Below are 57,671 nucleotides of genomic sequence, written 5' to 3' on the forward strand. Positions count from 1 at the left end.
AGGGCAGGTCGCCGGCTCACGACGCCACCTCGGCGGCGGCCTGATTATGGGGACGAACCGCCGCCGGGATCTCACGCCTGCGCGCGATCGCGGAGGCCGCTGCGCATAACGCCGGAGTCCGCATAACGGAACTTGGGTGGTTATGCACGAAGACGATGCCGTGCGCCGCCTCGCGGACCGCCGTCCGGAACACGTCGCGCGGGTTCACCGGACACTGGGTGAGCGACCCCTTCGCGACACGCTCCGTCCGGAGGAGCCTTCCGCGCACGTCGAGCAGGACCACGTGGAACTCCTCCACTGGCGCATGCGCGAGCGGGCGCATGAGCTCGTAAACGCTCTGGGGATCGAGGCACCGTTCCCCACGCCGCGGCGGCGCCCACGCGCCGCGTCGGCCGAGCTCGAACGCCGCGGCGAGCGCCACCGCCCGCGACTCTGCGAGCCCGAGGCGCCGAAGCTCGCCGACGCTGACCCAGGCGAGTTGCCGCACGCTCACGGCGGACAGGGTTCCCGCGCCGCATAGCGTGAGCAGGTCCGCGTCCGACAGGGCCCCGGGCCCGTCCATCAGCAACCGCTCCCTGACCTCGTTCTTGGCCATCCCGTTCTCCTCGGAGCCGGGCCTCTGACCGCGCCCGCTCACTCACCCCCGAGGCAGGGCGCACGCCCCGCTCTGCGCGTGGCAGCAGGACTTGGCCGCGGCGCTCATCGGCGTGCTCCGCGGCGGGAGCGACGATGGCGGGGCGTGTGCCCGGGCGAGGGCCGTGACGGACGCGGGGCGCCCAGCTTCACCGGGCGGCCCGTGGCTGGCGCGGTCCTCGCTTAGGAAGCGCGCGAAGCGCGCCCACGAAACCTCGCGCCGGCGGGGGCCGCCGGCGCACCGCGCTTGCTGCGGCGTCAGCCGCCTTTCCTCTTCTCGTCATGAGGGGGCACGGCGCCGTCCTGCGGCGTCGCGCGACCTCCTGCTCAGGCGCTCACGCCTGCGCCGCTGTCGCTTCGCGCCTGCGGATCGTCGGCGGCCGCGCGACGACCTTCGCGGGCGGCGGCGGGAGGTTCAGCGACGCGGGCACCGGGACCGGGGCTCCCTTCGGCCACCACCAGAGCTGCGCCACGGGATCCCAGCGCCACCCCGCCTGCTTCAGCTCGGTTCGGATGTTCGCCGGCGGCACCCGGTCGAACCGGAGGGCCGGCTGCCGCCCGCGGTGGCGGGTCTTCTCGACGTGCAGCTCCGGATTGGTCCGCTCCCGCTCCGCCTCCGCGACGAGCCGCAGCTCCAGGAGCGACGCTCCGCAGTAGGTGCAGCACTCCTCCTGCACGGTCTCGTCCGCTCCGTAGAGCGGCAGAATCGGCCGACCGTTGTAGTCGGTGTCGGAAGGCCCGAGCCCGGTCGTGGACCGGAGGCACGCGGGGCAGAACACCTCGTCGTTCGCGCTGTAACCGAGGATCGTGAAGGGCTTCATCGTGGCAGCTCCCTGTGTGTGGGGGCGGCACCGCGCCGCCTCGCCCAGGCATGGGCGGGGCGGTGCCGGCCCCGCGACGACGGGCGGCGGCGTTGCCGAAGCGGCGGGCGTGTCGCCGGGCGTGACGGCGAGCGCGCCTCTTGCGCTCGCTGGCGCGACCGGCGCTCCCGACGCCCGAGGCGCAGTTAGCCGCCGACCGGCGTCGCCCCCGGGAGCTGCCGCGGTGAAGCCCGGCGGCGGCGTGCGCGCTCGCGGTCGACCGCGGGCCCTCACGATCCCTTCGCGCGCTCCCCGGGCGCCCCCAAGGTGCCTGCAAGCCACACAGACGGGAACGGGGTCCCGTTGCTGAGCTTCCTGTGCAACTCGAGCGTGACGCTGGCGAGTCGCAGGATGTCCTCGGCGGCGATCTCTCGAGCGTTGGCGGCCGGCGGGCTCAGGACGCGACGCGCCAGGGTGAGCTGTTCCTCCAGGAGGCTTGTTGCGATTCGGCTCATGTCTCGGCTCCTCGTGCTGGACGCGGCACCGCGCCGCTCACGTGAGCGGCGGCGCGGTGCCGACAGCACGGGAGACCAACCGCGCCCCCCCCCCCGGGGGCGCCCGGCGCCACACGCCTCCGCGGGCTCGTCGTCCTCGAACGCGCTGTAGCGCGCGAGGTGCAGCTCCGGCGGGTGATAGTCCCCGCAGAGCTCGCAGTGAACGATCTCGAGCTGCAGCTCTCCGAACTCCTCCTCGATCTCGTGCTGGAGCGCCGGGTTCGTCGGGATGAGGCTGTCCATGTGATTGCGTCTCCCTGTAGTGGGCAGCACCGCGCCGCCTCGCCCGGGACGGGCGGCGCGGTGCAGCCCACGAGCGCGCGAGGGTTCGCCCTGGCCGTCGCTCCGCCCTGCCGGCCCGTGATAGCGAGGCTGTTCGCGAGCTGGCGCGGGCCGTGCCCGGCGGAGCGGCGGCGGCAGTAAGGCGAGCCCTCGCGCGCGCCTCGGAGACGCGGTGGCCAGCCGCCGCCACACCCACCGCTACGCCGCGAACAGGGCGGTCGCGCTCGCGTCGTCGACGGTGGACAGGTCGGTGACGGCGTGGACCTCGTCGCACCACGGCAGGAGCCACTCGCGCTCGACCCCGATCCCGAGCCCCAGGATCGTGACGCCGAGCGCCGCTGCGCTCTCGCGCAGCCTTCCTGCCTCGCTCGCGTCCGAGCCGCCGTCCGTGATGAGCACGATGTCGGCGTTCCGAAGCGCACCCGGGTGCGTACGGATGATCTCCAGCCCTCGGTCGATCGCGGCGGCGATCTCCGTCCCGCCGCCGCACGAGACGAACAGACCCTCCTCGGGCAACGCGTCCGCGGGGTTCACGACGGCCTCGAACTTCACGCGGCTGTCGAACCCGAGTAGCGCATATGTGCGGCGCTCCTGTTGCGCTTGGTCGAGGAGCGCCAGCGCGACGGCAGTAGCCCAGACATCCCGCGGCCCGTCCATGGAGCCGCTCTTGTCGAGCAGCACCACGAGCGGGCCCTTACCAAGGGACGCCGTGCCCTCGAGCCGGTACTGGAGCGCCTGGCGCTCGAGGACGGCGCGCATGAAGTCGAGCCGCAGGAGGCGGTGCGTGAGCTTCGCCAGCTCCACTGGCAGGGCGCGGCCGAGGTCCGCGCCCTGCTCGACGTCGGTGACCTCGTCGGCGCCGTGCTTCACGCGCTGGCGTCGCTTGCTCGCCGCGATGCGCTTGAAGCGCCCGGCGAGAGCCGCGATGCGCCGGAGGCGCTCGTCGAGCTTGAGCCGGGCCGCGAGCGGCCTCACAGCAGCGTGCTCATGCGGCGTGCCTTCGTGAGTCCCGGTGCCCGGCATGTGCCCGCCCTGGAACGCCACGTACGCGAGCCCGTCGATGGCGTCGCGCAGGTTCTCCACGACGCGCGCGGCGACCGCGCAGGCGGCCGCGAGCGGCCGCCGCAGCGGATCGTTGCCGACGACGCCCGGCGGAGCCGGCGGCACCGGCTCCTCCGGCGGGGGCAGGTTCAGCTCGCGGAGGAGCACCTCGACCGCGGCGGCGGACGCTGCGGCATCGCCGCGGCATTCCGCGGCGAGCCGCGCGAAGGCCGGCAGCTGGTCGCAAGTGGCGTGGACCCGCTCCGCCCACGCGCGGAGCGCGGGGTTCGTCCGGCTCGGCGGGATCCGCTCCCCCTCCCCCGTATAGAGCCGCTCGAAGAGCTCGTCCTCGAGCCGAAGCTGTGCGCTGTCGCGCTCGTTGGCGCGCGCGAGCTGACGGTGCTCGCGATGGAGCATCAGGTGCCATCGCGAAATGTCGAAGAGAAGTCGCTTCATGTCAGCCTCCGTTCGTGCCGTGCGGCCCGTCGCGGCCGCCCGGAAGGGCGGCGGCCGCGCACGGGCCGAACGCGTCAGCGGGCTCCGCCCAGGCCGAGGCCGGCGCTCACCGCCCGCGCGAGCTCGTAGTGGAGCTGCGCGATCTCCTGGTCGGCGTCGCCGAGCGCCTGCTTCGCACGTGGCCCGGCCCCGCTCGCGAGGTCCTTGAGCTTCACCTGCTGCGCCTTGAACTCCTCGAGCGCCTGCGCCGCCTGGGCGAGGTAGCTCTTCCGGTCCGTGTTGCGGAGCGCGGCGACGCGCGCGGCGGTCTCGCGGGCGGCGTCGAGGACCTCGGCCGCCTTCGCGCTCACCGGGTCCGCGAGCTGCCCGACGATGTGCGCGACCTTCGAGTACTCCTTCGGCTCACGCCAGAGCGCGTGCGTGAGGACGAGGAGGTCCTCCGGTGTGGTGGCCGCCTGGCCGGCGAGGTACGCGGTCGCCTGGACGACCTTGAGCGTCTTCTTCCAGCGCCGGTCGGACGCGACGATCCCCTCGGCGCGGCAGCTGTCCCGGATCGCAATGAGCGCCTGGACCGTCTCGTCCGTCACCTTCACTTGCGCCACGTCCGCCTGCGCCAGGCGAAGTTGCGCCATCGAAAGCGCTGCGGAGCACGCCGGCTCCGGGGCTAGCAGCACCGACCGGAAGCTGCTCGGGCGCAGGAGGTACTGGACGTCGAATCGGAGCAGGAACCGGTCGAAAAGCGCCTCCAGCTCCTTCCCGTCGGGCAGCTCGTTCGACGCGCCGAAGAGCGCGACGAGCGGCATCTGCGTCGGCGTCCCGTCATTGTGGAAGAGCCGCTCGTTCATCGCGGTGAGGAGCGAGTTCAGGATCGCCGAGTTCGCCTTGAAGACCTCGTCCACGAACGCGAACTCGGCCTCGGGGAGCTTCCCGGCGGTGACGCGCTGGTACCGGTCGTGCTCGAGCGCCTTCAGGCTGATCGGCCCGAACAGCTCCTCCGGCGTCGAGAACTTGGTGAGGAGCCGCTCGAAGTACGTCCCTCCGAACGCCTGCGCGATGGCGCGGACGAGCGCGCTCTTCGCGGTGCCCGGAGGGCCGAGCAGGAGGACGTGCTCGCCGGCGAGCACGGCCGCGAGCCCGCCGTCGATGGCGTCCCGGCGCTCGGGGAAGCGGGTCATAAGGTCGCTGCGGAGCTGCTGCAGATGCGTATGCGCGGTGGTCGTCATGGTCTTTCCTCGCGCGCCGATCAGGCGGCCTTCGTCTGGAGCATCCCCTCCACCTGGAGGGTCAGCTTGTTGAGCGCGGTCTCGAGGTCCTGGACCTGCACCTGCAGGACCGTGTGGTAGAGCCGGGCCTTCGCGCGGAGGCCCTCGAACGTCTCGAGCCGCCGCGCCAGCGTCGACGCGCGCTCCGGCGGATCCGAGAGGAAGCCCTCGATTTCGGCGCGGAGCGCCGTGATCTCCTCGTCGATGGACGCCCGCGCCGCGTCGCCGAGGGCGGCGGTCGCCTCGGGCGAGGCGTGGATGGGAACCACGTCGAGGCGGGAAGCGCCGATGTTCGACACCGCATCGCGCAGGCGACGGAGCGTGTCCGCGTACGGCGCCGGCACCCAGTAAACGCCGCCGTGATCGCGCAGCGTCACAGCGGCGCACGAATTGAGCGTCTTCACGAGCGCACGCCGGACGTCGTCCGGCGTGTGCGTGTTGAGCAGTCGGTCGTAGGCGGCGGACACCGCGACGACGAGATCGTGCCCGGGTCGGTCGGACGCGAGCTTCGCCGGCCGCGCACGGTCGAGCCGGATCCGCGCGGCCTGCGCGAGCGAGACGTTCCCGGCGCCGTCCCGGGTCTCGGCGACGACGGCGAAGACGATCTCGTCGTCGTCCTCCTTTCCGAGGCGGAGGAGGTGGTCGTGCTGCCCGACCTGCGCCTCGCGGACCGCGGTCCGGAGCGCCTTCTCGGGCGTCGGCGGCTCGGGCAGGAGGTTCGAGGCGAGCCCGGCGTTGCTCCAGACGGTCTCGAGAACGCTGCGCGTGATCCTCGCGTCGGCGAGGGTCCACCAGAGGAGATCGCCGACGTGCTTCCCGCCGGTGAGTGTGTAGGAACGGATGAGCTCTACGGACATGTTGGCCTCCCTGTTCGGAGTGAGGAGGCGGCACCGCGCCGCCCCGCTTGAGCCGGGCGGCGCGGTGACGACCTCGCACCGGGGCGGGCGCGCAGCTGGAGGTGAAAAACCCCCGGGGCGTGAGCCCCGGGGGGCGGTGAGCCCGACGCCACAGGGACGGCGGCGGGCTTTCCTGCGTCCTGGCGTGACCGCCCGGACGCCGTCAGTTGACGGACGTGGGCTTCTTCGGCTTCCGCGCGCCGCGCCCGGCACGGCGCTGCGCCACCTGCTCGGCGGTCGTCTTCTCCACGGCCGCGATGTCGATGCCGTAAGCGGCCGCGGCGGCGGTGAGCCGATCCGAGTACTTCGACGACCAGGCGAAGTACGCCCCGCGGCCGATCGCGAGCTCGAGGACGAGCGCGCGGAGCGCCGCACCCTGCAGACCGCTCGCGTGCGCGGAGAGCACCGCCTCGGGCGTCGCGCCCTTCTCCCGCTCGATCCCGCGCCGCTTCACCGCGTCCGCCACCGCGTCGTGGTAGCCGCCGTGGGTCATCGCGTCGAACACGAGAGTCGCGAACGTCGAATCATCGGCGGGCCGCGCCTCCGCGGCCGCGACAATCGCCGAGAGGATGTTCGCGATGGTCGCACGCCGCAGCTCCGCCGCCGCCCGCGCTGCGGCCGGATCGGGAGGTGGGCGGCTCGCCTCCGCACGCTCCTCGCCTGTCTCGCCCAGGTCGTCGGCGCCAGCATCGGCGGAATCGCCGGCGTCCTTACGCCGCACGAACTCTACCCCCGCCGCGGCGAGCGCGGCCACGCCGTCGGCCTTCGCGACGAGGGCGTGCGGCGTCCCGGTGGCGTCGGTCGCGAGCGTCGGGCTCGGGCAGACGTCGCCCAGGAGCAGCCGCCACGTCCGGCGCTCCGGGTCCTCGAAGCACGTAGCGTCGAGGTCCACGTACTTGCTGTTCCACGGGAGCTGCCGGCCGCCTTGGTAGAGCGCGTTCGACTGCTGCTCCGTAAGAACCGTACCGCCCTTCGCGCGGACCTCGCCTGCGAGCTTCTCGCCGTGCGCGGCGACCTTCTTGCGGAAGCACACGATGTCCGTGCAGGTGTCCGCGGCGGGCGCGTCCGTGAACAGGCCCGGCTGGTTCCCGCTTCGCTTCGGGCACTTGGCGCACGCCCCCGCCTCCGGGAGGAGCTTCGGGTCGTCCAGGCCGAACGGCGCGCGGTCGAGCCGCGTCAGGTAGCGCTGCTCCAGAAAGTGCGCGAGGTCGTTGGCGGGGAAGGGCTCGCCCTCCTCGGCGTCCTGGAACTCCTCGCGCACCTCCCGGAGCGCCTCGTCCTGCAGGGCCGACGGCACCGCGCGCGCCACCAGGAACGCGGTCGTGGTCGTGAGCTCGCCCTTCCAGAACGCCTCGCGCATCGAGGGCACCAGAGCTGTGAGCTTGAGCCGCGCGTACACGTACTGCGCCGACCGACCGACGAGCTTCGCGAGAGTGTCGGCGGTGTGGAGCGGCCGCCCGCGGCCATCCTTCATCGCGAGCAGCGCCTCGTACGCCTCCGCCTCTTCGAGCGGGTGCGGGTCCTCCCGGCACGCGTTCTCCACGATGCGGAGCTCGTGCGCCTCCTCGTCGGTGAGGTCCTCGACCGTGGCCGGGAGCTCCTTCAGTCCGACCTGTTTCGCGGCCCGGTACCGCCGCTCGCCGTAAACGATCTCGAACCGGGAGCCCTTCGGCCGGAGCTTGATCGGCTGCTGGACGCCGTGCTCGCGAACCGACGCGACCAGCTCGTCGATGTTCCGAGCGCTCCGGTTGAGCGGCGACGGGTCGATGTCGTCGATCGCTATGAGCCGCACGATCTGCGGCTCGGGGCTCGCCGGCCGCGGCTTGGGGCCGGCCTTCTTCTTGTTCGCAGTGGCACTCGCCTTCACGGGCGACCTCCTGTGGTGGGCGGCACCGCGCCGCCTCGTCCAGAGGGCGGCGCGGTGGCGCCCGCCGTCGCCTCACGCTGCGCGCCAGAGTTGGTTCTTGGGCTCGATCTCGACCGGGCCTGGCCAACGGTTCATTCCCGATTCCCCAGGCGGACCGCGCGCGATGCCGATGCCTCTGTCGGCGAGCCAGCGTGGTCCCGCCTCGGCGCCGCCCGCCGTCGATCGCCCACGCCGGTCCCTACCGGTCCTCAGGCGGACCGCGCGCGATGCCGACGCCTCTGTCGGCGAGCCGGCGCGGTCCCGCCTCGGCGGCTGCGCGCCGTCGATCGCCCGCCTCTTCCGCCCGTTTCCTCAGGCGGACCGCGCGCGATGCCGACGCCTCTGTCGGCGAGCCAGCGTGGTCCCGCCTCGGCGCCCCTCGCCTTCGATCGCCGGCCGGTTCTTGCCGGTCCTCAGGCGGACCGCGCGCGTCGCCGAGGCCTCTGTCGGCGCGCGGGCGTGGTCCCGCCTCGGCGCCGCTCGCCTTCGATCGCCGGCCGGTCCTTGCCGGTCATCAGGCGGACCGCGCACGGCGCCGACGCTTCTGTCGGCGAGCCGGCGTGGTCCCGCCTCGGCGCCGCTCGCCTTCGATCACCGGCCGTCCCTGCCGGTCCTCAGGCGGACCGCGCGCGGCGCCGACGCTTCTGTCGGCGAGCCAGCGGGAGCCGCCGGCGCAACGCGCTTGCTCCCGCGTCAGCCCCGTTCCTAGTTCTATCGTCGGGATGTCTCGACAGGCGTACGCGGCTGGCGCCTCTCTGTCCCGGACCACTTCCTGCCCGAGCCCGCGGCCGCGCCCTGCATGAGCCATACGATAAACTCGCGAGTCTTCCGGACGGTGCTCTTCACCTCGACGCCGAGGTCCTTCGTACCGCCCCGCGCCTTGAGCTCGTCGAGAAGGACGTTGAACCCGTCCTTGAGGAGCTGCGCGTCGCCGAGCCTGACCCGCGGCCTCGGAGCCGGCGCGCCCTGGCCCGCTTCGTCAGGCTTCTGTGCCGTCACCCTTGCGTGCACCCGCGGTTTCGCTGGCGCCGGAGCCGGAGTCCATTCTGCAGGGAGGGCGGACGTCAGAAACTCCCGCGCCTGCTCGAACGTCATGACGTGCAGCGGAAAGTCGGGCGGATTTGCGTCCTTGCCGCGCGCCGCCTGGAGCGCTTCGAGCACGTGTACGCGCCGCCATTCCGAGTGGACAAGGAAGAGCAGCTCCGGACGATATCCGTCCGGGAACGCCGAGCGGTACGCGGTCGTCCGGGCCTCCGGGCCGATGGGAGCGGCCACAAAGAGCCCGTAGCGGCGCGCCTTCATCGTCGTCGCCCCGGTATTCATGGTGCTCGAGGGCGAGATCGTGTGCGTGCCCCGCTCCGCCTCGATGAAGATCCGGCGTTTCGCGAGCGGTAGCTCCACGATGGCATCCGGGCGCAGCAGGTTCGTCTTGAACTCCGCGTCGTCGTCGAGCGTCCGGAACGCGATCGGGCGGTCCGTGTCGCACAGCCACCGGAACGGCAGATCCCCCGGACTGACCGGGGCCCCTCGCGCGGTCGCCATGGCGACGAAGAGGTCGTTCAACCAGAGGTCGTGCTGGAGACTCGCGACCACGGCCGGCGCCGTCGAGTACGCCCGGAGGTAGGGGAGGAGCGGGGCGACGGCGTTGAACCCGTCGTTCGTCAGCGACCAGGCGGCCACCTTCGCGCGTTCTTGCCGCGCGCCGAAGAAGAAGTCCTGTCGAACGTAGCCACCCCCGCCTGGAAGCGCAGCGGCGAGCATCGCGAGACGCCGGTAGACGATCGTGATGTGGCGGCCGGGGAACGAGAGCGCGATGAGCTGGTCCGCCCTGAGGCGCCGCGCGATCGCAAGGAACCCGAGCACGTCGTAATCGCGCGGCATCAGCGCAACCGCTTCGACGCGCTCGCGGACGTCCACGCGGCTCGCTCCTGCCGCGGAGCGTTCTACGTCGAACGAGTAGCGCACCGGAGGTCCGTCGGCCTTGAGCCGTCGACGCACTGCGGCGACGATCTCACCGTCTTCGGCCGGCGCGGCATCCGCGCCGAGCACGAGCGACACGGTGAAGCGGGCGCTCGCGCTTGCCGATTTCGGGACGGAAGCGACCGCCGCCCGAACGGCGAGCTCCGCGACCTCATCCACGCCAAGCATCTCCAGTCCCTCCCTCGCTTCCTCGGCCTTCAGTCAGATCGTCGTCCCCGGCTTCCACGAGACATCCATTCTCGAGTCCAGGCTCCTCTCGAGCTCACACCCGCCGCGCTCGCCATCGAGCGCCCGACGATTGTCACCGTCGCGTCCGTGCTCTTTTCGATCCACGCCACCACTACCAACCCCGCCACCCCGGCCCACCAACCACGTCACCACCACCAATCCCTAACCCCTTAACCCCTACCCCACCCTCATCCTCACCATCACTCTCCGTTTACCTACCTGCTCCCTGTCCTTGCCCCACCCCCCCCCTTTTTCTCCTCTCCAACTCAGGTCCCAGTTTCCCGACCCCTCTCCCCAGTGGTTGGGGGAGAGGGGTCGGGAAACTGAGACCCGCACCGTTACTCGATTCGCGCTCGCCAACTGGGTGGTGCAAGGACAGCCATTTCCGCGACTTAGACTGGCTCAGGGTGCCGAACAGGGCGCCGAATTGGGTGCCAATGTAGGTGTCTAACCGACATGGCACCCTATTCGGCACCAGCTGTCAAGGTTCCTACAGGGTGCCTAATAGGTGCCTACTGGCACTCTCGCTCCACCGATTGTCGACGGTCAAGACTGACGTCACCGGTGACGTCAACTCTGCGTGGACGCCGGCGTTCGGCTGAAGACCCATCGTGCGCAGCTCTAGAGCACGCGGGCCGGCGCGTCGAAGGCCGCGCCCGCCCACGACCAATCGGCCCGAGGCTGCCCACGCGCGACGATCCTACCCCGCGGCGCACAGACACCCATGGCGGAGCGCAAGTCAGTCTAGTGCGCTATTGAACAGCTTTATGGCCTCTCTGATTGAAGAACTTCAGCGCGAAGCGCTGGACCCGAAGGCGTCGATCCCGGACCTGCTTCGGAAGGCGAAGGCGGTGGCGATGAAGCTGAAGGTGAGCGACGCCGCGGAATGGATCGAGCACGAGCTCAGCGGGTATCCCGCGGGCGCCGAGATCCCCAGCTACCGCGAGATCTCCGGGAAGCCGAGGTACTTCAACCCGTACCACGGGTGGGTGCCCCTCATCTTTGGAGATCCGGAGACGCAGGAGAAGGCGTCGAAGCGAAAGACGCGGCAGCCGATCAGCGAGATCATGGACATCTTGGCCCGGAGCGAGAAGGGCGGAGGCGCGATGTTCTCGTACCCGGCGGCCGTCGTGGCGGACCTCGGGAAGCACTTCGACCTGGAGGTCCCCGATGCTGGCATGGAAGTGAGCCTGCCCTCACTCGCGGGAATTCTCGACGAGGTGCGGACGCGGATTCTCGATTGGGCGATGAAGCTGGAGGCTGTCGGCGTTCGCGGGGACGGCATGTCCTTCTCGACGAAGGATCAGGAGAAGGCGGCTGGGGTCCACATCAACATCGGCTCCATCGGTTCGATGGTGGGCGCGATCGGTCCGATCGCCGCGGGGGCCACGGTGAACGTCACGGGCCAGGTGACGCAAGGCCAGATCGAGTTGCTCCTTTCTCTTGCGCGGCAGGTGCAGGCGCTCTCGGACAGGATGGACCTGTCCGTCGAGGCCGCGAAGGAGATGGTCGAGGCGGCCCGCGCGCTGGAAGAGGAAGCGAAGCGTTCACCGCCCGATGCGGGCAGGATCCGCTTGCTGCTGAACGGGATGAAGGGCGTCGCCTCCAACGCCCTCGGAAATCTCGTGAGCAGTGGGGTGCTGGAGATGATCCAGCGGATCAGTCTGTAAGCGATGCAGTGGTTTGTGTGCCGCGGAGAGAGCGATGCACGTCAGGGATGATCCGCGGCTCATGCGATTCCGCGACGGCTTCTGGTTCTCGCGCGAGATCCTTCAGCGCGAGCACGCGGAGCTAGAGACGCTTCGGCTGCAGCTGTATCCCAACTCGATGGGCGGTGCGGTCCATGCCGTCGCCACGGCTTGGCAGATCGTGGACGTAGTGCATCGCGTCCGGGACCTCGCCGAGGGGATGCCGGGCGTGAACAAGAAGGCCGGGTCCTGCACTCGCGCGTTCCTCGACGCGACGGCGATCGCGGAGCGGTTCAGGCATTACGTTCAGCACCTTCGCGGAGAGGTATCGAAGACCGAGGTCAACCGATTCCCGGTGTGGGGCTCGCTGAGCTGGGTCAGCGCGTCGGACGATCGGACGCTGCACACGACCTTCCTTGGAGTGATGCGTCCCGGCATCGAATTCCACGCCGGCGTGTTCGACGCACAGGGAAATCGCTGGGTGAGCCGAGTGTCACTCTCGATCGGTCACGTCCATTTCAACGTGGACCCGATCGTCGGCGAAACGACGGCATTTTGTGATCACATGCTGAGCGTCATCGACGAGTTGCAGCCTGGGTTGCCGTGCTTGGGAGTGCTGGAACCCTTCTCGACGCGATTCGAGATAGTCGACGGAGACTACCTAGAGGCGAAGCGAGCCCTCCCACGCGCCCTCCCGAGGGAGATGGTCGAAGCCTTCGAGAAGCGCGCCACGACGGCCGGAACGACGCCCGGCGAACTACTGGACGAGGAGATGGAAGTGTGGCGAGCCGCGGGGACTCCAAGGGGCGATGTTCCACAGTCGGTCCATACCGCGTGCGCCGAACTGCCCCCGGGCACGTCCACTCTCGTTCGGATGGCTTACCACGCCGTCGCGTGGTCGCTCCGTGCGGACGCGGACGCGGCACAGTCCGAAGCCGCTGGACCGACGAGCGACGGTGATCACTAGCGGGCTGCCGCGCCCGCGATTCTACCGGCCCGGGCGGACACTCCGTGGGAGGCGGCGCGTACACCTAGAACGAGCGCGCCGACTGTCGGACGCAGCGTGCATGATGCCGCCGTGCGACGCTGGAGTTCGCTCTACTGGAACGTGAGATTGTGGCTGATGAGGCGGTCTTGGTCGCTCATCTCGGCCATGGCGCTGCTGGCCGCGATGCTCGCCTTCGTTATCCTGTTCAACGAGCCGTCTTGGCTCACCGGGCTCAACCTTGCGGCCGAACCGGATGGGTGAACGGTGTACTCGGCGAGCTGCTCGGGCTCGAGGACATCCTCGTAGGCGGGCGCGGTCACCTTCACCACGTACGACGTCTCGATCTCAGTCACCCGCTTCAGGGCTTCCCTTTGTGACGGACAGGCTCGAGCCTCGGCGAGGTCGTCGGCGGCTTGCTCTTCCTGCTCATCGGAGCTCACCTCGGGAGGAGGGTCGAGACCATCAAACTCGTCGGCCGACGCGCTGAGTTCCATCTCGTGCGCGATGCGGCCTGAGCGGTCCTGCTCACCCCTCCGTGCGACTCTGAACGAGCGCGGCCTCGGCTTTGTTTGCCGAGGCCGCGTCGAACCGTCAACCCGTGTGAATGGCTGGGTGCTACTCCGAGATGTCGAACTCCGCGAGAAGGCGCCGCAGGCATCCCACGAGCTCTTCGCGCGTCGCGGAGTCGAGCGCACCATTGCGCGCCTGTGCGAGATCGATCACGAAGGTCTGGTCCGACAGCTCGAAGACTGGAGCCACGGCGCCAGCGGCTCCCTCCGCTCCGCCTTTCGCGCCATCGCTCCCTCGGGCCAGCTCGGGAGACGCTGCCGCTTCACCTTCGGGCCGCGCGAGAGCACTAACGTACCCTTGGAGCTTCTTCGCTGACCAGTCGTCTGCGAGGACGCGCGAGATGAGCTTCTCGAGCTTGACGAGCGCCTTCTCCTTCCCCTCCGTGTTGTCGCCTCGCACGTAGTGGCGGTACGCGCGGATGATGTCGAGCGCGTGTCGACTCGAGAGAATCCGCCGCTCACCATCCACGACGACTCCCTTGACCATCGCCGTCTTCACCACGGCCGGCGCTTCGTGAATCTCGACGAGGCGCTGGACCTTCCGGAGCGGCCAGTGAAGCTGCTCGGCCATTCCCTTGCTGTCGCGCCCGTCCTCCTCCATCGTCTGCGCGACGATTCGCGCGAGCTCGACGGTGTTGAGGTCCGCCCGCATCACGTTCTCGTAGAGCTGCCGGCGCCGAACGTGCTTGGGCTCGCGGTTGATGAGCGCGGGAACGGTTGCGAGCCCCGCGAGCTGTGCCGCCCGCCAGCGCCGCTCGCCCCAGATGATGACGAAGTGCCCGTCCTGGCTCGCGTCCGGCCGCAGCTCGAGCGGCTCGATGATCCCCTCCTGCCGGATGCTGGCCGCGAGCTCCTCGAGACGTCCCTTGTCGAACTCTTCGCGCGCCTGAGACTCGTCGCGGCGAACAAGCTCGATGGGGACCTCGAATATCTCCTTCCCCGTTCCGCCGAAGATCTGATTCAGCGACAGCCGCGGTTTGGGCGTCGCTGTCCCGGCGTCGGCCTGCGTTCCGCGATCCGTGAGCTGCGCCGCGGACACTCGAGCGACCTCAGACATGGATCGCCTCCGTCCGAGCAAGGAACTCGTGCACGAAGACCCGATACGCCTCGGGTCCCTTCGAGTCTTTGAATCGCGCATCGAACAGAGATGCGGCCTCGGCCATCGAGCGCGCGATCGCGACGGCGCGCGGGATGCGCGTCTCGTACAGGGCGCCGCGGCACTTGTCCTCCACGAAGGCAAGCGCTTCCTCCGACTCCTTGTCGCTGGTCCAGAACGTTGGCAGGTACCGGATGAGCGGTCGCGCCTGCCCGTCGAACACCTCCTCCAGGATCGTGCTGAGCTCCACGATGCAGCTCGCCGCGAATCGCGTGAGTTGGACGGGCGCGATGATGTGCTCGCACGCGACCAGCGTGTTAGCCATCACCGCCCCGCCACCCGGTCGGCAGTCGCAGAGGATGAACTCGTAGCGGGCCTCCACCTTGTCGAGGGCGCGCCGCAGCTTCACGGGGCCGCTCACCATCGTCTCTTTCCCAAGCCGCATCTCCGTGAGCACCGGGTCTGGGTCGGCCGGCACGAGGTCGAGGTACTCGTCGATTTTCACCGGCGCGAACTCGCGCTCCGGGTGCAGCATCAACTCTCGCGACGTGTAGCTAACGCGCAGCTTGTCGACCCCGAGCACCAGGCTCAGGTCGGCCATCTGCGGATCCAGGTCGACTACCAACGTGCGCTTCTTGTGCTCGCGAAGACCCCACGCGAGCGCCGCTGCCGTCGCTGTCTTACCGACGCCGCCCTTCGGCATCACGACCGCTGCCCTCACTGCCCTTCGCTGCTCAGCCATCCCCGCACCTCCATGTAGGCTATGCACCTACATGTCAGCGTACAGGACGCTACATGGATGTCAACACGCATCTACGTGGTTCTCGGGCAGCCGCTGCTGAGCGCTGCTCGTCGACGTCACCGGTGACGTCGCGCTCGTTGCCACGGTGTCCCGCCGACTGGCTTGGCATCCTAACTGGCCACGGCTGTGAGACGCGGGGGGCTCAGCCCTGGTCAGAGCCGACGACGAGCAGCGCCACCCCCTCCGCCCGCAGTAGGCTACGCTTGCTGCTCGCGCCACGGCAGGGAGCCGCCAGCACGGCGCAGTGGTATGCGGCGCCGGTCCGTCACTCAAACCACCGCGAAAAGAGAATGGCTACACGTCCTCAGCAGCCCAAGGATCCGCTTCTCGCAAACGCGATCGAGGCCATCGAGAACGGGATCGAAGATTTCACAGAAGGTCGACCACAGCGCGTGTCTTCGGCGCTTCGGAACCTCTGTGCCGGCGTGCTGCTTCTGCTGAAGGAGAAGCTCCGCCAACTCTCGCCGCCCGGAACCGATGGTGCGCTGATCTTCAAGAAGTTAGTTCCGAAGCCCGTGGGCGGAGCGGTTGTGTTCGTCGGGAAGGGCAAGTCGACCGTCGACCTGGAAGATATCAGGGAGCGGCTCGAGCCCCTGGGATTCAACGTCGAATGGCAACGAATCTTCCGGTTGCGAGACCTGCGGAACGATGTGGAGCACCATCGATCCGTGCATCCCCACACAACGATGCAGGAGGCGATCGCGAACACGTTCGTGGTTGTTGTGAGGATTCTGGAGCAGCTTGGGCTTGAGCCAGCCCACGAGCTCTCTGAGAAAACATGGGCGGAGATGCTGGCCCAAGCCGAGACCTTCAAGGCACTGGAAGACGAGTGTCGAAAGTCCATCGACCGCGTGATCGGTGTACCTGACGAGGCACAGGAAACGCTCAGGGTCTGGCGATGCTGTCCGGAATGCAGTTCGGAGTTGATACAGGCGATCGGAACCGAGTACGCCGACCTAGCCTTTGTCTGCCGAGCCTGCGGCGCTCGGTCGGAGCTCCCAGGCGTCTTGGAGAAGGCCCTTGAGGGCGAGTATGCGGGCGACGCGTACGAGGCGGCCAAGGATGGCGACGAGCCGCCGCTGGCAGTGTGCCCCAACTGCTGCTCCGAGACCTTTGTGGTCGCCTCGGACGTCTGCCTGGTGTGCGGCGAGGGACGCAGCTACGAGAACTGCAACTTGTGCGGGAATTCGTTGTCCGTCGAGGAGCAAGACTTCGATGGACTGTGTTCCTACTGCCACCATCGGATGACGAAGGACGACTGATGTGCGCGAGGCCCCTGCGACGATTCAGTCGAGGAGTACGCCGCCCATGACTTTCGAGGCTTCGCTCGCTCTCCTGAGGGAACGCGCCCCTTCCACCGCTCTCAATGGCTGGCGACTCCTTCGCGTAATCAACCGACCGTTCGGTCATCCGGGCGAGTTCGTACCCAGTCGCGATCCGCGCCAGCTCACGGCGCTCATATACATCCGGACAGGCCGGAGTCCTCGAGACACGCTGTTCACTCTATGTCACGAGCTGGGTCACTTCTGGTCGCATTCAACCGGGCGACGTGACGCCACGTATATGCGAGCAGTAGTCGAGTTCACGAAGTGGCAGAGTTCGCTCGCGTCAGATATCCGGAACTCGCCGGAGGTCCTGGCAACTTCACGTGAGTCGGCCACCTACGCACCGGCGTACGACAACGCGCTCAAGAGTGCGTTGTCGCGGCGGCCGAACCCCCTCTCCGAAGCGGAGAGACACGCGATCGTTTCTGAGGAACTTCGCGCGTGGTGCTTCGGCTATCAAATTGTGGAAGCGCTGAAGGTGCCCACAGGAGAGGCGTTTGAAGCCGAGGTGAACTCCTCTGTGGCGAATTACTGCGAACGCGCACAAGTCGCGGCCATCGTGTGGGAAGCGAAGGGATGCGCCGAGGACCTGACGGTCGCCGACAGGGACTTCATCGCCAGCCTGACGAGGCCGGCCAGTTGACGGGAGCTTCCATGCGAGTCCAGGGCTGGCCAAGGAGCCTGGATCTGGCGCCGAGGACGCCGACGCGGCGGACACGGGCAGATCCAGCTGAAGAGCCGGTCGCGGTGGTGCCGCTCGCGGCCAGAAGATCCACATCGATCTCGCGCGGCGGACGATGCCCTGACACTCCGCGACGAACACGAAGTCGATGAACCCAAGGCAGCACGGTTCATGATTCCTTGGGTCGAGCTGGAGGCAGAGGCGGTCCTTGTCGACCCGCTCGTATGGCGCCCACGGCAGGAAGGCGGGCTTCGCAGCCTGAACTGCGACCACCTCCGCGCGTAGGGTTCGAGCACCGCTGGCGCTGGTGCGTTGCTGTTCCTTCACCATCAGCTCGAAAGCGTAAGCAAGCCCGAAGCCCTGCTCCGCGATGGATCAGCGGGCCGTTAACGACGCTCGCTCGCGGGGCTTGCGCGCGATGACGAGCTTGAGCGGACGAACCCACTTCCCGTTCTTCCAGACACCGCGGTCCGTCCGGCTGTGTCGTCTGGTATTAGTCGAAGAGCTCCCGGCCACCGAGTCGGCATGAGCTTCCTAGTCCTGGGCGGCCCGCCCGGTGGGCCGATGCCGCCGCTCGACGGCTACCGAATGGCCCGGCACGTGAAGGCCAACGCGCAAGGAGTGAAGACCCTTCGTAGAGCGACTCGACAGATTCCCCGCTCTGCTTTTGCACCCGTTCCGGACATCGCCAGCCTCTCGGACTGGCTCTTCGGGCCGCCCCAAGGGACGACGCGATGACCGCACCGACCGCCACTTCGCGCACATCGATATTCTGGTGTCCGCTCCTCGAGTAACGTGCTCGCATGGGCACGTTCCGCCGCTCCAGGCTCGCGCCTGGGATCTACGACGAGGTCATCACCGGTGCAGTCGAGGCGCAGCTGCAGCAGCTGGACGGTTCCACCTTCGCGATCGAGCGTAAGCATATCGAGAAGTCCGCGGACGTGGCGCCGCCCCTTGCGGCGCTCCTCCGCGACGCGCTCGACCTCACACTGGACGAGCTCGGTGGTGAATCCGCGAAAGCGCTCAAGCTGGCCGAGGACGTCCTCGGGACCCTGGCCCGGCATGCGCCCCGCGTCTTCAAGCACGGCGAAGTTCAGCTTCGGCCGGAGCGGCTCCTTGGGATCGTTCCGAAGCCGGCCGCCCTGCCCTCCTTCCCGCGCGGGTCCCTGCACACTTCGAACCTCATCGTCAACGCCGAGGGCGAGTCGCTGCTGGACCACCTCCGAAGCGAGTTCGAGAGCGCTGACCGCATCGACCTACTGTGCGCATTTGTGAAGCTGAGCGGGTTCGAGAAGCTCCGCTCGGCTATCGAGCGCCACTGCATCTCCCGTGGGCGGCCACTTCGCGTTCTCACGACGACGTATATGGGCGCGTCGGATGCTCGGGCCATCGAGCGGTTCGCTGCGCTACCGAACTCGGCGATCCGGGTCTCCTACGACGACCAAACCACGCGCCTCCATGCGAAGGCCTGGGTGTTCCACCGGGAGAGCGGCGTCTCGACCGCGTACGTCGGCAGCTCGAACCTCTCCCACGCCGCGCAGACCGACGGCCTCGAGTGGAACGTCCGCGTCACCGAAGGCGACCAGCCGGTGCTGCTGGCTCAAATGGCGGAGACCTTCGAGCAGTACTGGGCTGACCAGGCGCTGTTCGAGCCCTTCGAAGCCGGGAAGGAGGCGCACCGGAAACGGCTCGCGCGAAGCCTCGCCGCCGCCGACCGAGATCCCGGACTCGACGCGCTGATCGAGCTCGAGGCCAAGCCGTTCCAGAAGCCCGTCCTCGAGGAGCTCGCCGCCGCGCGCGCCCTCGGACGTCGCCGTAACCTCCTGGTGGCCGCCACCGGTACGGGCAAGACCGTGATGGCCGCCCTCGACTACGTGGCGCTGCGCCAAGCGGGCACGGTCGACACGCTCCTGTTCGTCGCGCACCGCCGCGAGATCCTAGAGCAGGCCCGAGCGCTGTATCGCGCCGCTCTTCAGTCCTCGGAGTTCGGTGAGCTCCTGTACCAGGGGCAGGAGCCCACCATCGGCCATCACGTCTTCGCGTCCATCGACTCCCTCCGTGACGACCGGCTCGATCCGAAGCGGTTCGACATGATCGTCATCGACGAGGCGCACCACTCGCCGGCGTTTAAGTGGGAGTCGTTCCTGGCGAAGGTAGGCGACCGCGCCGAGGTCCTCGGCCTCACCGGGACTCCCGAGCGCGCCGACGGCCTCGACTACGACCATCTCTTCCCGCGGCCCTGGATCGGCAATCTCCGGATCTGGAACGCCATCCCGCAGGCCCTCGTGCCGTTCCGCTACTACATGCTCGAAGTTGAGGGCGTGGACCTCCGGGACGTGGGCTGGGTCGCTGGACGGTACGCATCCGACGAGCTCGCCGGAAAGCTCATCGGGGCCGCCGAGCTGTTCGTGCACCGCGCCGTAAAGGCGGTCGCCGAGTACGTCGCTCGCCCGGAGCAGCTTCGGGCGATCGCCTTCTGCGCCAGCATCCGGCACGCCGAGATCGTCGCGGAACAGTTCGCAAGACGAGGCTTCCGCGCACAGGTGCTCACAGGCGAGACACCGGCGTTGGAACGGCGCCAGGCCAGGAGCGACCTCAACCTCGGCAAGATCCAGGTCCTCTGCGTCGTCGACATCTACAACGAGGGGGTCGACGTCCCGAACGTCAACACGCTCTTCTTCTTCCGTCCGACGGAGAGCTCGACGGTGTTCCTGCAACAGCTCGGCCGCGGGCTCCGCCTCGCGCGCAACAAGGCCGAGCTCGTCGTCTTCGATCTGACCGGTCGCCAGCATGACGGATTCCGCTTCGATCAGCGCTTCCGCCGCATGCTCGGGAAGACACCGCGGGAACTTCGCGAGGGTCTTGAGCGCGGGTTTGCAAAGCTCCCGGCGGGCTGTCACCTCCACCTCGACGAGATCGCGCGCACCCACGTCCTTGAGCAGCTCGAGCGATCCATTCCGGACACCATCGATGAGCTCCGGGCGCTCCTTCGCGAGCCGGCGCACTCGGGGCTTTCCCTCGACGATTTCGTTCTCGAGACCGAGGTCGGCCTGGACGTCATATACAGGCAGAAGCGCTCCTGGACCGAGCTGCGCCGTAGCGTCGGGCTGGAGGACCGCCCGCTCGCGGCAGGTGAAGGTGAGGCGCTCGAGAACATCTGCAAGCTGACCCACGTCGGCGACGGGCTCCGGCTGGAGACGTGGAAGAAGATCCTCCGCCTCGAGCGACCGCAGGTTGCGCTCGAGGAGCGCGCGCAGAATATGCTGTTCGCGGTCCTATACGGGCGGGAGCTAGCCGCAAACAGGAACGACGCCTGGAACGCGTGGACCCGTCACGAACTCCTCCGCGAAGAAGTCGCGGCGCTAATCCCGGTCCTCGCCCGCGAGAACGCGGTGCTCGCGCCTGATCTCCGCCTCGAGCCGGCGAACCCGCTCGTCCTGCACGCCCGCTACCTCGGCGTCGAGCTCAGCGCCGCGTTCGAGCGTCGCACCGAGGCCGGCACGTTTCGGGACTTCTACACCGGCGTCGAGCCGGTGGCGGACGGCCGTTTCGACATGCTCCTAGTCACTCTCGAGAAGAGCGCCGCGCAGAAGGAGCACCTCCGCTACCGGGATTTCCCGCTCTCCGACCGGCGTTTCCACTGGCAATCGAAGGCGGGTACGACCCAGGCGTCGAAACAGGGACGCCGCCACCTGAGTCCGCAGAGCGAGGGATGCACGCCCTTGCTGTTCGTCCGCGAGCGTGCAGACGCCCGACCCGGCGTGACGATGGCCTTCCGTTATCTCGGCCCGGTCCAGCCGGTACGTGTAGAGGGTGAGAGGCCGATCACCATCGAGTGGGACCTGGCGAATCCCATGCCGCCGGAGCTCGTCCGGGTGGGACGCATTGCGTCTTGAGCCGGAAACTGTGGACCGTCACACCGATCGCCCGGCTCCACAGACCCCTATTCTACTGGCAGTAGACCATCTTTCCGCCAATAAGCACGATCCGATGATTACCGGCCTCATACGTCTCATCACCAGTCTGCCGCACCGGCCCGTGTCTCCGTAGTCTCCGAAGCCGCTCGTCAGTTGTGATTCCGACAGCGAAGGGATCGTCATCCTCGGACAGTTGGCCCCCGCGCTTCGCGCCGCGCGTAGGCGTTTGCTGGGAAGACTGATGAAACGACTGTCCGTGCTAGTCACGGACCGACGACTCTCTCGCCGTGACTTCCACTACCGTGGGAGTAACGGTCGCGAGTCCTCGGTCGCGAACGCTCTCTAAGTCCCCGCCTCCGGCTGTGGTTCTTGCAAGAAGCAGACTTCTCATCTCGTTTTCAAGGCAACTACTCACGCGACACCATCGCCGTCGGCACATGCTCGAGGGCGTCCCTTGCACTCGATGGAGGCAGCGGTCGGCCCCGTGATCGAGGTATTCCTGTAGTTGGGGCGGCCGGGACACCCAGCGCAGCGTCAGTCCCCTACTGTATCCTTGCGGCACTGGGGAGGGTGCTCGCCGTGTCCCATGAAGCGACCGACGCCGGAACTCCCAGCCGCCCGGAACATCTCGTCCTCTGGGCGATGAGTAGCCCCTCGCGCTCCCTTGGCATTCGGTAACATTCGACTTGCGGAGGCCAGATTTGCTCAGCGTTCCATGGGCGCTCGACGCGAACGGGCAGCTTGTTACCCCTGACGACGTTTCGTCAAGCGAGGGCATTCGGTGCCCGAATTCAGCCTGTGGCAGTCGCCTGATTCTTCGCGCCGGGGAGAAGCGGGTTCGCCACTTCGCTCATATCGATGAGGGTCGGTGTTCTCAGGAGAGCATTGAGCATGCGGCCGCGAAGTACCTCCTGGTGAAGCTCGTTCTGGCATCCCTGTCAGAGCCGGGGAAGCGACCGGTCATCCATCGTCGCTGTCCCGAATGCGGCAAGGTAGTTCCTCAGCCATTGCCCGATAAAGTCAAGGACGCTCGAGTAGAGGGAACGGTGGATGGCTTTCGCGCGGACGTTCTACTCTTGGACGACGCCCAGCGACCTCTCTGCGCTCTTGAGGTGCTCCATACGCACGCGGTGACCAAGGAGAAGGCGGAGGGTCTTTCGATTCCTTGGATCGAACTCGCGGCAGCCCAGGTTCTCGCTTCGCCGCTGCGGTGGGTCCCGCACAGAGATGGCCTTCGACCTCTGCGATGTGACCACGCAGGAACCGACTACCTTCTCAGGAAGGAAGAGGAGGCAAGGCGCAAGAAGAGGGCTGCGGAAGACGAAGAAAGGCGCAAGCGAGAGGCTGCTGAAGAAGGAGCAAGGCGCAAACGGGAGGCTGCAGAGGAGGAAGCAAGGCGGGTCGAGACGATCCGTATTCGCGCCGGATGGTGTCCGTTTCCTCTGGCTCCTGGCGAGTATCTCGCGGAAATCACGGGCCCCGCATACCGCTGGTGGCCGATTTACGCGTGGCGGTCCGAATCGATGCAGCAGGCAATCACGGTGGTGGAGGCGCGCCTCCGGGACAGCCGCGAGTTCTGCCGCTACTTCCAACCACGGAGCACCGTCTCGGTATCGATACGAGATTGGAACGGAACCTTAGTAGGGGGGGAATGGCGAGATGGAAAGTGGGTCAAACGCCCCGCGGACGGGGGCGTTGTGGACCGGGATCTCCGTGCCGTACGGACCGTACGAGTGCGGCTAGTGATGCCGCCCATAGGTCGCAGGCCGAGGATGTAGTGTGATGGGCTTGATCCGGTCTTGCAGACGACGAACGGGGGGCGAGTACGGTGTCCCGAACAAGCTGCACCGATGTCCAACTTTGCAGGTACGCTTGATCTGTGAGGCCCATGCCCAGTCCTCGTTTGGCGAAGCCTACGGGCGTGCGCCCTCTCGAGGGCGTGTGCTTGACCGACGCCTGGAGTCGCCGACCACGGCTACTTCACCATCCGAGGATTTTGACGGAATCTTGCCGTGAACCGTGTCGATTTCGTGCGAGTCCGGTTGCCTTCTGTGGTCGACATTGCCGCCGTAACTATTGTGAATCCTTCGCATCCGTAGTCTTCGCGCACGCCTGCACGCGTGGTCAATGAGGACTACGAATCCGAAGGCCAGCGGTTCAATTCGTCTTCGGGAACCCGCCAGTCAACGAGAGTACACCGGTGCAGGTGCTGAGCGTCTGCCAGCGCGCCGCGATGTGAGCGCGGTGGTTGCGCACGAGACGGCCGTCCGCCCGCGCTGGGCCGCCGGCCGTCCGTGGCACCGAGAACATTCGAGCGTACGCCTCGACAGGCGGGTCAAGCTGGACAAGGTCCAAGCGGGCGAAGCGGTAGCGGGGAGGGCGGCGAAAACGTTGAAGCGCATGAGGCATTTCCCGCAGCCGGCGAGCCTGGTCGGCGAAAAGCGCGCAAGGCCTCCCCTCCGCGCTCAGCGGGTCATCATCCACGACCGGCAGCCAGGACGCGAATCGGCCCGAGGAGCGGTGGGTCGCGCCCGTGTCCGTGCGTCCCGTATGATGTTCGCTCGGCCGCACGGGGACCTCACGCATGCTGACCCTGCTCCTCTCCGCCCACGACGGCGGCACCGCCTGGCGTCACCTGCTCGCCGAAGGCGAGGCGCGCGCCGGGTTCGAGCCGGTCGGCCCGCTCGGCCTCGTGCGCCGGCTCGGGCGCATCGTCGGAATCCCGGCGGAGATCGCGACCGCGCCAGAGCGGCTCGCCTCGTACGGCCTCCGGCTCGACGCGCACGACGACGGCCGCTCCCGGTCCTACTCGGCGTCCCGCAAGCAGGATCCGTTCGGCGTCGCCCGCTACCTGCTCGCCCTGCGCGACGCCCTCCGCCTGCTCGGCTGGGACGGCGGCGCGCTCGACGGGAGCGCGCGGCTCGCCGATCTCGCGGCGCTCGAGCAGCTCGCGCCGCCTCTTCCGGCGGGCCTGCCGGACGTCATCGCGGAGCTGACCGCCGGCGTCGTCGCCGACGGCAAGCTCCCTTTCCTGGTCCGAATCGAGCTCTGCGCGTCGCGCCGCGCCTTCCCGCCACTGTTCCGGCGGCTCCTCGACGCCCTCGCAGGCGCGGGAGCGACGGTCGTGGACGCCGACGAGGGCGTCGCGCGGGCGCCGGCGGACACCGACCTCGGAACCGTGCAGCGCGCCCTGCTCGATGGGCGCTCGGAGCGGCCCGCGCTCCAGGGCGACGGCACCTTCCTCCTCCTCGAGGCCGATACGCCGCTCGAGGCCGCCGAGCTGACCGCGGCGCTCGCCCGGACGCGGGCGCTGCAGCAGGCCACCTTCGTCGTGCCCACCCAGCCCGCCACCCTCGATGCGGCGCTGGCGCGGCAGGGCCTCCCCACGCTCGGCGTCCCGAGCGCTTCTCACCTGCGGCCGCACCTCCAGGTGCTCCCGCTCCGGCTCGCCCTCGCCTTCACGCCCCAGGATCCCTTCCGTGCCGCCGAGCTGCTGCTGCTGCCGGGCGGCCCGCTCCCGCGCCACGCCCAGCGCGCGCTGCTCGAGGCGCTCGGCCAGATGCCCGGGGTCGGCTCGCCGGCGTGGCGCCACGCGGTCGAGAAAGCGGTCGCGGCGGAGATGGCGCGGGCCGCCGCGGAGCGGAAGGACGCGTCCGTGGCGGACGCCGCCGGCGCTGCGCTCCGCGAGCGGATCGACGACTGGTTCGGCGGCGAGCTTCACTGCCCGGTCGCCGGCATTCCGGCGCCCGCCGCGGCGGCCCTCTGCTCGAGCGTCGCGGCCTGGGCGGGTGGCCGCGTGCGGGGCGCGCTCGACCGCGGCAACGCGGAGCCCGGCTCCGACACCGTCGACGACTCTACGCTCTGGAGCCACGCCGCCGCCGTCGCACGGACGCTGGAGCAGCTCCTCGTGGCCCGCCCGCCCGGCGAACGGCTGTCGCAGCAGTCGCTCATGCAGCTCCACGGACTCGCGGTGGGAAGCGGCTCGGAGGTTGCCGACTTCGGTGGCGAGAGCGGTCGGCCGGCGATGGTGCCCCACCCTGCAGGCGTGACCGCGCCCTGCGCCGAAACCGTGTGGTGGGGGTTTGTCCCCGACGCGGACCTCGGGCCTGCGCCGGACCCGTGGACCGGGGTGGAGCGCGAAACGCTCCGGCGCGCCGGGGTCGCCCTCCCGGATCCGGGCGAGCAGCGCGCGCTCGAGGCCGAGGGCTGGCGCCGCCCGATCCTCGGCCCGCGCGAGCGCGCGATCCTCGTCCGCTGGCGGCTCGCGGGGGCCGACCTGGCCGGCGCGCACCCGTTCCTCGACGAACTGTCGTCTCGTGTCGCAGACGGCGCACTGCGCCGGTGCACCGTCGCGTCCGAGCACGTCCTCGCCGGAGCCGGGGACGCGAGCTGGAGGGCAGCTACCGTCGAGGTCGCCCCGGCGAGCATCATGACGCAGCGCCCGGCCTGGAAGGTCCCGCCTCAGACCCTCGTGCCGACCGGGACGCTGTCGTCCACCTCCCTCGAGGCGTTCCTGGGATGCCCTTTCAAGTGGGCGCTCCGGTACCAGGCCCAGCTCAAGCCTGGCGAGGGCGTGAACCTCCCGGACGGCAACCGGCTCCTCGGCGACTTCGCGCACCGCGTGCTGCAGGACATGCTGTGCGGGGATGAGAAGCTCGACTTCGCCGCGGCGACCGCCGAGGACGCACGCGCCTGGGCCCGGAAGGCGTTCGACGCGCGGGTGGGGCTCGAGGCGGCCCGGCTCGTCCGGCGCGGTGGCGAGGTCGAGCTCGACCGCGCACGCACCCTCATCGCCACGGCCGCCGCGTCGCTCCTCGAGTTCCTGAAGCGCACCGGGTGGAGGCCGGTGGATGCGGAGCGCGAGGTGAACGGCATCTTCGCGGGCCTCCCCGCCTCCGGCTTCGTCGACCTCGTCGTCGAGAGGGACGGGGTCGAGGCGATCCTGGACCTCAAGCTCTCGGGGCTCCGCTACCGCCAGGAGGAACTCGAGCAAGGTCAGGCGCTCCAGATTGCGCTCTACGCGTCGCTCCTCGGGAAGCGCGGCAGGAAGCTTCCCGCGGCTGGCTTCTTCGTCCTCGAGGACGGGCAGCTCCTCACGACGGACGCGAAGGCCTTCCCGGGCGCGACAATCGTGGATGGCCCGGGGACGGAGGCGACGCTGAAGGGTTCGGAGGAAGGCTTCCGCTACTGGCAGAAGGTGCTCGCGGCGGGGCTCGTTCCATCGATGCGGGAGGGGCTGGACTGGGCGGCGGCGGTCGGCGCCGCCGCGGGGCCGCCGCCGGCTGAGGACTCGCTGGCGCGGCGACCTCCGCCGTGCCGCTACTGCGACTACAAGCCAGTGTGCGTGCCGCCCGCGCCGAAGGACGAGGAGGCCACGGCGTGAAGATCGACGTCATCAGCGCGAGCGCCGGGACGGGGAAGACCCACCGCCTGACCGGCGATCTCACCAAGGCGCTCCTCGACGGAACGGCTCGCCCCGAGGGCGTCGTCGCCATCACCTACACCGTGAAGGCCGCGAGCGAGCTGGAGAGCCGGATCCGCGAGTCGCTGCTGAAAGCCGGGCGACCCGAGCTCGCCGCTCGAATCCGCGACGGCTACATCGGGACGATCCACTCGGTCTGCCAGCGGCTTCTGCGCGAGTTCGCCCTCGAGGCGGGCCTCTCTCCCTGGCTCGAGCCGATCCCGGAGCCCGAGCGGCAGCGGCTGTTCGACGTCGCACTGGCGTCCGTGCTCGCCGGACGGGAGGGCGCGCTCAACGAGCTCGCGCGGCGGCTCGAGATGGAGGATTGGAAGGAGATCCTCCTGAAGATCGTGGACGCGGCCCGCGCGAACGGCATGGATCGGGCGGCCCTGGAGCGCTCGGCGGCGGCGAGTCGCGCGGGCCTCGAGGCGCTGCTCGGGAAGCCCACCCTCGATGGCGCGATATATCTCGAGAAGCTGAATCGGACGCTGCCGCCGCTCCACGCGAAGCTCGAGGAGCTCGCCCGCGAGACGGGCGAGGCGGAGTCGAAGAAGCGCGCCGCCGCCGCTCGACGGCTGGTCGCCGACCTCGATCGCGGCCTCATGCCTCCATGGAAGAGCCAATTCCAGCTCGCGCAGCAGGTGGACAAGAAGAAGCTCCGGACCTGGTCCGGCGAGTACGTCGACCTCGCGTACGAGCACCACGCCAGCGCCGGGTTCCACGACGATGTCCTCGAGATGCAGGCCCAGCTCTTCGCGCTCGCGGGGGAGACGCTGGGGACGTTCGTCTCCGAGAAGGCCGCCGCGGGCGTCGTGGACTTCGGGGACATGCTCGCGCGCGCCCGAGAGGTGCTGGAGCGGCCAGCGGTCCTGGAGGCGCTTCGTGACCGCCTCGACCTCGTCCTCGTGGACGAGTTCCAGGACACGTCTCCACTCCAGCTCGCCGTCGTGAGCGCCCTCGCCGGGCTCGCTCGCCGGTCGATCTGGGTCGGCGACCGGAAGCAGGCGATCTTCGCGTTCCAGGGTACCGACCCCGAGCTGATGACCGCGGCGACCGAGGCGGCCCTCGGCGGCCGCACGCCCGACATCCTCGCGTCGTCGTGGCGCTCGCGCCCCGACCTCGTCGCGATGACCTCGGAGCTGTTCGCCCGCGCCCTCGCGCCCCACGGGTTTCCCGACGACCAGGTCCGGATCGTCGCCGCGAAGCCCGACCATCCGAAGCTCCGCGAGCAGGGCTCGTTCGAGTGCTGGCGCTGGACGCCCGAGAAGGTCGAGCGGAACGGGAAGAACGTGAAGGCGTCCGAGCCGGACGCCCTCGGCGCCGGGGTGGCCGACCTCCTGGCCAGCCCGCCGCTCGTCCGCGAGCGCGGGACCGCCGAGGTGGAGGCGGTCCGCCCGGCGTCGTACCGCGACGTCGCGATCCTCGCCCGCTCGAACCTCCGGTGCCAGCAGATCGCCGCCGCGCTCCGTGCCCGCGGCATTCCGGCCAAGGTTTCGCTCGCGGGCGTGACGCTCACCCCCGAGGGCGTCCTCGCCCGCGCGGCACTCGCGCTCCTCGCGGATCCGCGCGACGGCGTCGCCGCGCTCCAGGTCGCCTGGCTGGGCGGCGCCGCGTCGTCCGACCCGGACGGCTGGCTCTCGCGCCGGCTCCTCGAGATCGCGAGCTGGCGCGCCGCCGTCGACACCGCCGAGAGGAAGGGGGAGCGCCGGCCCCCGGCGCCCCTCGCCTTCGAGGACGACGATCGCGTCGCGGGGCTGCGCAATGCAGTCGCCGCCGCCGAGCGGCTCTCGCCCGCGCAGGCCCTGGACCTCGCGCTCCGCACTGCGGGCGTCGCCGAGCTCGTCCGCTCCTGGCCCGAGCCGGCCCAGCGTGTCGCGAACCTCGAGGCGCTCCGCGCCGAGGCCGCCGCGTACGAGCAGCTGTGTGAGGCGCAGCGCAGCGCGGCGACCATGCTCGGCCTCGTTGCCCACCTCGCGGCGCTCGACGCCGAAGACGACGCAGGCAAGCAGGCCGCGGCGAGCTCCGAGGACGCCGTCACCGTCCTCACCTGGCACAAGGCGAAGGGGCTCGAGTGGCCCGTCGTGGTGCTGTCGCACCTCGACTTCAGCCGGGAGCGCGGCGTGTTCGAGGTCGCCGTCGAGCCCGCGCCGCGGTTCGACTTCGCGCGCCCGCTCGAGGGCCGCTGGGTCCGGTACTGGCCCTGGCCGTACGGAAAGATGAGCAAGGGGCTCGCGCTGCTCGACCGCGCCCTCCAGACCGCTGAGGCGAGACGCGCGACTGAGGCGGACCGGCGCGAGCGGCTGCGGCTCCTCTACGTCGGCTTCACGCGGCCGCGCGACCTGCTCGTCCTCGTGGCACGTTGCACCGAAAAGAGCGGTCCGGCCACGGCGTCGCTCGACCTGCTCGTCGGCGCGAACGGCGAGCCGCTCCTCGCGACGCCGTTCGAGCATCCGGCGGACGCCGCGAAGATCGCCGTCGGTCAGCAGGAGTGGTGCTGCCGCTTGCGAACGCCATCGGGCCTGCCGCCCGCCACGCCCGCGCCTGCGCGCAGCGCCGTCAGGTGGTACGCGCCGGCGCCGCGCGCGGAGCGCCCCCGCGAGCGGCTCAATCCGTCCGCGGAGCCACTCGCGGGGACGCCGCGCGTGATCCAGGTGGAGCGGCTCGGGAGCCGGCACGCCCTCGCCGCGTCCCCGGAGCAGGCGGGCCCGACGGGCGACGCGATCCACGCGTTCCTCGCCGCCGACCAGGGCGGAACGCAGGAGGCGCGCCGCACGATGGCGACGCGCATCGTGAAGGCGTTCCGGGTGGTCGGGGCCGTCGCGCCCGATACGCTCCTCGCCGCCTCGGACGCCCTCCGCACCTGGCTCGACGCGCGCTACCCGGGTGCCTCCTGGTACCGCGAGTGGCCCGTCCGCGCCCGGCTCGGCGGTGGCACGCCGCGCCTCGTCGTCGGGGACGTGGACCTGTTCCTCGAGCTGCCCGATGGATTCGTGCTGGTGGACCACAAGTCGTTCCCCGGGAACGAGCGGGAGCGGGACCGGAGGCTCGTGGAGGAGTACGCGCCGCAGCTCGGCTGGTACGCGCGCGTGCTCGCGGACGCGCTGAAGAAGCCGTTGAAGGCGGCGTTCGTCCATCTCCCTATTCGCGGAGAGATGGCGCAGCTAGCGCTGTAGCCGCTCGCCCACGGCGTGCAGCGTGAGCCGGGCGCAGGCGGCGCGTCAGATCACCGCGCGTCGCCGCGCGCGGTGGGCCCAGCTCGCGTGGGCGTCGGTCCACGCCGCCGAGGACGATCCGAGCGCCCCTCCCTGCCTCGGATGGCATAGCTTCAGGACGGTCATCCGCTTTCCGAAGACCTCGAGCTCCTCCGGCTCGCCGTATGCCTCGCGCGAGAGCTTCCGAGCACGCGCCCCGAACAGAGCTGGCAGGGGCTCGTTTCCCAGCGTGATGACGAGCGAGGCTCCGCTCCGCTCCAGCTCGTCTCGGAGCCGCTGGATACGATCCGCCTCCGGGACCACCTTGAGGGGACGCTCCGGCAAGAGGGCGGGCTTCATGCTGGGCCGCACCTTGCAACGGAGCGTCTCGTACCGCTTCAACGCCGCCGCGTTCCCCGGCGACAGGTAATAGCGGTCGTGAAGATCGGTGATCCAGCAGTCTCGAAGCTGCAGCCCGAGGGGCGCGAGGTACTTCTCCCGTAGAGTTTCGCCGGAGGGACCGTTGAACTTCCGAGCGGCGGGCTCGAGCCGTCCCATCCCGTCCGGCACGCGGATCTTTGAGATGATATCTGCGGCGTCGCTCCCGTCCCAGAACGAGTACGGCTCGCTCGCGACCGCGAGAGCCTTGCACGCCTCCTTCCCGTCGGGACCGATCCACCTCGCGTGCACAGCGCTCGCGTAGACGCCCAGAACGAACGCCTTCGCGTTCCGGGCTTCCTGCGGTGGAGTGACCTCGAGCGGCTGGCCGAACGGAAAGCGGTAGTCGAGCTTGGGCACGTTGCCCTCCTGTGCGCCTACGATACTCGCGGGGGGCGCTGCCCCGGTAAGCCGTGTTCGCGGGACACCGGCGCCCGGCGCGCCGCCCCCCGCGACGCGCCGGGCTCCAGTCCCCCCACCCGCCCCGCCTCATCTCACCAGCGCCTCGACCGCCTCCGCGCGAGTCCGCGCCCCTGGCTCGCCTTCGGGCTGCGCACCGGCGTTTCGCGCCTGGCGCCGAACGAGTCCGCCATCCGGTCCTGCGCCGCGGTCGTCTTCCCCTGGCCCATCGAGCGCAGGTCGTCGAACGCCTCTCCCTGAAAGAGCGTCGTCACGTTCCGCGTCCCGCCCTTCCGGATGCTGGCGCGGTACGCGCGGCTGCCGTGGAAGGCGCCGACGTCGCCGACCCGGTCCGCAACCTTTCCGGCTGCGGCCGCGACCGCGCCGTGGCCGCGCGAGGCCACCGCCTCCTGGAACAGGACCATCACCTGGTGCGCCTGCGCGAACTCCCCGTGTCGCGCAGCCTCCTCCGCCTCGATCTGCGCCCGGACGAGCTGCGCGATCGCGACCACCTCGTCCACGCTCGTGGTCGGAGCGGACTGCGCGTCGGCCGGAACGACGAACCGCACGTTGGCGTGCGCGATGGAGCGCTCCCTCACCACGCGGCCGGCGTCGAGCCGCTCCAACGCGACTTCCACGTCGGCCACGGCGACCGGTGCGTCGATCGCGACGGCCCGCGGCGCGAGCCGCACGCCGAGCACGAGGTTCCGAACCTCGTCCGCAAGCAGGTCCGGGACGCGGAGCACGACGCTCCCGCCCTCCTCGCGCGCGTCCACGTCGCTCACCACGTCCGTGAGCGCGACGCCATCGGCCGGCGTCACGCGCACCTCGATCGCCTGCGCGTAGGTCGAGAGGAGCCCGCCGAGCTCGCGCGCGAAGGCGGTGAGCGCGTCCTCCGGGCCCTGAACGTAGGCGTAGTTCCCCTTCCCCTTCGTCGACAGGTCGCGGAGCAGCTCCTGGTCGGCGTCGTCGCCATAGCCGAACGCCGACAGCGTCGCGCTGCCGAGGTTCTCCTCGAGGAGCCGCATGAGCGCCTCGTGCGACTTCGCCGGCCCCTCGTTCGCGAGCCCATCCGTGAAGAGGATGACGCGGACGAGCATTCCCTCGGGCAGCTTCGTCACCCGGGCGTGGTCGAGCCCGCCGAGCATTCCGCCGCCCAGGTTCGTGTTGTGGCGCGGCGCGAGACGGCCGACGAGCGCCTTCAGCTCGTCCTTGTGCGCCTGGGTCATCTCGGCGGGCGGGGCGAGCGTCTCGACCTCGGTCGAGAACACCACCACCCCGCAGAAGTCGCCGGGCGCGAGGTGGTCCACGAGCTTCATGATCGACTGCTTCGCGAAGTGGAGCTTCTCGCCGGCCATGGACCCGGAGACGTCGAGGACCGGGATCACGCAGACCGGCGGACGGGGTGCCGCCGCGTCGAGGTGCGGCGCGGCGAGGGAGACGACGAGGTGGACGTCCTTCGCCTCGTCGAAGCGGACCTTCTCGTACGTGAGGTGGGCGGTGGTCTTCATGCCCAGCGACGTTAGGAGGCGGACGGACACGCACGGTCCGCCCTCTCCGGATCGGCTGCCCCGCGCGTCGAACATGTCCGTCCCTCCGGCAGGATTTCGCCTGGGAGGACGACGAATGAGGACCTTTCCTGACCTGAGGATCCGGGACGCGGTGTGGGACAGCCAGCGCGCTGGGCGGCTTCTCGACGATCAACAATGGGCGGACGCGCGGGAGGCATTCACGGCGCTGCGGGCGCGGACGGCGAACCTCGGCGTCCGCTCGTCTTACCTGGCCTGGGGGCTCGCGGTGGCGCTGGACAACCTGGGTGAGGCCGAGACGGCGTTCGAGGCGGCCTGCGAAGCGGTGAAGGGCGACCCGATGAACCCGGCGTGCCAGCACTCCTTCGACGTCATCGCGAACCGGCTGCGGGCTGCCCTCGCCGACCCGGCGCGCACGCCCGACGATCCCTCCACGCCACGCCTCTACGCGCTGCTCCAGGACGCCGGCGAGGCCGACGTGCCGTCGCATCTGGCCATGGCGAGCCACCTCGCGCACGCCGGCAAGGCGGCGGAGGCGATGACGCTGCTCGACGCTGTCACGCTGCTCTCGCCCGTCTCGCGCGACGCGTGGCTCCACAAGGCCTCGCTCGCGCGGACCATGGGCAACGCGATGCTCGCCGCCACGTGCGAGGCGCAGGCCGCCGCGATCGCGTCGTCCGGCGTGCCGTTCGCAATTGCCCCTCCGCGGGGCGCGGCGTGCTGATCGGCGCTGCGGAGATGTCCGTCGCGCATGGATGATTCCTTCGTCTCGAATCGGGGGAATTCATGGCCAGGAAATCGATGGTGAAGCCGGTTGCGAAGCACTACCTCGATCTGCTCGCCGAGGAGGGCTACCGACCGAAGGCGGTCCGGACTGAGAACAACCAATCGGTCATCAGGTTCAAGTCGGAGGGCACCGGCTTCCTCCTCTTCGTGGACGAGGACGACGAGACGTTCTTCCACCTCGCGTTCGGCTACGACCTCGGAGATGGCGTCGCCGACATGGCGGGCGCGATGAGCCGCGCGAACGACCTCAACGCGGACTACAAGGCCGTGAAGGTCACGGTCCATCCGGCGGAGCGCAGCGTCCACTTCCACGTGGAGGCGTTCCTCGAGAGGCTCCCGACGCTGCCCGTCATCCAGCGCTCCATCGGCGCGCTCCTGAACGCCGCACGCGCGTACTCCGAGCCGGCCCGCTCGGCGGACCAGCTGGACGCGTGACCCGTGGCGCGCCTCGATCCGCGAGCGGCACGTTCGCTCCGGGCGCTCGCCCGCGCGGCGGTGGCCTCGCGGGCGGTGCGGGTCCGCTTCGTGGACACCGAGCAATCGGTGTCCGAGCGGACGCTGGACGTCGTCGCCCTGGCGTTCGAGCCGCCGAGGTGGATCGTCGCGACCTGGTCTCGGGACCGCCAGTCACTGCGCCTCCTCGATCTCGCGCGAATCAGGCGCGTACAGGTCACGCCTCGACGCGCGGGGCCCCCGCCCTCCGGCTTCGATGCGCTCGACTTCTCGACGCGACACCTGCTCGGCCCGGATCTCGGCCCTCCGCACGAGCTCGTGCTCCGCGTCGATGGACGCCTCGCCCGCGTCGTGCCGGCGCTGTTGCCGACTGCCCGGGTCGAGCGCGACTCGCGCCGCGGCTGGCGGTACCGCGTGCGGACCTCGCGGCCGGCCGTCGTGGCGGCCATCGCCGACTCGCTCGGAGCGTGCGGTGAGATACACTCGGCCTCGCCCATGCCGACCGCCCGTCGCAGAGCGAAGTCGAGCAGCACCGAGGCACGCCTCATCGGCCTCGCGTCCTGGATCCTCTCGCAGTCGGGACCTGTCACCCGCGCCCAGATCTTCGAGGCGTTCCCGGACGACTACGGCGATCCAAAATCCGCCGGCGCCGAGAAGAAGTTTTCCCGCGACAAGGATGCGCTCCGCGACCTCGGGTTCAATCTCGAGATCCAGGACGTGAGCGACGTCAAATACAAGACCCAGCTCGGCTACTCCATCGACGCGCACGCCTCCGCGCTGCCTCCCATCGAGCTCACGCAGGAGGAAGCAGCGGCGGTCTGGACGGCGGCCGTCGGCGCGCTCCGCTTCTCGAACCACCCCCTCCGCGACGAGCTGGAGAGCGCGGTCCGCAAGCTCGTGGTGGGCGCTCGAGGCCTGCCGCCGCGCGCGTCCGCGGCCCAGGACCTCGTCGTCCAGGGCGAGACGGTGAAGCAGCAGACCCTCGACAGGCTCGTGGACGCCTGGGAGCGGCGGAAGCGGATCGCCCTCTCCTACTGGCGGCCGTTTACGGGCGAGGTGGTCGAGCGCGAGGTGGACGTCTACGGCTGGGCGCGCCGCCGCGGCGAGTGGATCTTCGTCGGCTGGTGCCACCTGCGGAAGGGCGTCCGGATCTTCTACCTCTCGCGCGTGCGCGCACTGAAGCTGAACACCCGGGACGTGAAGAACGGCGATTACGCCATCCCGCCCGACTTCGACATCCGCCGCTGGTCGCGCCAGGAGATCTGGGACTACGACGTGCACCCGCCAGTAGGGGCGACGGTCCGTCTCCGCGGCTCGCTCGCGCGCATCGCGCGCCAGCTCCTCCCCTCCGCGAGGGTCTCCACCGCCGAGGACGGCGCGCGGGTGGCCCGGCTCGACGTCCGGAACCTCCGCGGCCTCGTCCGGCAGGCCCTGGCGTGGGGGCCCGAGGCCGAGCTCGTCGCCCCGGACGAAGGAAGAGCCATGGCCCGGGAGATCCTCTCCGCAGTGCACGCGAGCGTCGCGCGGAGGGCGCCGTGACCCGCCCCTACGACCTGCGGCGCATCCGGCGCCTCCTCCTCCTGCTCCCTGCGGCGGCAAAGGCTGCGCGGAGCGGCAAGGGGCTTCCCCTCTCGCGGGCGGTGGAGCTCACCGGCGCGCGCAGCGAGAAGGAGGTCGTGGCCGACGTAGAGGCGCTCTCCGAGCTCTGGGCCGCTCCCGATGAGGCCGAGGACGTCATCGACGTGTACGTGGAGGACGGCGCGGTTCACGTCACCTATGCGAGCGGCTTCGGCAGGCCCACCGCCTTCTCGCTAGCCGAGGGTGCTGTCCTGCTCGCCGCGCTGGCGCCGTTCGAGAAGGACGGCGGGCGTTCGGTGAAGGAGGTCGCGCGCAAGCTCCGCAAGGCGACCCCAGAGGTCTTGCGCGCCGAGGCGGACCGGCTCGTCGCCGGCCTCGACCTTCAGCTCGACACGCCCGGCCCGTGGGCCGGCGCGCTGCGCGAGGCCATCGACAAGCGCGTGGAGACGACGATCGAGTACCGCTCCGTCGGAGACGGCGTGGCGGCGAAGCGCGTGGTCGAGCCCCGGCTCGTATTCCACCGCGAGGGCCACTGGTACCTCGCCGCCTGGCACGTCGCCAAGGGCGAGGAGCACCTCTTCCGGCTCGACCGGATCGTCTCGGTGGAGCTCGGCACCCGCGTCTTCGGCGAGCACCAGGGTCCGCCGCTGGCGCGCTACGGGAAGAGCCTCTACTTCCAGTCGGGCGCCGAGCGCGAGGTGACCGTCCGCTATCGCGACACCGCCGCGCAGCTCGCGCGCGAGCGTTACGGCACGCGAGCGAGGGCGAGCGACGACGGCAGCGTCAGCGTGACGACGAAGGTGACGCCGGGGAACTTCCTGCTCGGGGTGGTGCTCGGGTACGGCGGCGAGGCCACCATCGAGGCGCCCGACGACGTCGTCGCCCAGCTGCGCGAGCGGGTGGAGGCGTTGCAGCGGCTGTACGCCTGATGTTCCGGCGTAATCGAGCTCGAGCGGCTAATTGGGCGGGTAGCGGTCGAGGTCGTCGACGCAGTCGCCCTGCGCTTCGGGGCCGAAGTGTCTCCACAGATCGTCGGCGACGGTCGTGATCACGTCGCGGAGCTCGAGCTCCTCGAGCCATTGCCCCGGGATCCCGCGCTCGCCGACGAGGAGCCCGAGCAGGTTGCCAGCGATCGACCCGGTGCTGTCGCTGTCGCCTCCGTGATTCACCGCGAGCAGCACCCCGTGCGCGAAGTCCTTCGCGACGAGCGCGCAGTAGAGCCCGATCGCGAGCGCCTCCTCGGCGACCCACCCCGCGCCGAGTGACTCGACCGCCTCCGGCGATGGGTCCTCCTCCGCGGCGAGCTCGAGCGCGCCCTCGACCGCCGCGGTGGTCTCCTCGTGCCCGCGCTCCTTCTCCAGGCGACCCAGCGCGCCACGGCACGCGTCGCGCAGCTCCGCGCCGTCGCTCACCTCGCTCACGACGAGCGCGAGACACCCAGCCGCGAGGTGGCCCGAGGGATGTCCGTGCGTCAGGGCCGCGACCTCGGAACCAATACGAAATGGATCATGCGCCCGAGCGAGGCCTACGGGCGCGACCCTCATCACCCCGCCGCAGCCCTTGCTGTCGTTGATTGGATGCTCGGGCGTACCGCTGCCGCCGCTCCGGAGCGCCGCCAGGCAGGTGTTCCCGGGAGCGCGGAGGGAGTGCAGCTCGGGGACGCCCACGAGCCATCCGGGGTCGCCGAAGGTGCGTGCCCGCTCGCCCTGCGTCGTGAGCCAGCGCAGGTACGCGCCGCGTGCGACGTCGGAGATGGACACGATGCCTCGCCCTTCGAAGCGATGCAGGGCGCGGATGAGCGCCTCCGCTGTGAAGAGGGTCATCTGCGTGTCGTCCGTGATCGCTCCGCGCCGGCCGTACGCCTGCTCGAGCCCCGTGACGCCTGCGCTACCGAAGCGGTTTCGGATCTCCTCGAGCTTCATGAACTCGATCGGCGCGCCCAGCGCGTCGCCGACGGCGCCGCCGAGCAGGCATCCGCGGAAGGCATCACGCGTCCTCGTCCCTCTCCCCGTCATGCACGACACCTCCCGCCGTCCTGCGAGCGCGCCGATTCCTTCGTGGGGGCGTCATCGCGCGACGCCCGCACCGGCCAGGACGCGCACCGGCACCTCGTCCACGGCCGTCGGCAGGCACATACGTGCCTGGGGCGAGTCCCACAGCAGCGTGACCCGCAGCTCGAAGCCGACGTCCTCCGCCGTCGTGAGGCGCACGCTCAGCAGCCAGGGCGGATCGTGCAGGAGCCGCTCCAGGCCGCTCGCGGCGCCGAGCGCCTTTCGCCACTCCGCGAGATCGACCACGCCGCCGCGGGTGCGCAGCGCGTCCAGGCGCTCCTGCCGCCGCTTCTTCGCGGCGAGGTACGACTCCCGGCTCGGTCCGCCCATGCGGTCCGGTTCTACGCCGGGCACGGACACGCGGCTCGCGTATCGACAGTTCGCGGCGTTGCCGCTGATGGCGATGTTCACGAACGGTCGTTTGGCAGAGAAGGCGCGGGCGATCCGGGCCGCTCGTGGAGCGACCCGGACCGCCTCGCGGAGCAGTGCGCCGCTTACGGACCGATCGCGCTGACGATCGCCTGCAGCTGCTCGTCCGTCAGGCCGAACGTCATGTTCCTGTCCTTGATCGTCTGGACGGTGATGCCCTTGCCCTTCAGGTTGCTCGTCTCGAGCGGCCCGTGGCAGCTCGCGCAGGACTGGCCGTACAGCGCGGCGCCGTCGATCGGGGGCGTGTACGTGCAGGCCTGCTGGACGATGGGCGTGCCGCCGGTGCAGCCGTCCGGCGACGAGGTGAGCACGGTGCGCGTCTGCGTGCCGTCCGCCTGGCAGGCATTCCAGTCCGAGTAGGTGAAGGAGGCGCACTCGACGGCGGGCGGCGTGTACGTGCAGGCCTGCGAGAGCTCCGGGCTACCGCCGGTGCAGCCCTCGGGGGAGGACGTCAGCACCGTGCGCGTCTGCGTTCCGTCGGACTGGCAGGCGTTCCAGTCCGAGTAAGTGAAGCTCGTGCAGGTCGCCGGGGGGCTGTAGGTGCACGGCTGCGAGAGCACCGGGCTACCGCCGGTGCAGCCCTCGGGGGAGGACGTCAGCACGGTGCGCGTCTGCGTCCCGTCGGGCTGGCACGCGCCCCAGTCCGAGTAGGTGAAGCTCGAGCAGGTCACCGGGGGCTGGCCGTACGTGCACGACTGCGTGAGGACGGGCGTATCCGTGCAGCCATCGGGGCTGGAAGAGATCACCGTCCGCGTCTGCGTCCCGTCCGGCTGGCAGGCGCTCCAGTCCGAGTAGGTATACGTGCACGCCGTCGGAGGCGTCACCGCCGCCGGAAGGTTTTCCGCGTGGAACACGCCGGAGGCGAGGTCCGTGAGAGGTGCCGAGAAGATCAGCCCGCCCGTCTCGCGGTTGGTGACAGTCACGTTCCCCTCGCGGTCGCGGGTGACCTTGATGACGCTCAGCAGCGGCACGAGTCCGGTGCTCCCGTGGTCACCCTCGAGCGCCACGGGCCTCGGGACCCGGTAGTTCTCGAAGAGCGGGGCGAGCGCCGGGACCGTGCGCAGCTCGTTCAGGACGTCCATGAACGTCTTCACCGCTCGCTCGGGCGCGACCCCGGGTGACAGCTCCTTCGCGGCCGAGCGGACGGCCGCGGTCACCTGCGCGTCTGCGGCGGGCGTGGAGCTCCCGCCACCGCCATCGCATCCACTGGTCGTCAATCCGGCGACGAGCGCGCCGACGGCGAGCGAGTTGAGAATCCGGTTCATCTGCATTGCGTCTCCGATTCCGGCGGCGCCGACCTCCGCTGCGGAGGCCGTGCCGCGCCGTAAAGGGGGCGCCGCGCGCGCCGCGTCCGGATGAGAGCGCGGCGGGCGCGGCGTGGGGACGTGTGCCGCGACCTCGCCTCCTGACCACATCGCGCCAGGGCGGATCCCCGGAGGCGTGCGATCGGACGGGTCACGTCAGCACCAGGCGTGCCCGCGGCGAGTGGACCGATTATCGGGCGCTTGCGCGTCCGGTGCGCCCGCGCGGGCTGCCTGATTTTCGATGTGCGATACCGCTAATCCGAGGCCCGCGTGACCCACCCGTGGTGCAGGCCCGCGCGTTGCTGACGAGGTCAGCCCAGACGCGCTGACCGACTGGGCGGGCGTGGTGCGCGCAGTGCGCGCGCGTGCCTTCACTCTCATCGATTGCCCTTCGCGTTTCGCGACGGCGACAGCATGGCTCGCACGTTTCCTCACGCGTGAAGCAACCGGCTGCACCGCTGCACCGCTCGACCTTCGAGCGCGCTTTCCTGCAAGGCTGCGCCGTACCGCGTCTCCACGACACGGTGAGCGAACCCGGAACGTGTCCGTCGCTGGCGCATCGTGCGCCGCACGGTGAACGTCGCCTGTCAGGCTCGCTCGCCGGAACGCGGGCGCAGCTTGTGCGCTCGCACGCCAAGCAGCTCGATCATCTCGTCCCTGGGGGAACTCGATGAAGCTCGTTCGCATCTCGTCCACGCTCGCTGTCTGCGCCGCGCTGTGGGCGTGCAGCTCGAAGAAGGCCGCCCCGGAAGCGCCGGCCGCCGTGAAGCTGGTCTCGGCGCTGCCCGCCTCCGTCTCGAACGGCGCGCCGCTCGAGCCCGCTCCCGCCGTCCGCCTCGTGGCCGCCACCGGGTCTGCGGTGCGGCGCCGCGGGGTTACCGTCTCCATTGCGATCGTGGGTGGCGAAGCAACGCTGCGTGGAACCGCCAGCGCCACGACCGACGTCGAGGGCGTGGCGCGGTTTCCGGGGCTCTCGCTCGTGGGCCGTGCGGGGCCTCTCGCCCTGGAGTTCTCCTCCCCAGGGCTCGGAGCTGCCGAGAGTGGCCTGCAGCTCACGCCGGGCGTCGCGGTCGCGGTGCAGGCGGTATCGGTATCGGGCACACAGCAGACCGCGCCGGAGCTGACGGAGGTCGCCGTGGCGCCGTCAATCGAGGTGCGCGACAGCGGCGGGAACCCCGTCCCCGGCGCGGCCGTCACGTTCTCGGTCATCGCCGGCGGCGGCAGCGTATCGAGTGCGGCCACAGCAACGGGGGACGATGGTGTCGCGCGCGTCCAGCGCTGGGTCCTGGGGAACGCAGGCCCGCAGCGCCTCGAGGCGCGCGTGGACGGGGTGTCCGCCGCGGTCGTGTTCGACGCGACCGCCAGCCCTGCCCCCGTCGCCGTGACGGTGACCACCTCGCTCTCGGCGGCGCAGGTCCGGGTGGTGCTCAGCCCCGCGCCGGTCGTCGCGCTCGTGAACGCGTCCGGCGCCTCCACACCGGCCGCAGGACTGCCCATCACGGTCTCGCTCGTCGGCGGCGGATCGCTCGAGGGCACGACCACGCAGCTCACGGATGCGGCGGGACGCGTCGAGTTCCCGGACCTGATGCTCACGGGTCGCGCGACCGGAGCTCGCCAGCTGGCGTTCTCCTCTCCGGGCCTCACCGCCGCGACGCTCGCGGTCACCGTGGCTCCGGGTCCGGCGGCCAGCGTCGCTGCCGCGTCGGCCGTGGATCAGTCGGCTGGCGCTAGCCAGGGAGTGGAGGCCCCTCCTGCTGTCCTCGTGATGGACCTCGACGGCAACACCGTTCCCGGCGCTCCAGTGCAGTTCGGGGTGGTGTCGGGCGGCGGGAGGGTCCTCGGCGCAGCGCAGGTGAGCGATGCGGATGGGGTCGCGCGCGCCGCCGGCTGGGTCCTGGGAACGTCGGGCGCCCAGGAAGTCGCCGGGAAGCTTCGCGACATGACGGGAAGCGACGGCGCAACGTTCCGCGCCACCCTCCGCGATCCCGGTGAGAGATTCGACGTCCGCATGCGCCTCCTGTCGCCGGTGAACGACGCGCTGTTCGCGCTGCTCGACCGCGCACGAGTCCGCGTGGAGCAGGTCGTCCGGGGGGAGCTCAGCAACATCTGGTTGAGCACGGCCCCGCTCTACTACTGCGGGAACGTCGGTATGGCCGAGACCATCGACGACCTCCTCGTGCTCGTGGAGATCGCCCCCGTCGATGGATGGGGAGGAATCCTGGCCCAGGCCGGCCCCTGCTTCATCCGGACGTCGAATCGTCTGCCCGTGATGGGAATTCTGCGGCTCGACTCTGACGACCTGCAGACGATGGCGGACGACGAGATCCGGACGGTGATGACGCACGAGCTACTCCACGTGCTCGGGTTCGGCACCATGTGGCAGGATCCCTACGTGCGCCTGCTCACCAGCGCCGGGACGAGCGATCCCTTCTTCGTCGGTGCCGGCGCGCAGAGCGGCTTCGTCGACGAGGGCGGCTGGAACTATTCCGGCTTACCGGTCCCGGTGGAGAGCCTCGGGGGTGCGGGCACGGCCGACTCGCACTGGCGCATGAGCGTGTTCGGGGAAGAGCTCATGATCGGCTGGCTCGTGAGCGGAGCCCAGGCCTTGAGCCGGACCACGGTGATGTCGCTCGGCGATCTGGGCTACCAGGTGGACGCGGCGAGGGCGGACCCGTTCCGCATCGTGCCCGCCGCGCGCCGAGCCACGCCGGACCGAGGCCGGGGCATCGGCGCGGACGTGGTGCCGATCGAGCCGGTGGAGGTCGACGACGGGCCCACCAGACGCCGGTGAGCGCGATCATCTGGGGCCACTGATGAACCATTCGCCCGCTGCTCCGGGAAACGCGCCTCGGGGCAGCGGGCGAGCGACAGAGAAGCTCAGGACGAAGCGCGACGTGGAGATCGCTCGGGGGCGTTCACCCGTGCCCCGGCCAGCGGCCCTGACCAGGCGGAGCCGCGACGATCCGCGCCGCGACCAGCGCACGCGTGAGCGCGATGTGCATTCGCGTCCCGAACCGCTTCACGCTCGGGTCCACGTCAGCCACCACGATGGCGGGACGCTCGAGCCCCTTCCAGCGCAGGAAGGTGTCGGCGACGAGTCGGTTCTCCATGTCCGGATCGTCCGCGTGGACGAATGCGTGTCGACCGATGCGCTCGCGCTGGTGTATGGCGTCCGAGGCGGTCTGCCCGCGCATTGATACGACCCCGATGTCGGCGAGCGTCAGTCCCTGCGAGAGCAGGCGATCGATCTCCTCCCCCACCCGGTCGACGATTTTCGCGGCGTCGGCGCACTCAACGAGCGCGAGGGTGCGGTCCTGCACCGCTGCTGCCAGCGCGTCCTCATCCGCCTTCTCGCCGGCGTAGAGCGCAGCGAGCGCGCCGACACCCGCCGGGCAGCGCTGCCCGCGCGTCAGCCGGAAGGTCGTCGCGAACAGGTCCGGGACCGGGGCGCGATCGGGCCAGAACCCCTGGCCGGGATCGTGGAAGGCCCACAGCCGCGCGCCCTCGGCGAGCCCGCGGACGAGGTACCAGGCCTCGAAAGTGAGGTCCTGCCCCTCGTCGACGACGACGGCATCCCAGCGCGGCTCGCAGAGATCCGCCGCGCGCTCGTAGGTCGCCTGCCAGTACTCGTTCGCGGTGAGGTCGCCCTGCCGATTCGGACCGTCCGCCGCGTCGGCGATGGACTTCGCGAGCCCGCTCACCGTCTGGACCTCCACGCCGCTCCCGGCGAGCCGCACCTCCAGCCACTTGCGCAGCGGCTGCGTGAAGCACAGCAGGAGCACGCGCTTCCCCTCCCCCGCGTGGCGCCGCGCCGCCTCGACGGCGAGGAGCGTCTTGCCCGAGCCGGCGCCGCCGCGGACGAGCACGCGATCGTTGTCGAGGAGGCCCTCGAGCGCAGCCAGCTGGACGTCGTCGAGCGCGAACTGCCGCTCTCCGAGCGAGCGGAGCCGAGTGCCGAGCGAAAGCGCCGGGACCCACGTCTCGCCCCACATCTGATGGAGCCGGTCCATCCAGCCGCCTCTGGCGGGTTGCGGCTCGGGCAAGGCGCGTTCCACGACGGCCGGGAGCGCCTCCGCCAGCCAGCGCAGCTGCATCCGTCCGAGGACGACGCCGCGAAGCGCGTCCTCCTGGGGTTGCGCGTCGAACTCCGTGTCCGGGAACACCAGCGCCGCCCCGAACGCCGGCGGCTTGCAGCTCCAGTCGACGAGACGGCGCTCGAGCTTCTTCACGAACCCGAGCGCCTGATCGAGGGGAGTCTTGTCGAACGGGATCCCGTTCGTGAACCAGCGCCCGTCGCGCTGCTCGATACGGCCGCCCTTCACCTCCAGGACCAGGAGGCCGCGCTGCGGGTGAGCAAGGACGAAGTCCCCCTCGCCGAGATAGTTCTTGCCGTCGCGAATACGCAGCGAATGCCAGGCGCTCCAGCCCGCCGGAATTCCTGCCTTCAGCGCCTTCCAGACGGCTCGCTCTGCTTCGGACTTCGCGGGGCGCGGCGCTTCGGCGGGGTTCAGGCGCGGGGGCGGCACCGGGACAGGGTGCCAGAAGGCGGAAGCGAGTCAAACGGTGCTGGCCGAGAGTGCAATCAGGCGGAAGAGCGTCGTAGCGAACCCAAACCGCCGCGAACGTTCTCGGCACCGTGTTCGTCGACTCGGCCGTGTCCGTCGCTCGGGTATGCTTGTTCCATGGCAGCAGGCAAAGCACTCCTCCTCGCCCTCTTCGCCTCCGCAGCGGCCCCCGTCGCCGCTCGCGCCGAGCTCGACGTACGCGTTGGCGGCCGCGCCTGGGCGACCATCGAGGACGACGGCACGGTTCGCGTGAACGGTCGCGGCGTCGGGCGCATCCAGCCGGACGGAACGGTGCAACGCGACGGGAGGAGCGTCGGGGACGTCGAGGACGACGGGACGATCCGCGCTTCCGGGAAGTTCATCGGTCGCGTGGAGCAGGACGGCACCGTGCGCCGGGGCGGCCGGGCCATGGGCGCCATCGAGGACGACGGAACGCTGCGCCTCGACGGCCGCGCGTGGGGGAGCGTCCGGAACTGCTGCGGCGACCCGGCGTCGAAGCGGACCATTGCTGCGTTGCTCGCGTTCTTCGCGGAGGGCTGGTTCTGACATCCCGCACAGGAGGCTCAACGGTGTTGAACGATCCCGACTCCACGAAGAAGCTCGAACTAGTGCGTGTTCAAGGACCGACCGCGATAAATGTCGACGCAGCTATCGATGACAAGGGCGATCTGGTCCTGTCCGGGCAGGACATCGGACGGGCGCCCCGGGAGGTCTTCGGGAGGGGCGACCTCGAGTATTTCCTGAAGGTCCGCCACGAGCACAAGGACGCCCTTCTCCTCGCGTTGCTCGAGCGGCTCTACCGAGACGACGCTTGCGCCGTGAGCCGGCTCAGGGAGCTGCTCGAGGCGAAGGGGATACCGGGCGAGTTCTTCAGCTTCTAGGTCTGCACCGAAAAGCCACGCCACCCTGACGCAATGACCGGGCTCTCGAGGAGGTGCGTCGCCGTCGTCAGCGGCGGGCGCCGGCCCGCCCCGTCTCCTCGCGTGCCTTCTCGTACCAGCGCACTCCCGCGGCGGAGCTGGCCTCGAGCTCGGCGATGACCTGCGCGCCGAGGAGCAGGATGACGAAGACGATCTCGAGTGAGACCAGGACGACGACGACGGTCGCGAGCGATCCGTAGAGCACGTTCACCATCGAGAGGTTGGTGAAGAAGTAGACCATGAACAACGCGGTGAGCCGCCATAGCGCCGCCGCGGCCAGACCTCCGACGAACGCGCGCCGAGCGGAGATCCTGACCACCGGCAGGACGCGGTATATGCCGGCGAAGACGGCAACCAGCCCCAGGAACCCCGACGCCCGCAGGAGCAGCTTGATCCCGGACGCGAGCGGGCGCTGCAGGCCGAACATCCGCAGGTGGTGCTCGCCGAGGGCGTCGACGGCGGCGGTGAGCACGGTGACGCCCAGGAGCGCGACCATCAGCACCAGCATGAACAGATAGGGAAGCAGGGCCGAGACCCAGATGCTCCGGTGCGCGGCGTGGCCCGACGAGTGGAAGATCGCGGCGACTGCCTGCTCCAGCATTCGAAACGCGATCGAGCTGAAGAAGAGCATGCTCACCACGCTGAGCGCGCGGGTCGGCGCCTCGGTCTCGAGGAACGTCCGCGCAGCCTGCAGGACGGCGTCCGCGTGCTGAGGGACGAGGGCCGTGAGCTCCGGGCGCAGGATGTCGATGATTCGAGCCTCGTCGAACACGATCGAGAGCGCCGCCACCACCAGCGTCAGGAAGGGCACGAGCGAGAGCAGCGCGTTGTAGCCGACCCCGCCGGCGAGCAGGATGCCGCGGTTGCGCGAGAACGCGCGCAGGGTTCGCCCTGCGAAGCGCAGCAGCCGCGTGACCCAGCTCGACGCGTCACCCACCGGACTCATGGCCTCACCTCGCCGTCGTCTCCTACTCGGATGAGCACGGGCCCGACTCCTTGCACAGGCATGCGACGGGTGGCCACGCGAAGGACGGGTCGAGGACGAAACGGACCGCAACTGCGGCGTTTCGGCACGGTTCCGCCGCGATCACTACCGCGAGCCGGGGGCTTCACCGAGATCGAGCCCGAAGGCGACTGGCCGAGGACGAGGCTTCACGGTCCGGCGCAGCACGCAACGGCAAGCAGCGGGCAGCTCAGGAGAGCGACCGCCGGTCTGCCCGGCCGGAGTCGGGGCGATCGCAGAGCGTGTTCGTGCGTCCGACGTTCGGGGCGGCGCAGGTTCCAGCCCCTGCTGAGAGGAGCAAGTTCGTTCCGCTCGGCGCAGGCTCAGGGCGTATGACACGCAGTGACCGCGCACCTCGGAGGACCTGAGGTGCGAGGCCCCCGCGTCGGTGAGAGGGTTCGCCCCAGGGTTCACGCCATGGCGACTGCCGAGCCGCAGCACCCCCGGTCCCAGGTGAGCCTCACGACGGTGTTCACCGTCTGCTTCGGGGTCGTCTTGGTGGTCGGCCTCGTCTTCTTCCTGATGAGGACCCGGGTCGCCCTGACGCTCGTCCTCGGCAGCGCGATGGCGGCGGTCGCGATGGATCATGCGGTCGACGCGCTGGCGCGCCGGGGCCTGCGCCGGAGCTGGGCGATCGCCGCCGTGATGGTCGTGGTGACGGCGCTCCTCGTCGGGCTAGGGTTCCTCCTGGTTCCACCGATGGTGCATCAAGGGAGGGCGCTCGCCGCCGAGCTGCCAGCTCTGTGGGAGAAGCTGCAGCACACCCCCTGGTTCCTGCGCCTCGACGCCGGACTGCACCTGCAGGAGCGGCTGCGCGAGTCCGGCCCCGCCGCGGTCGGCGCGGTGAACCCGCTCCTCGCCGCGATCGGCGGCGCGGTCACCGCGTTCGGAGGGCTCCTCGCCTTCCTCTTCCTCGCCATCTTCATGCTGGTGTTCGGGCGCGATCTCGTGACGGCGCTCCTCGCGGAGCTGACCCCCGTTCATCGCGAGCGCTACGAGCGCATGGCGGCGAAGGTCTACCGCTCGGTGGGCGGCTACCTCGGCGGCCTGCTCGGGATCTGCGCCATCAACGCGGTCCTCACGACGACGTTCCTCGTCATCGCCCGGGTGCCGTTCTTCCTTCCACTCGGCATCCTGAGCGGCACCTCGAGCCTCGTCCCGTATGCGGGCCCGCTCGTGGTCGGAACGGTCATCACGCTCTTCGCGCTCGTCACCGGCGGCGCATGGACCGCGCTGGCGGCCGCGATCTACTTCGTGATCTACGGACAGCTGGAGGGGAACGTCCTCGCGCCCTTCATCTACCGCCGCACGGCGCACGTGAACCCGCTCGTGACCCTCCTCGCCATCCTGTTCCTGGTGGAGTTCATGGGCGTGGTGGGGGCCGTGGTCGCGGTGCCGCTCGCCGCGGCAGCGCAGGTCGTCATCGCCGAGCTCGTGACGGTCCGTCGCAGAGGGCGCGTCTCCTGACGGAGGTCGCCGCTATCAGGGCGTCACCTCGCGCTCGCGCGCCTTCTCGGAAGACGTGCTCGCGCGCAGCGCCGCGGAGCGGGCTCGCGACCTCGCGGTTGGCCACGAAGTCGTCGACCGCGACTCACGTCCTCACGGCGAGCGTCGGCTTCTTGGGCAGGTGACGCAGGCCCATCCACGCCAGCGCCGCGAGGTGATTCGCGACCTCGTCGACGCTGGGCTCGCGGGTCTCGGTCCACCACTGGCCGACCGACGTCACCATCCCGATGAGGGCGTGCGCGTAGATGGGCGCGGCCTTCGGGTCGTACCCCGCGTCCTTGAACGTCGCGGTGAAGATGTCGCCGACGCGCTCCGCCACGTCGTTGAGGAGGCTCGACATGCCACCCGTCGCCGAGGCGGCGGGCGCACCGTGCGCCAGGACGGCGAATCCGTCGGGGTGATCCCTCACGTACGTGAGGAAGGCCAGCGCCGAGCGCTCGACGCGCTGGCGCGGCGAGCCCGTCCCGATGGCCTCGGCGATCCGCCGCACCACGTACTCCATCTCGCGATCGACCACGACCGCGTAGAGCCCCTCCTTCCCACCGAAGTGCTCGTAGATGATGGGTTTGGAGATCTTCGCGTGCTCCGCGATCTCCTCGACCGACGTCGCCTCGTACCCGCGCTTCGCGAACACCGCGCGCCCCACGTCGATGAGCTGGGCGCGACGGGCCGCCGCGGTGAGTCGTCGACCCCGTTCAGACATGGGAGGATCGTATTACCACTAAGTAACCTACTCAATCGTAAGGGCACCTGGACGCTCGCACCCTCGCATCGGTGTGCCCCTTGCGCCGGACGGCTGCGCTTGTTACGGTATGGTAACCTACTGGACAGTAACCCGTACGCGCCGCGGCGCTCCGGCCTGCGCCGGGCGCTCCGAGCCGCCGCGGCATCGACTCGCCTCACCAGCACGGAGCGGACATGCGAATCGAAGACGCAACCCCGGGGACGAAGCCTCGCCCGGGATCCCGGCCCGTCCTTCCGCCACTCTTCGTGAAGGGCAAGAAGCTCAACGTGCCCATCGTGCAGGGGGGCATGGGCGTCGGCGTGTCGCTTCACCCCCTCGCCGGCGCGGTCGCCCGCGAGGGCGGGCTCGGCGTCGTGTCGAGCGCGGCCATCGATCGGGTGGTCTCGAAGCGGCTGGGCAGGAAGGTCGGCACGTACGAGGCGGTCCGCGAGGAGATCGCCGCGTCCAGGTCCCAGGGCGGCCTCGCGGGCATCAACATCATGGTCGCCCTGCAGCGCGACTTCGCGGACTCGGTCCGGGGCGCCATCGACGCCGGCGCGGACGCCATCATCTCCGGCGCCGGTCTGCCGACGTCGCTGCCCGCCATCCAGGCGCCGCGCGACACCGCCCTCATCCCGATCGTCTCCTCGGCTCGCGCCCTCGAGATCATCATCAAGAAGTGGGAGAAGCTCGGCTACCGCCCGGACGCCGTCGTGCTCGAGGGCCCGCTGGCGGGCGGCCACCTCGGCTTCAAGTTCGACGAGATCGGCCTGCCCTCGAATACGCTCGAGGCACTGCTCCCGCCCGTGAAGGACATGGCGCGCCGGCACGGTGACTTCCCCGTGATCGCCGCCGGCGGCATCTTCACGCACGACGACATCGTCAGCATCCTCCGGCAAGGCGCCGACGGGGTGCAGATGGGGACGCGCTTCCTCGCGACGGAGGAGAGCACCGCCGACGACGCCTACAAGCAGGCGGTCGTGAACGCGACCCAGGACGACATCGTGGTGACCCGCGATCCCGGGTCGCCGTGCGGCCTCCCGTTCAGGGTCCTGAAGCAGTCGCCGATGTTCCGCGCCACGCTGGAGGGGAGGCGCAAGCCGGCCTGCAACAAGGGGTACGTGCTGCTCAAGGACGGCGACGGCAAGTTCAATCGCTGCCTCGCAAAGGAAGACGGCGATCACTACTTCTGCATCTGCAACGGGCTGCTCAGCTCGGCGGGCTACAACCCCGAGGACGAGGAGCCGCTCTACACCGTCGGCAGCAACGCCTATCGCGTCGAGGGCGTCGTGCCGGTGAAGGCGCTCATGGACGAGCTGCGCGGCGTCGCAACGTCGCGCGCCCGCGCTGGGGACGCCTGCTTCGCCGCCGGAAATTGAGCTCCGCTGCGGCAGGTGGTCCCCGCCGATGCGTGCGCGCCGTCACCCCGGCAGGTCGATCTCGACCGAGGTCAACGGACGGGTCACGTCGAGGCTCCACGAGGTGATCGACGCGTAACACACGAGGGAACGCGCGAGGTCGAGCTCGCGCAACGCCTCGCGCGCGGTCGCCTCGGAGGAGAAGACCCCCAGCACGCGCGTCACCGGCCCCGTGACGCCGTCCTCCTCGTACTGCACCACGAACGCGCAGGCAGGCTTCGCGGTCTCAGCCTGAGCCACGGCGGCTTCGCGCGCGGCGCATCGCGCCAGCACCGACGCGCTCTCGGTTGCGAGGAGGAGGAGGCGCGCGCGGTCGCCTGGCGTGAACGCACGCTCTTTCGGAAACGCGATCGAGAGCACCGCGTGGTCGCGGTCCTCGTCCGGAACAGGGACTCCCAGCCAGGCGCCGGCGCCGCGGGCGAGCAACGCCGCGGAGGTCTCCGGAAAGCGCACGGCCAGCTCCTTCGGATCGAGCCAGAGCGGCTCCTCGAGGCTTGCCACCTCCGCCTCGGCACCCTGCGGCCCCGCTCCGTCTCGGCCTCCGCCAGCGACCTCTCGCCGCGTCAACTCCACGCCGAGAGCGCCGAATGCGTCAGGACCGAAGTCCACGAGCGCAGCGACGACGTCCTTCGCGGTCTCCGCGCCGAACAGCGCGGTGGTGAATGGCTGGACGCGCTCGAGATCGTCTGCCGCGTGCACCGCGATCACCGCCTCCGCCTCGGCGCGCGCTCGCGCGAAGCGCTCCCGCTCGTACAGGTGAGTGCGATCCTCGAACTGCTTGTCGCTGCGGCGCTGCCGGACCCCGCACGCAGCGAGCGCCTTCTCCGAGGCGTTCGCGCGTGCGCGCTCCTGGGTGAAGAGACTTCCTCGCGCGAGCGCGTTCCCGCATGCTGCCGCGACCTCGCCAAGAAATGCGCGCGCGTGGGGGTCGAACTCCTGCTCCGCGTCGAACGAGAGGGTCAGGACTCCGTTCGTCTCATCGTCCGCGACGAGAGGCAGGAATGCCCACGACGCGCCGAAGGGTCCCCCGGTGAGCGCGTCGAACGCGATGCCCGGGTAGTGCTGCGGTGCTTCCGCCAGCGAGCTGATCCAGAGCGGCGCGCCGGCGCGGGCGGCATGCTGCTCTGGACCCGTCGAGCCGACCGAGGCCTCTTCCTCGTCGCGACGTGTCGCCGCAGCTCCCGTCGCCTCGGCGACCAACGCGAGCGTGGCGTCATCGCGCAGCTCCATGACCTGCGTGACGGACGCGCCGGTGAGCGCGCCCGCTCGTTCGGCCGCGATGAGGGCGATGTCCGCGTGCTCGCAGGCAACGGCGAGCGCTCGAGACAGGTCGAGCAGCCGAGCGAGGTCGTCCGGGGTGAGCACCGCCCCGTTCTTCAGCGTGGCGTCCTCGGCGACGTGCGCAGCCGAGCTCGCGCGATCGCGCTGAGCGTGAGTCGTCGCCATGTGCTGGCTCCCGGGAGCCGCCACGGCGCGAGCGAGATGCGGGTGAGGGGCGACTGCTGCTGGATGTATATGCGTCGGCGCGCGGCGCTGCCGCCTCTTCTCGTCGTCTCTGCTGCGCACGGGCTCTGGAGACTCGTGGCGCACGCACTGCGACGCGGCTCTGCCGCCAGTGGCGCGCCGCAGTGATGTCCGGGATCGTCGGCGAGAGCCGAACGAGGCAACCCGCCGCGCTTGCCTGCCTTCGGCGAACCGCGCTGGAGCGAATATCGCAGGGGCGCCGCGACGAACGTCCCGTTAGACTGATGCCATCAGCCCCGCCGCATCGTCCCGATGACGCGCCGCTGCCGGTCGGGAGGGGCGTTGTTCGGTTCGTCCAGGTTCGAGTCGTCCTTTTTCCGCAGGTCTCGCGGCGGCGCGTTCGCCTCGCCCCTGCTTCCGTTCCGCGACGAGCTGCTCAGCCTCGAGCGCCTCGACGAGCGCGCCCGTTCGCTCGCCGCGCGCTTCACGGTGGATCCGTCGGGCCGTTCGGCGCGGACCGTCCTGCCGCGCTTCGAGGACAACGTCCGGGTCCTGCGGGACGGTTACCGCTCACTCGCCGGCGACGTGCGCCGCGCCGAGTTCGTGACCCCCGCCGCCGAGTGGCTCCTCGACAACTATCACCTCGTCGCGTCCGAGATCCGCGACGTCCGGCAGAACCTCCCGCGGCGCTACTACCGCGAGCTGCCCAAGCTCGCCGCCCGCGAGCAGGCAGGGAGCGCCCGCGTCTACGCGCTCGCCGTCGAGCTCATCCGCCACAGCGACAGCCGCCTCGATCGCGCCCAGCTCCAGCGCTGGCTCGACGCGTTCCAGACGGTGGCGCCGCTCACCCTCGGCGAGCTCTGGGCCTGGCCGAGCATGCTGAAGCTGGCGCTCGTCGAGAACCTTCGCCGGCTCGCGGACGAGACGCTCGTCGCCCGCGCGGCCCGCCGCCTGGCGGACGCGTACGTGGCGCGCTTCGAGACCGAGGGGAAGGGCTCCGCGCCGCCGCTGCCGCGCGTCCTCCACCCCGCGTTCGTCGTGCAGCTCCTCCAGCGCCTGCGCGAGTACGGGCCGCGCCTCTCCGCCGTCCGGGGCGATCTCGACGCACACCTCGCCTTCGACCGACAGACCGCGGAGGAGGCCATCCGGAGCGAGCACCAGCGCGAGGCCGTTGCCCAGGTGTCCGTCGCGAACGTCATCACGAGCCTGCGGCTCTGCTCCACCCTCGACTGGACCGAGTTCGTCGAGAGCGTCAGCCTGGTGGAGCGGGTGCTGCAGCGGGATCCCGCCGGCGTCCACGCGCGGATGGAGTTCCTCTCCCGCGATCGCTACCGGCAGGCGGTCGAGGAGCTCGCCGGGGGCACCGCGGAGGCCGAGGTTCGCGTCGCGCTGCGCGCGGTCGAGAGCGCGCGGGAGGCCGCCGAGGTCGAGGGTCCCGGCGCGCGCGCCGCGCACGTCGGGTACCACCTCATCGGGAAGGGACGCCGCGAGCTCGAGGCCGACGTGGCCTGGCGGCCCGGTCCGCGGAAGTCCCTGCGGCGGCTCGCGTTCGCGCACGCGACCGCGGCGTACCTCGGCGCCATCGCGCTCGCGACGGCGGCGCTCGCCCTCGCGGGAGCCGCGTACGCGCGCCACGCGGGCGGCTCGACGTGGGCGCAGCTCGGGGTGGCGCTGCTCCTCCTCCTGCCCGCGAGCGAGGTGGCCATCGCGCTCGTCCAGCGCCTCGCCGCGCGCTTCGCTCCGCCCCGACGGCTCCCCCGCCTGGACCTCACCGCGGGGATCCCCGAGGACGCCCGCACGCTCGTGGTCGTCCCGACGCTGCTCACGTGCGTCGAGGGCGTCGAGCGGCAGCTCGAGCACCTCGAGGTCCTCGCGCTCGGCAACCTCGATCCCCGCGTGCACTTCGCGATCCTCGGGGACTTCACCGACGCCGCGGGCCGCGACGCGCCCGGGGACGCCGCCATCCTCGCCGCCGCCCGGAGCGGGATCGAGGCTTTGAACGCCCGGCTGGGCGAGGGGAAGAACGATCGGTTCTTCCTCTTCCACCGCACGCGCCAGTGGAACCCGGCAGAGGACGTGTGGATGGGCTGGGAGCGGAAGCGTGGAAAGCTCGAGGAGCTGAACCGCCTCCTCCGCGGCATGACCGACACGAGCTACGACGTGCAGGTCGGCGACGTCGGCGTGTTGCCCAGCGTGCGCTACTGCATCACGCTCGATTCGGACACGCGCCTCCCCCGGGACGGCGCGAAGAAGCTCGTCGGCGTCATCGCGCACCCGCTCAACCGCCCCGTGCTCGACCCCCGCTCCGGCCGCGTCACCGAGGGCTACGGGATCCTGCAGCCGCGCGTCAGCGTCACGACGTCGAGCGCGGCCGGCTCGCGCTTCGCCCGGATCTTCGCCGGCCACACCGGCCTGGACCCGTACACGACCGCGGTCTCTGACACCTACCAGGACCTCTTCGGCGAGGGCAGCTTCACGGGCAAGGGGCTCTACGACGTGGACGCCTTCACGGCGGCGCTCGCGGGGCGCGTCCCGGACAACACCCTCCTCTCTCACGATCTCTTCGAGGGCCTCCACGCCCGCACCGGGCTCGTGACGGACGTCGAGGTCGTCGACGACTACCCCTCGAGCGTCCTCGCCCACGCCCGCCGCCAGCACCGCTGGACGCGCGGTGACTGGCAGATCCTCGGCTGGCTCCTGCCGTTCGTGCGGACGACGCAGGGCCTCGCCCGGAACCGCCTCCCGCTCATCGCGCGCTGGAAGATCTTCGACAACCTGCGGCGTGCGCTGCTCGCGCCCGCGACGCTCGTCCTCTTCCTCGCCGCGTGGACCGTGCTCCCGGGCAGCGCCGTGCTCTGGACCGCCGCCATCGTGACGTCCCTCGCGTTCCCGCTCTTCCCGCTCGCGCTCGAGGCCCTCGGCGGACCGAGGCGGCACCAGCCGATGCGGGCGTTCGTGCGCGGGCTGTACGAGGACGGGGCGGCCACGGCGGCGCGGGTCCTGCTCCAGGTCACCTTCCTCGCGAACCAGGCCTACGAGATGGTGCACGCCATCGCCGTCACGCTGGTCCGCCTCGCGATCACGCGGCGTGGCCTGCTCGAGTGGGAGACCGCCGCCGCGAGCGCCGCGCGGGGGACCGGGCTCGGAAGACGATCGTTCCTCGTCGCCATGGCGGCGAGCCCCGCGATCGCGCTCGCGAGCGCGGCCCTCGTGGCGGTGTGGCGGCCGGGGGCGCTCCTCGCCGCCGCGCCGCTGCTCCTCCTGTGGGCGGTCGCGCCGCTCGTCGCGCATCGGCTCTCGCAGCCGATCGGGGAGCGGGACCTCGGGCTCGGCGAGGAGGACCGGCGCTTCCTCCTCGGCGTCGCGCGCACGACCTGGAAGTACTTCGAGGCGTTCATGGGGCCGGGCGATCACCACCTGCCCGCGGACAACTTCCAGGAGGCGCCCGAGCGGATCGCGCACCGCACCTCGCCCACGAACATCGGCATGGGGCTCCTCTCCACCCTCGCCGCGCACGACCTCGGCATCGTCCCCACCGGCGAGCTCATCGAGCGGATCGACGCCACCCTCACGACCATGGAGGGCCTGGAGCGGCTCGAGGGGCATCTCTTCAACTGGTACGACACGAAGACGCTCGCGCCGCTCCCGCCCCGCTACGTCTCGACGGTGGACAGCGGCAACCTCGCCGGCGCGCTCATCGCGGTGTCCGAGGGGCTGCGCGCGCTCGGGCGCGGCCCCGCGCCGGCCGAGGCGGGCCCGAGCGATCCGCTGCAGCGGCTGGAGAGCCTGGCGCAGCGCGCGGCGGCCTTCGCCGACGGCATGAGCTTCGGCTTCCTCTACGACCCGCGCCGGAACCTGCTCGCCATCGGCTACCGCGCCGCGGACGCGGAGGGGCCCGGGCGGCTCGATCCCGCCCACTACGATCTCCTCGCCTCGGAGGCCCGCCTCGCGAGCTTCATCGCGATCGCGAAGGGCGATCTGCCGGAGAAGCACTGGTTCCATCTGGGCCGCGCGGTGACGAGCGTGCACGGCAGCCCGACGCTCCTGTCCTGGAGCGCGACGATGTTCGAGTACCTGATGCCGCTGCTCCTCATGCGCAGCTTTCCGGAGACCCTGCTCGACGAGAGCTGCCGGATGGCGGTGCGGCGGCAGCGGGACTACGCGGCGACGCGCGGAGCACCGTGGGGGATCTCCGAGTCCGCCTACGACCTCGTCGATCACCACGGCAACTATCAGTACAAGGCGTTCGGTGTCCCGGGGCTCGGCCTGAAGCGGGGCCTCGCCGACGAGCTCGTGGTCGCGCCCTACGCGACCGCGCTCGCCGCGCTCGTCCACCCCACCGCGGCGGCGGAGAACCTGCGCCGCCTCGAGCGCGAAGGCCTCCTCGGCGCGTACGGCTACTTCGACGCGGTGGACTACACGCCACGGCATCCGGAGGAGTCCGACGCGGCCCCGGCGCGCGCCCGCCCTTCGGGCACCATCGTCCGGACGTACCTCGCCCACCACCAGGGGATGACGCTCGCGGCCATCGCGGGGGCGCTCCAGGGGAACCGCATGGTGGAGCGCTTCCACGCCGATCGCCGCGTGCAGGCGACGGAGCTGCTCCTCCAGGAGCGCGTGCCGCGCCAGGCGGCGGTCATCCTGCCCCGTCCGGACGAGACGGCGCGCGTCGCCACGCCGGTGCCGCCGGCGGCCGCCCGCCGCTTCCGCTCGCCGGACACCACGTTCCCGCACGCGCAGTTCCTCTCGAACGGCAGCTACACCGCCGTCGTCACGAACGCGGGTGGCGGCGCGAGCTTCTGCGGCGAGCGCGCCGTGACGCGCTGGCGCCGGGACGCGACGCGCGACCTCGGGGGTCAGTACCTCTACCTCCGCGACGTCCGGAGCGGTCGGGTGTGGTCCGCGACGCACCAGCCGACCGCGCGGGAGGGCGGGGACGACGTCGTCACGTTCACGATCGACAAGGCGACGTTCCAGCGGAGGGACGACGACCTCGCGACCCGGCTCGACGTCGCGGTCTCGCCCGAGGACGACGTCGAGGTACGCCGGCTCGAGGTGACGAACCTCGGCGACCGCCCTCGCGAGCTCGAGGTGACGAGCTACGCCGAGATCGTCCTCGCGCCGACCGCCGACGACCTCGCCCACCCGGCCTTCGGCAAGCTCTTCGTCGAGTCGGAGTACGTCCCGGAGTGCAACGCGCTCGTCTGCCGGCGGCGGCGCCGCGCCCCGGACGACGCCGAGGTCTTCGCGGTGCACGTCATCGGCCAGGAGGGCCGGACGCAGGGACCGGTGGAGTGGGAGAGCGACCGCGAACGCTTCCTCGGCCGCGGTCGCGACCCGGAGGATCCGCAGGCGCTCGACGGCCGCGCGCTCTCCGGCACGACCGGCATCCTGCTCGATCCCATCGTGAGCCTGCGACAGCGCGTGCGGCTCGCGCCCGGCGGCGTGGTGAGGCTGTCGTTCGCGACCGGAATGGCGACGAGCCGGGAGACGGCGCTCGCGCTGGCGCAGCGCTACCACGACCCGACCGCCGCAGCGCGCACGTTCGCGCTCGCGTTCGCGCACGCGCGCAGCAGGCTCCACCACCTCGGCATCTCGAGCGAGGAGGCCCTCCTCTTCGAGCGCCTCGCCTCGCGCGTGCTCTACGCCGACGCGTCGCTGCGGCCGGGGCCGGAGATCCTCGCCCGGAACGAGCTCGGCCAGGAGGGGCTCTGGGGACACGGCGTCTCTGGCGACCTCCCGGTCCTGCTCGTGCGCATCGTCTCGGAGGCGGATCTCCCCCTCGTCCGCCAGGTCCTCCAGGCCCAGGAGTACTGGCGCCTCAAGGGGCTCCGCGCGGACGTGGTGCTCCTGAACGAGCACCCGGTGAGCTACCTCGACGAGATGCACGCGCGGCTCGCGGCGCTCCTCGACGAGGGGCCCGGGCGGACGTGGAAGCACAAGCCGGGCGGCGCGTACCTCCTGCGCGGAGACCGGATGAGCGAGGCCGAACGCCTCCTGCTCTCGTCGGTGGCCCGCGCGATCCTCCTGGGAGGAGCCGGATCGCTCGCGCAGCAGCTCGAGCGCCACGCGCCCCCGCCGGCGGAGCCTGCAGCGCTCGCGCTCGCCCCGCCTGCGAGGCGCGGCTCGGCGCCCGAGCACGGCGCGCCTCCCGAGGTGCCGCCGCTCGCGCTCTGGAACGGCACGGGGGGCTTCGCCGAAGCCGGGCGGGAGTACGTCATCGTCCTCGAGGGGGCCGAGGAGACGCCGCTCCCCTGGGCGAACGTCATCGCGAGCCCGGTGTTCGGGACGGTCGTCACGGCGTCGGGGTCGTCCTTCTCCTGGTCCGAGAACAGCCGCGAGAACCGGCTCACGCCGTTCGCCAACGATCCGGTGAGCGATCCGACCTCCGAGGCCATCCTCCTCCGCGACGACGAGAGCGGCGAGGCGTGGTCGCCCACGCCGGGGCCGCTGCCCCGCACCGGCGCGTCGGGCCGGTTCGTGATCCGCCACGCGGCGGGGGTGACCCGCTTCGAGCGGGCGACGAACGGCGTGCGCCACGCCCTCGACGTGTTCGTGGACGGCGCGGATCCGGTGAAGCTCTCGCTCCTCACGCTCACGAACGAGAGCGGCGCGCCGCGACGCCTCTCCGTCTTCGCGTACAGCGAGTGGGTCCTCGGCCCCCCGCAGGCCGGTCAGAACCAGCACGTCGTCACGCGGAAGGACGCGCAGACCGGCGCGGTCCTCGCGACGAACGCCTGGAACCACGAGTTCGCCGGCCGGATCGCGTTCGCGCACGCGAGCGAGGCGCTCCGCTCGGCGACCGGCGACCGCACCGCCTTCCTCGGCCGGAACGGCTCGCTGGCACGCCCCGCCGCCCTCGGCCTCGTGGAGCTCCCCGCTCGCTTCGGCGCGGGGCTCGATCCCTGCGCGGCGCTGCACGTCGCCATGGAGCTCGAGCCGGGCGAGACCCGGCGCATCGTGTTCCTCCTCGGCGAGGGGAGAGACGTGGCGCAGGTGCGGGAGCTCATCGGACGCCACGGCCGCGCCGAGGCCGCGGACGCCGCGCTCGCCGCCGTGAGGCGGACGTGGGAGGACACCCTCGGTGCGGTGCAGATCCGGACGCCCGACGACTCCTTCGACGTCCTCATGAACCGGTGGCTCCTCCAGCAGGACCTCTCCTGCCGGATGTGGGCGCGGACCGGCTACCATCAGCCCGGCGGCGCGTTCGGGTTCAGGGATCAGCTCCAGGACGCGATGGCGCTCGCGATGGCGCGGCCGGCGCTCGTCCGCGAGCACCTCCTCCGGGCCGCGGCGCGGCAGTTCCGCGAGGGAGACGTGCAGCACTGGTGGCATCCGCCGAGCGGG

38 protein-coding genes and 2 pseudogenes (1 of these 40 running past the window's edge) are annotated in these 57,671 nt (G+C 70.6%); 20 read left to right on the plus strand and 20 right to left on the minus strand.

From position 1 onward, the window contains the following. Positions 1–16: 16 nt before the first annotated feature. The 8 genes from MLV88_RS18405 to MLV88_RS18440 all read right to left on the minus strand — a co-directional run bounded on the left by MLV88_RS18405 (position 17) and on the right by MLV88_RS18440 (position 9,969). Positions 17–595, minus strand: a complete 579-nt coding sequence (locus MLV88_RS18405) for a JAB domain-containing protein (protein WP_243338290.1) — start codon at positions 593–595, stop codon at positions 17–19. A gap of 373 nt (positions 596–968) precedes the next feature. Continuing rightward, the gene (locus MLV88_RS18410) at positions 969–1,454 is read right to left on the minus strand and encodes a hypothetical protein (protein ID WP_243338291.1); all 486 of its coding nucleotides are present in this window, start codon (positions 1,452–1,454) and stop codon (positions 969–971) included. A 269-nt stretch (positions 1,455–1,723) separates the two neighbouring features. After that, positions 1,724–2,230 carry a hypothetical protein gene (locus tag MLV88_RS18415; RefSeq protein ID WP_243338294.1) on the minus strand — a complete coding sequence of 169 codons (507 nt, stop codon included), beginning with the start codon at positions 2,228–2,230 and terminating at the stop codon, positions 1,724–1,726. A 237-nt stretch (positions 2,231–2,467) separates the two neighbouring features. Continuing rightward, a complete protein-coding gene (locus MLV88_RS18420; protein ID WP_243338295.1) occupies positions 2,468–3,766 on the minus strand; it encodes a vWA domain-containing protein in 1,299 nt (432 codons plus the stop codon). A gap of 74 nt (positions 3,767–3,840) precedes the next feature. After that, positions 3,841–4,989, minus strand: a complete 1,149-nt coding sequence (locus MLV88_RS18425; protein ID WP_242343661.1) for an AAA family ATPase — start codon at positions 4,987–4,989, stop codon at positions 3,841–3,843. Between the two features lie 20 nt (positions 4,990–5,009). Beyond that, a complete protein-coding gene (locus tag MLV88_RS18430) occupies positions 5,010–5,885 on the minus strand; it encodes a DUF6744 family protein (RefSeq protein WP_242343662.1) in 876 nt (291 codons plus the stop codon). 202 nt (positions 5,886–6,087) lie between these two features. Then, complete coding sequence (locus MLV88_RS18435) at positions 6,088–7,791, minus strand: ParB/RepB/Spo0J family partition protein (RefSeq protein WP_243338298.1); 1,704 nt, start codon at positions 7,789–7,791, stop codon at positions 6,088–6,090. A 750-nt stretch (positions 7,792–8,541) separates the two neighbouring features. Further along, a complete protein-coding gene (locus MLV88_RS18440; protein WP_243338300.1) occupies positions 8,542–9,969 on the minus strand; it encodes a replication-relaxation family protein in 1,428 nt (475 codons plus the stop codon). A gap of 836 nt (positions 9,970–10,805) precedes the next feature. Here MLV88_RS18440 and MLV88_RS18445 point away from each other — a divergent pair. Further along, positions 10,806–11,708: an AbiTii domain-containing protein gene (locus MLV88_RS18445; protein ID WP_242343667.1), complete on the plus strand. Its 903-nt coding sequence runs from the start codon at positions 10,806–10,808 to the stop codon at positions 11,706–11,708. Between the two features lie 61 nt (positions 11,709–11,769). Continuing rightward, a complete protein-coding gene (locus MLV88_RS18450) occupies positions 11,770–12,693 on the plus strand; it encodes a hypothetical protein (protein WP_243338302.1) in 924 nt (307 codons plus the stop codon). A 131-nt stretch (positions 12,694–12,824) separates the two neighbouring features. On the opposite strand, the gene MLV88_RS18455 is transcribed toward MLV88_RS18450, so the two are convergent. From MLV88_RS18455 to MLV88_RS18465, 3 genes are all read right to left on the minus strand, one after another. Beyond that, positions 12,825–13,208: a hypothetical protein gene (locus MLV88_RS18455; RefSeq protein WP_243338303.1), complete on the minus strand. Its 384-nt coding sequence runs from the start codon at positions 13,206–13,208 to the stop codon at positions 12,825–12,827. A gap of 121 nt (positions 13,209–13,329) precedes the next feature. Further along, on the minus strand, positions 13,330–14,421 hold the full coding sequence (locus MLV88_RS18460; RefSeq protein WP_243338305.1) for a ParB/RepB/Spo0J family partition protein: 1,092 nt from the start codon (positions 14,419–14,421) through the stop codon (positions 13,330–13,332). Further along, positions 14,333–15,082, minus strand: coding sequence for a ParA family protein (locus MLV88_RS18465; RefSeq protein WP_243338358.1), 750 nt, complete (start codon positions 15,080–15,082; stop codon positions 14,333–14,335). Before MLV88_RS18465 ends, MLV88_RS18460 begins: the two co-directional genes overlap by 89 nt. A gap of 302 nt (positions 15,083–15,384) precedes the next feature. On the opposite strand from MLV88_RS18465, the gene MLV88_RS18470 reads away from it, so the two are divergent. From MLV88_RS18470 to MLV88_RS18495, 8 genes and pseudogenes are all read left to right on the plus strand, one after another. Then, a complete protein-coding gene (locus MLV88_RS18470; RefSeq protein WP_243338307.1) occupies positions 15,385–16,443 on the plus strand; it encodes a hypothetical protein in 1,059 nt (352 codons plus the stop codon). 46 nt (positions 16,444–16,489) lie between these two features. Next, positions 16,490–16,732: pseudogene (locus MLV88_RS24835) on the plus strand (ImmA/IrrE family metallo-endopeptidase); the annotation flags it as partial. A 12-nt stretch (positions 16,733–16,744) separates the two neighbouring features. Then, positions 16,745–17,149, plus strand: a complete 405-nt coding sequence (locus MLV88_RS18475) for a hypothetical protein (protein WP_242344106.1) — start codon at positions 16,745–16,747, stop codon at positions 17,147–17,149. Between the two features lie 842 nt (positions 17,150–17,991). Then, positions 17,992–21,084 carry a DUF3427 domain-containing protein gene (locus MLV88_RS18480; RefSeq protein WP_243338309.1) on the plus strand — a complete coding sequence of 1,031 codons (3,093 nt, stop codon included), beginning with the start codon at positions 17,992–17,994 and terminating at the stop codon, positions 21,082–21,084. Between the two features lie 722 nt (positions 21,085–21,806). After that, a pseudogene (locus tag MLV88_RS24840) lies at positions 21,807–21,968 on the plus strand (competence protein CoiA family protein); the annotation flags it as partial. Positions 21,969–22,019: 51 nt separating this feature from the next. Then, positions 22,020–22,883 (plus strand): hypothetical protein, encoded by an 864-nt coding sequence (locus MLV88_RS18485; protein ID WP_243338311.1) that lies wholly within the window; start codon positions 22,020–22,022, stop codon positions 22,881–22,883. 806 nt (positions 22,884–23,689) lie between these two features. Continuing rightward, positions 23,690–26,488 (plus strand): PD-(D/E)XK nuclease family protein, encoded by a 2,799-nt coding sequence (locus MLV88_RS18490; protein WP_243338313.1) that lies wholly within the window; start codon positions 23,690–23,692, stop codon positions 26,486–26,488. Then, entirely contained in the window at positions 26,485–29,739 is a 3,255-nt protein-coding gene (locus MLV88_RS18495) for a UvrD-helicase domain-containing protein (RefSeq protein ID WP_243338315.1), read from the plus strand. The genes MLV88_RS18490 and MLV88_RS18495 overlap by 4 nt, the downstream gene beginning before the upstream one ends. A 45-nt stretch (positions 29,740–29,784) precedes the next feature. Here the strand turns inward: MLV88_RS18495 and MLV88_RS18500 are convergent, their stop codons facing one another. Both MLV88_RS18500 and MLV88_RS18505 read right to left on the minus strand, forming a co-directional pair. After that, on the minus strand, positions 29,785–30,555 hold the full coding sequence (locus MLV88_RS18500; protein WP_243338317.1) for a hypothetical protein: 771 nt from the start codon (positions 30,553–30,555) through the stop codon (positions 29,785–29,787). A 134-nt stretch (positions 30,556–30,689) separates the two neighbouring features. Next, complete coding sequence (locus MLV88_RS18505) at positions 30,690–32,105, minus strand: vWA domain-containing protein (RefSeq protein ID WP_243338318.1); 1,416 nt, start codon at positions 32,103–32,105, stop codon at positions 30,690–30,692. A gap of 115 nt (positions 32,106–32,220) precedes the next feature. Between MLV88_RS18505 and MLV88_RS18510 the strand changes: the two genes are divergently transcribed. The 4 genes from MLV88_RS18510 (at position 32,221) to MLV88_RS18525 (ending at position 35,869) form a co-directional block, all read left to right on the plus strand. Next, on the plus strand, positions 32,221–32,847 hold the full coding sequence (locus tag MLV88_RS18510) for a hypothetical protein (RefSeq protein ID WP_243338320.1): 627 nt from the start codon (positions 32,221–32,223) through the stop codon (positions 32,845–32,847). 62 nt (positions 32,848–32,909) lie between these two features. Further along, on the plus strand, positions 32,910–33,344 hold the full coding sequence (locus tag MLV88_RS18515) for a YbjN domain-containing protein (RefSeq protein ID WP_242352116.1): 435 nt from the start codon (positions 32,910–32,912) through the stop codon (positions 33,342–33,344). Positions 33,345–33,347: 3 nt separating this feature from the next. Further along, complete coding sequence (locus tag MLV88_RS18520) at positions 33,348–34,901, plus strand: WYL domain-containing protein (protein WP_243338323.1); 1,554 nt, start codon at positions 33,348–33,350, stop codon at positions 34,899–34,901. Further along, on the plus strand, positions 34,898–35,869 hold the full coding sequence (locus MLV88_RS18525) for a helix-turn-helix transcriptional regulator (protein ID WP_243338325.1): 972 nt from the start codon (positions 34,898–34,900) through the stop codon (positions 35,867–35,869). The genes MLV88_RS18520 and MLV88_RS18525 overlap by 4 nt, the downstream gene beginning before the upstream one ends. 27 nt (positions 35,870–35,896) lie before the next feature. Here the strand turns inward: MLV88_RS18525 and MLV88_RS18530 are convergent, their stop codons facing one another. The 3 genes from MLV88_RS18530 to MLV88_RS18540 form a co-directional block, all read right to left on the minus strand. Beyond that, positions 35,897–36,955, minus strand: coding sequence for an ADP-ribosylglycohydrolase family protein (locus tag MLV88_RS18530; protein ID WP_243338327.1), 1,059 nt, complete (start codon positions 36,953–36,955; stop codon positions 35,897–35,899). A gap of 51 nt (positions 36,956–37,006) precedes the next feature. Continuing rightward, complete coding sequence (locus tag MLV88_RS18535) at positions 37,007–37,402, minus strand: hypothetical protein (protein ID WP_243338329.1); 396 nt, start codon at positions 37,400–37,402, stop codon at positions 37,007–37,009. 83 nt (positions 37,403–37,485) lie between these two features. Continuing rightward, a complete protein-coding gene (locus tag MLV88_RS18540) occupies positions 37,486–38,685 on the minus strand; it encodes a c-type cytochrome (protein ID WP_243338330.1) in 1,200 nt (399 codons plus the stop codon). An 877-nt stretch (positions 38,686–39,562) separates the two neighbouring features. On the opposite strand from MLV88_RS18540, the gene MLV88_RS24695 reads away from it, so the two are divergent. After that, complete coding sequence (locus MLV88_RS24695; RefSeq protein ID WP_243338332.1) at positions 39,563–41,515, plus strand: leishmanolysin-related zinc metalloendopeptidase; 1,953 nt, start codon at positions 39,563–39,565, stop codon at positions 41,513–41,515. 124 nt (positions 41,516–41,639) lie between these two features. Here the strand turns inward: MLV88_RS24695 and MLV88_RS18550 are convergent, their stop codons facing one another. After that, positions 41,640–43,250 carry an NERD domain-containing protein gene (locus MLV88_RS18550; protein ID WP_243338333.1) on the minus strand — a complete coding sequence of 537 codons (1,611 nt, stop codon included), beginning with the start codon at positions 43,248–43,250 and terminating at the stop codon, positions 41,640–41,642. 156 nt (positions 43,251–43,406) lie between these two features. On the opposite strand from MLV88_RS18550, the gene MLV88_RS18555 reads away from it, so the two are divergent. After that, on the plus strand, positions 43,407–43,835 hold the full coding sequence (locus tag MLV88_RS18555) for a hypothetical protein (RefSeq protein ID WP_243338334.1): 429 nt from the start codon (positions 43,407–43,409) through the stop codon (positions 43,833–43,835). Positions 43,836–43,861: 26 nt separating this feature from the next. Then, on the plus strand, positions 43,862–44,170 hold the full coding sequence (locus MLV88_RS18560) for a hypothetical protein (protein ID WP_242359878.1): 309 nt from the start codon (positions 43,862–43,864) through the stop codon (positions 44,168–44,170). A 67-nt stretch (positions 44,171–44,237) separates the two neighbouring features. Here MLV88_RS18560 and MLV88_RS18565 read toward each other — a convergent pair whose 3' ends face one another. After that, entirely contained in the window at positions 44,238–45,155 is a 918-nt protein-coding gene (locus MLV88_RS18565; RefSeq protein ID WP_243338335.1) for a YihY/virulence factor BrkB family protein, read from the minus strand. Between the two features lie 474 nt (positions 45,156–45,629). Between MLV88_RS18565 and MLV88_RS18570 the strand changes: the two genes are divergently transcribed. Beyond that, positions 45,630–46,679: an AI-2E family transporter gene (locus MLV88_RS18570; RefSeq protein ID WP_243338336.1), complete on the plus strand. Its 1,050-nt coding sequence runs from the start codon at positions 45,630–45,632 to the stop codon at positions 46,677–46,679. Between the two features lie 124 nt (positions 46,680–46,803). Here the strand turns inward: MLV88_RS18570 and MLV88_RS18575 are convergent, their stop codons facing one another. Further along, positions 46,804–47,421 carry a TetR/AcrR family transcriptional regulator gene (locus MLV88_RS18575; protein ID WP_242333301.1) on the minus strand — a complete coding sequence of 206 codons (618 nt, stop codon included), beginning with the start codon at positions 47,419–47,421 and terminating at the stop codon, positions 46,804–46,806. 287 nt (positions 47,422–47,708) lie between these two features. On the opposite strand from MLV88_RS18575, the gene MLV88_RS18580 reads away from it, so the two are divergent. After that, entirely contained in the window at positions 47,709–48,821 is a 1,113-nt protein-coding gene (locus MLV88_RS18580) for an NAD(P)H-dependent flavin oxidoreductase (RefSeq protein WP_243338337.1), read from the plus strand. Positions 48,822–48,863: 42 nt separating this feature from the next. Here MLV88_RS18580 and MLV88_RS18585 read toward each other — a convergent pair whose 3' ends face one another. Next, complete coding sequence (locus MLV88_RS18585; RefSeq protein WP_243338338.1) at positions 48,864–50,306, minus strand: GAF domain-containing protein; 1,443 nt, start codon at positions 50,304–50,306, stop codon at positions 48,864–48,866. Between the two features lie 360 nt (positions 50,307–50,666). Between MLV88_RS18585 and MLV88_RS24305 the strand changes: the two genes are divergently transcribed. Beyond that, positions 50,667–57,671, plus strand: the 5' portion of a protein-coding gene (locus tag MLV88_RS24305; protein WP_279324335.1) for a GH36-type glycosyl hydrolase domain-containing protein. Its footprint extends 1,308 nt past the window's final position; 7,005 of the gene's 8,313 nt are visible here — the first part of the coding sequence; it begins with the start codon at positions 50,667–50,669; its stop codon lies beyond the right edge, outside the window.

Origin of the sequence: Anaeromyxobacter soli, from assembly GCF_022808855.1 — a bacterium.
Lineage (GTDB): Bacteria > Myxococcota > Myxococcia > Myxococcales > Anaeromyxobacteraceae > Anaeromyxobacter > Anaeromyxobacter soli.

What these genes read in the sequence shown, in the direction of transcription:
- MLV88_RS18405 (WP_243338290.1), bottom strand. Translation starts at nt 595, where the DNA reads ATGGCCAAGAACGAGGTCAGGGAGCGGTTGCTGATGGACGGGCCCGGG.
- MLV88_RS18410 (WP_243338291.1), bottom strand. Translation starts at nt 1,454, where the DNA reads ATGAAGCCCTTCACGATCCTCGGTTACAGCGCGAACGACGAGGTGTTC.
- MLV88_RS18415 (WP_243338294.1), bottom strand. Translation starts at nt 2,230, where the DNA reads ATGGACAGCCTCATCCCGACGAACCCGGCGCTCCAGCACGAGATCGAG.
- MLV88_RS18420 (WP_243338295.1), bottom strand. Translation starts at nt 3,766, where the DNA reads ATGAAGCGACTTCTCTTCGACATTTCGCGATGGCACCTGATGCTCCAT.
- MLV88_RS18425 (WP_242343661.1), bottom strand. Translation starts at nt 4,989, where the DNA reads ATGACGACCACCGCGCATACGCATCTGCAGCAGCTCCGCAGCGACCTT.
- MLV88_RS18430 (WP_242343662.1), bottom strand. Translation starts at nt 5,885, where the DNA reads ATGTCCGTAGAGCTCATCCGTTCCTACACACTCACCGGCGGGAAGCAC.
- MLV88_RS18445 (WP_242343667.1), top strand. Translation starts at nt 10,806, where the DNA reads ATGGCCTCTCTGATTGAAGAACTTCAGCGCGAAGCGCTGGACCCGAAG.
- MLV88_RS18450 (WP_243338302.1), top strand. Translation starts at nt 11,770, where the DNA reads ATGCGATTCCGCGACGGCTTCTGGTTCTCGCGCGAGATCCTTCAGCGC.
- MLV88_RS18455 (WP_243338303.1), bottom strand. Translation starts at nt 13,208, where the DNA reads ATGGAACTCAGCGCGTCGGCCGACGAGTTTGATGGTCTCGACCCTCCT.
- MLV88_RS18460 (WP_243338305.1), bottom strand. Translation starts at nt 14,421, where the DNA reads ATGCGCGATTCAAAGACTCGAAGGGACCCGAGGCGTATCGGGTCTTCG.
- MLV88_RS18465 (WP_243338358.1), bottom strand. Translation starts at nt 15,082, where the DNA reads ATGCCGAAGGGCGGCGTCGGTAAGACAGCGACGGCAGCGGCGCTCGCG.
- MLV88_RS18475 (WP_242344106.1), top strand. Translation starts at nt 16,745, where the DNA reads ATGCGAGCAGTAGTCGAGTTCACGAAGTGGCAGAGTTCGCTCGCGTCA.
- MLV88_RS18480 (WP_243338309.1), top strand. Translation starts at nt 17,992, where the DNA reads ATGGGCACGTTCCGCCGCTCCAGGCTCGCGCCTGGGATCTACGACGAG.
- MLV88_RS18490 (WP_243338313.1), top strand. Translation starts at nt 23,690, where the DNA reads ATGCTGACCCTGCTCCTCTCCGCCCACGACGGCGGCACCGCCTGGCGT.
- MLV88_RS18505 (WP_243338318.1), bottom strand. Translation starts at nt 32,105, where the DNA reads ATGAAGACCACCGCCCACCTCACGTACGAGAAGGTCCGCTTCGACGAG.
- MLV88_RS18510 (WP_243338320.1), top strand. Translation starts at nt 32,221, where the DNA reads ATGAGGACCTTTCCTGACCTGAGGATCCGGGACGCGGTGTGGGACAGC.
- MLV88_RS18515 (WP_242352116.1), top strand. Translation starts at nt 32,910, where the DNA reads ATGGCCAGGAAATCGATGGTGAAGCCGGTTGCGAAGCACTACCTCGAT.
- MLV88_RS18530 (WP_243338327.1), bottom strand. Translation starts at nt 36,955, where the DNA reads ATGACGGGGAGAGGGACGAGGACGCGTGATGCCTTCCGCGGATGCCTG.
- MLV88_RS18540 (WP_243338330.1), bottom strand. Translation starts at nt 38,685, where the DNA reads ATGAACCGGATTCTCAACTCGCTCGCCGTCGGCGCGCTCGTCGCCGGA.
- MLV88_RS18555 (WP_243338334.1), top strand. Translation starts at nt 43,407, where the DNA reads ATGGCAGCAGGCAAAGCACTCCTCCTCGCCCTCTTCGCCTCCGCAGCG.
- MLV88_RS18565 (WP_243338335.1), bottom strand. Translation starts at nt 45,155, where the DNA reads ATGAGTCCGGTGGGTGACGCGTCGAGCTGGGTCACGCGGCTGCTGCGC.
- MLV88_RS18570 (WP_243338336.1), top strand. Translation starts at nt 45,630, where the DNA reads ATGGCGACTGCCGAGCCGCAGCACCCCCGGTCCCAGGTGAGCCTCACG.
- MLV88_RS18575 (WP_242333301.1), bottom strand. Translation starts at nt 47,421, where the DNA reads ATGTCTGAACGGGGTCGACGACTCACCGCGGCGGCCCGTCGCGCCCAG.
- MLV88_RS18585 (WP_243338338.1), bottom strand. Translation starts at nt 50,306, where the DNA reads ATGGCGACGACTCACGCTCAGCGCGATCGCGCGAGCTCGGCTGCGCAC.